48 protein-coding genes (2 of these 48 running past the window's edge) are annotated in these 57671 nt (G+C 63.5%); 27 read left to right on the top strand and 21 right to left on the bottom strand.

What is annotated here, in order from left to right:
- The 5 genes from AC3DET_RS12590 to AC3DET_RS12570 form a co-directional block, all read left to right on the top strand.
- Nucleotides 1-5, top strand: the end of a protein-coding gene (locus AC3DET_RS12590) for a LysR family transcriptional regulator (protein ID WP_241045677.1). The gene continues 883 nt to the left of window position 1, outside the view; 5 of the gene's 888 nt are visible here — the last part of the coding sequence; its start codon lies off the left edge, out of view; it ends in the stop codon at nt 3-5.
- 87 nt (nt 6-92) lie between these two features.
- Nucleotides 93-1118: an XdhC family protein gene (locus AC3DET_RS12585; protein ID WP_488391850.1), complete on the top strand. Its 1026-nt coding sequence runs from the start codon at nt 93-95 to the stop codon at nt 1116-1118.
- Nucleotides 1119-1492: 374 nt separating this feature from the next.
- Nucleotides 1493-2236, top strand: a complete 744-nt coding sequence (locus AC3DET_RS12580) for a 2Fe-2S iron-sulfur cluster-binding protein (RefSeq protein ID WP_488392151.1) — start codon at nt 1493-1495, stop codon at nt 2234-2236.
- Nucleotides 2223-3215 (top strand): FAD binding domain-containing protein, encoded by a 993-nt coding sequence (locus AC3DET_RS12575; RefSeq protein WP_488391849.1) that lies wholly within the window; start codon nt 2223-2225, stop codon nt 3213-3215. Before AC3DET_RS12580 ends, AC3DET_RS12575 begins: the two co-directional genes overlap by 14 nt.
- 11 nt (nt 3216-3226) lie before the next feature.
- The gene (locus tag AC3DET_RS12570; protein ID WP_488391848.1) at nt 3227-5413 is read left to right on the top strand and encodes a xanthine dehydrogenase family protein molybdopterin-binding subunit; all 2187 of its coding nucleotides are present in this window, start codon (nt 3227-3229) and stop codon (nt 5411-5413) included.
- Between the two features lie 128 nt (nt 5414-5541).
- On the opposite strand, the gene AC3DET_RS12565 is transcribed toward AC3DET_RS12570, so the two are convergent.
- The 5 genes from AC3DET_RS12565 to AC3DET_RS12545 all read right to left on the bottom strand — a co-directional run bounded on the left by AC3DET_RS12565 (nt 5542) and on the right by AC3DET_RS12545 (nt 9754).
- On the bottom strand, nt 5542-6168 hold the full coding sequence (locus AC3DET_RS12565; protein WP_488391847.1) for a tyrosine-type recombinase/integrase: 627 nt from the start codon (nt 6166-6168) through the stop codon (nt 5542-5544).
- A gap of 121 nt (nt 6169-6289) precedes the next feature.
- Entirely contained in the window at nt 6290-6889 is a 600-nt protein-coding gene (locus AC3DET_RS12560; protein WP_192312107.1) for a TetR/AcrR family transcriptional regulator, read from the bottom strand.
- Nucleotides 6889-7383, bottom strand: a complete 495-nt coding sequence (locus tag AC3DET_RS12555) for a hypothetical protein (RefSeq protein ID WP_488391846.1) — start codon at nt 7381-7383, stop codon at nt 6889-6891. Before AC3DET_RS12555 ends, AC3DET_RS12560 begins: the two co-directional genes overlap by 1 nt.
- Before the next feature lie 80 nt (nt 7384-7463).
- Nucleotides 7464-8981 (bottom strand): MFS transporter, encoded by a 1518-nt coding sequence (locus AC3DET_RS12550; RefSeq protein ID WP_488391845.1) that lies wholly within the window; start codon nt 8979-8981, stop codon nt 7464-7466.
- 26 nt (nt 8982-9007) lie between these two features.
- Nucleotides 9008-9754 (bottom strand): glucose 1-dehydrogenase, encoded by a 747-nt coding sequence (locus AC3DET_RS12545; RefSeq protein WP_241877709.1) that lies wholly within the window; start codon nt 9752-9754, stop codon nt 9008-9010.
- Between the two features lie 222 nt (nt 9755-9976).
- Between AC3DET_RS12545 and AC3DET_RS12540 the strand changes: the two genes are divergently transcribed.
- Complete coding sequence (locus AC3DET_RS12540; protein ID WP_192312111.1) at nt 9977-10825, top strand: LysR family transcriptional regulator; 849 nt, start codon at nt 9977-9979, stop codon at nt 10823-10825.
- A gap of 73 nt (nt 10826-10898) precedes the next feature.
- Here the strand turns inward: AC3DET_RS12540 and AC3DET_RS12535 are convergent, their stop codons facing one another.
- Complete coding sequence (locus tag AC3DET_RS12535) at nt 10899-11786, bottom strand: LysR family transcriptional regulator (protein WP_488391844.1); 888 nt, start codon at nt 11784-11786, stop codon at nt 10899-10901.
- A gap of 144 nt (nt 11787-11930) precedes the next feature.
- On the opposite strand from AC3DET_RS12535, the gene AC3DET_RS12530 reads away from it, so the two are divergent.
- From AC3DET_RS12530 to rarD, 5 genes are all read left to right on the top strand, one after another.
- Nucleotides 11931-12683 (top strand): SDR family oxidoreductase, encoded by a 753-nt coding sequence (locus AC3DET_RS12530; protein WP_488391843.1) that lies wholly within the window; start codon nt 11931-11933, stop codon nt 12681-12683.
- 187 nt (nt 12684-12870) lie between these two features.
- The gene (locus AC3DET_RS12525; protein ID WP_488391842.1) at nt 12871-13545 is read left to right on the top strand and encodes a glutathione S-transferase family protein; all 675 of its coding nucleotides are present in this window, start codon (nt 12871-12873) and stop codon (nt 13543-13545) included.
- A gap of 49 nt (nt 13546-13594) precedes the next feature.
- The gene (locus AC3DET_RS12520; protein ID WP_488391841.1) at nt 13595-14209 is read left to right on the top strand and encodes a cysteine hydrolase family protein; all 615 of its coding nucleotides are present in this window, start codon (nt 13595-13597) and stop codon (nt 14207-14209) included.
- A 27-nt stretch (nt 14210-14236) separates the two neighbouring features.
- Nucleotides 14237-14536 carry a putative quinol monooxygenase gene (locus AC3DET_RS12515; RefSeq protein WP_488391840.1) on the top strand — a complete coding sequence of 100 codons (300 nt, stop codon included), beginning with the start codon at nt 14237-14239 and terminating at the stop codon, nt 14534-14536.
- 43 nt (nt 14537-14579) lie between these two features.
- Nucleotides 14580-15458, top strand: coding sequence for an EamA family transporter RarD (rarD, locus tag AC3DET_RS12510; protein WP_488391839.1), 879 nt, complete (start codon nt 14580-14582; stop codon nt 15456-15458).
- Nucleotides 15459-15521: 63 nt separating this feature from the next.
- Here the strand turns inward: rarD and AC3DET_RS12505 are convergent, their stop codons facing one another.
- From AC3DET_RS12505 to AC3DET_RS12485, 5 genes are all read right to left on the bottom strand, one after another.
- A complete protein-coding gene (locus AC3DET_RS12505; protein ID WP_488391838.1) occupies nt 15522-17063 on the bottom strand; it encodes a PepSY-associated TM helix domain-containing protein in 1542 nt (513 codons plus the stop codon).
- Nucleotides 17060-17335 carry a hypothetical protein gene (locus AC3DET_RS12500; RefSeq protein ID WP_298150507.1) on the bottom strand — a complete coding sequence of 92 codons (276 nt, stop codon included), beginning with the start codon at nt 17333-17335 and terminating at the stop codon, nt 17060-17062. The genes AC3DET_RS12505 and AC3DET_RS12500 overlap by 4 nt, the downstream gene beginning before the upstream one ends.
- Nucleotides 17325-17606, bottom strand: a complete 282-nt coding sequence (locus tag AC3DET_RS12495) for a hypothetical protein (RefSeq protein ID WP_488391837.1) — start codon at nt 17604-17606, stop codon at nt 17325-17327. Before AC3DET_RS12495 ends, AC3DET_RS12500 begins: the two co-directional genes overlap by 11 nt.
- 27 nt (nt 17607-17633) lie before the next feature.
- Nucleotides 17634-19919, bottom strand: a complete 2286-nt coding sequence (locus tag AC3DET_RS12490) for a TonB-dependent receptor (protein ID WP_488391836.1) — start codon at nt 19917-19919, stop codon at nt 17634-17636.
- Nucleotides 19920-20226: 307 nt separating this feature from the next.
- On the bottom strand, nt 20227-23100 hold the full coding sequence (locus tag AC3DET_RS12485) for a TonB-dependent receptor (protein ID WP_488391835.1): 2874 nt from the start codon (nt 23098-23100) through the stop codon (nt 20227-20229).
- 130 nt (nt 23101-23230) lie between these two features.
- Here AC3DET_RS12485 and AC3DET_RS12480 point away from each other — a divergent pair, with 130 nt between their 5' ends.
- Nucleotides 23231-24013, top strand: coding sequence for a DeoR/GlpR family DNA-binding transcription regulator (locus AC3DET_RS12480; protein ID WP_488391834.1), 783 nt, complete (start codon nt 23231-23233; stop codon nt 24011-24013).
- Here AC3DET_RS12480 and AC3DET_RS12475 read toward each other — a convergent pair.
- Nucleotides 24010-25116, bottom strand: a complete 1107-nt coding sequence (locus tag AC3DET_RS12475) for an amidohydrolase family protein (RefSeq protein WP_488391833.1) — start codon at nt 25114-25116, stop codon at nt 24010-24012. The genes AC3DET_RS12480 and AC3DET_RS12475 overlap by 4 nt on opposite strands.
- A 112-nt stretch (nt 25117-25228) precedes the next feature.
- On the opposite strand from AC3DET_RS12475, the gene AC3DET_RS12470 reads away from it, so the two are divergent.
- Genes AC3DET_RS12470 through AC3DET_RS12450 form a run of 5 tightly spaced genes read left to right on the top strand, consistent with a single transcriptional unit; the run spans nt 25229 to nt 31618 of the window.
- Nucleotides 25229-27313, top strand: a complete 2085-nt coding sequence (locus tag AC3DET_RS12470; RefSeq protein ID WP_488391832.1) for a glycoside hydrolase family 36 protein — start codon at nt 25229-25231, stop codon at nt 27311-27313.
- Nucleotides 27310-28221 (top strand): EamA family transporter, encoded by a 912-nt coding sequence (locus tag AC3DET_RS12465; protein ID WP_488391831.1) that lies wholly within the window; start codon nt 27310-27312, stop codon nt 28219-28221. The genes AC3DET_RS12470 and AC3DET_RS12465 overlap by 4 nt, the downstream gene beginning before the upstream one ends.
- A gap of 13 nt (nt 28222-28234) precedes the next feature.
- Nucleotides 28235-29524 (top strand): D-tagatose-bisphosphate aldolase, class II, non-catalytic subunit, encoded by a 1290-nt coding sequence (locus AC3DET_RS12460; protein ID WP_488391830.1) that lies wholly within the window; start codon nt 28235-28237, stop codon nt 29522-29524.
- Nucleotides 29511-30668 carry an SIS domain-containing protein gene (locus AC3DET_RS12455; RefSeq protein ID WP_488391829.1) on the top strand — a complete coding sequence of 386 codons (1158 nt, stop codon included), beginning with the start codon at nt 29511-29513 and terminating at the stop codon, nt 30666-30668. The genes AC3DET_RS12460 and AC3DET_RS12455 overlap by 14 nt, the downstream gene beginning before the upstream one ends.
- A complete protein-coding gene (locus AC3DET_RS12450; protein WP_488391828.1) occupies nt 30665-31618 on the top strand; it encodes an N-acetylglucosamine kinase in 954 nt (317 codons plus the stop codon). Before AC3DET_RS12455 ends, AC3DET_RS12450 begins: the two co-directional genes overlap by 4 nt.
- Before the next feature lie 323 nt (nt 31619-31941).
- Here AC3DET_RS12450 and AC3DET_RS12445 read toward each other — a convergent pair whose 3' ends face one another.
- The 3 genes from AC3DET_RS12445 to AC3DET_RS12435 are packed head-to-tail and all read right to left on the bottom strand — an operon-like array spanning nt 31942 to nt 34805.
- Nucleotides 31942-33285, bottom strand: a complete 1344-nt coding sequence (locus AC3DET_RS12445; RefSeq protein WP_488391827.1) for an ATP-binding protein — start codon at nt 33283-33285, stop codon at nt 31942-31944.
- Entirely contained in the window at nt 33272-33982 is a 711-nt protein-coding gene (locus tag AC3DET_RS12440; RefSeq protein ID WP_488391826.1) for a response regulator transcription factor, read from the bottom strand. Before AC3DET_RS12440 ends, AC3DET_RS12445 begins: the two co-directional genes overlap by 14 nt.
- Nucleotides 33983-34010: 28 nt before the next feature.
- Entirely contained in the window at nt 34011-34805 is a 795-nt protein-coding gene (locus tag AC3DET_RS12435) for a MipA/OmpV family protein (protein WP_488391825.1), read from the bottom strand.
- A gap of 160 nt (nt 34806-34965) precedes the next feature.
- On the opposite strand from AC3DET_RS12435, the gene AC3DET_RS12430 reads away from it, so the two are divergent.
- Nucleotides 34966-36204: an efflux RND transporter periplasmic adaptor subunit gene (locus tag AC3DET_RS12430; RefSeq protein WP_488391824.1), complete on the top strand. Its 1239-nt coding sequence runs from the start codon at nt 34966-34968 to the stop codon at nt 36202-36204.
- Complete coding sequence (locus tag AC3DET_RS12425; protein WP_488391823.1) at nt 36201-39245, top strand: efflux RND transporter permease subunit; 3045 nt, start codon at nt 36201-36203, stop codon at nt 39243-39245. The genes AC3DET_RS12430 and AC3DET_RS12425 overlap by 4 nt, the downstream gene beginning before the upstream one ends.
- Before the next feature lie 348 nt (nt 39246-39593).
- Here the strand turns inward: AC3DET_RS12425 and AC3DET_RS12420 are convergent, their stop codons facing one another.
- The 5 genes from AC3DET_RS12420 to AC3DET_RS12400 all read right to left on the bottom strand — a co-directional run bounded on the left by AC3DET_RS12420 (nt 39594) and on the right by AC3DET_RS12400 (nt 47427).
- On the bottom strand, nt 39594-41816 hold the full coding sequence (locus tag AC3DET_RS12420; protein ID WP_488391822.1) for a TonB-dependent receptor domain-containing protein: 2223 nt from the start codon (nt 41814-41816) through the stop codon (nt 39594-39596).
- A gap of 59 nt (nt 41817-41875) precedes the next feature.
- A complete protein-coding gene (locus AC3DET_RS12415; protein ID WP_488391821.1) occupies nt 41876-43918 on the bottom strand; it encodes a TonB-dependent receptor in 2043 nt (680 codons plus the stop codon).
- A gap of 64 nt (nt 43919-43982) precedes the next feature.
- Nucleotides 43983-45236 (bottom strand): ABC transporter permease, encoded by a 1254-nt coding sequence (locus tag AC3DET_RS12410; RefSeq protein ID WP_488391820.1) that lies wholly within the window; start codon nt 45234-45236, stop codon nt 43983-43985.
- The gene (locus tag AC3DET_RS12405; protein ID WP_488391819.1) at nt 45233-46672 is read right to left on the bottom strand and encodes an ABC transporter permease; all 1440 of its coding nucleotides are present in this window, start codon (nt 46670-46672) and stop codon (nt 45233-45235) included. Before AC3DET_RS12405 ends, AC3DET_RS12410 begins: the two co-directional genes overlap by 4 nt.
- Entirely contained in the window at nt 46669-47427 is a 759-nt protein-coding gene (locus AC3DET_RS12400) for an ABC transporter ATP-binding protein (RefSeq protein WP_488391818.1), read from the bottom strand. Before AC3DET_RS12400 ends, AC3DET_RS12405 begins: the two co-directional genes overlap by 4 nt.
- 125 nt (nt 47428-47552) lie before the next feature.
- Here AC3DET_RS12400 and AC3DET_RS12395 point away from each other — a divergent pair, with 125 nt between their 5' ends.
- The 3 genes from AC3DET_RS12395 to AC3DET_RS12385 all read left to right on the top strand — a co-directional run bounded on the left by AC3DET_RS12395 (nt 47553) and on the right by AC3DET_RS12385 (nt 49813).
- The gene (locus AC3DET_RS12395) at nt 47553-47999 is read left to right on the top strand and encodes an Rrf2 family transcriptional regulator (RefSeq protein WP_488391817.1); all 447 of its coding nucleotides are present in this window, start codon (nt 47553-47555) and stop codon (nt 47997-47999) included.
- A complete protein-coding gene (locus tag AC3DET_RS12390) occupies nt 47996-48889 on the top strand; it encodes an NAD(P)/FAD-dependent oxidoreductase (RefSeq protein ID WP_488391816.1) in 894 nt (297 codons plus the stop codon). The genes AC3DET_RS12395 and AC3DET_RS12390 overlap by 4 nt, the downstream gene beginning before the upstream one ends.
- Nucleotides 48890-49225: 336 nt before the next feature.
- Nucleotides 49226-49813 (top strand): class I SAM-dependent methyltransferase, encoded by a 588-nt coding sequence (locus tag AC3DET_RS12385; RefSeq protein WP_488391815.1) that lies wholly within the window; start codon nt 49226-49228, stop codon nt 49811-49813.
- 213 nt (nt 49814-50026) lie between these two features.
- On the opposite strand, the gene AC3DET_RS12380 is transcribed toward AC3DET_RS12385, so the two are convergent.
- Nucleotides 50027-50476 (bottom strand): MarR family winged helix-turn-helix transcriptional regulator, encoded by a 450-nt coding sequence (locus AC3DET_RS12380; protein WP_488391814.1) that lies wholly within the window; start codon nt 50474-50476, stop codon nt 50027-50029.
- An 84-nt stretch (nt 50477-50560) separates the two neighbouring features.
- Between AC3DET_RS12380 and AC3DET_RS12375 the strand changes: the two genes are divergently transcribed.
- The 5 genes from AC3DET_RS12375 to AC3DET_RS12355 all read left to right on the top strand — a co-directional run.
- Nucleotides 50561-51520 (top strand): hypothetical protein, encoded by a 960-nt coding sequence (locus AC3DET_RS12375; RefSeq protein ID WP_488391813.1) that lies wholly within the window; start codon nt 50561-50563, stop codon nt 51518-51520.
- Complete coding sequence (locus tag AC3DET_RS12370) at nt 51495-52241, top strand: TetR/AcrR family transcriptional regulator C-terminal domain-containing protein (protein WP_488391812.1); 747 nt, start codon at nt 51495-51497, stop codon at nt 52239-52241. Before AC3DET_RS12375 ends, AC3DET_RS12370 begins: the two co-directional genes overlap by 26 nt.
- A gap of 30 nt (nt 52242-52271) precedes the next feature.
- Nucleotides 52272-53453: an efflux RND transporter periplasmic adaptor subunit gene (locus AC3DET_RS12365; RefSeq protein WP_488391811.1), complete on the top strand. Its 1182-nt coding sequence runs from the start codon at nt 52272-52274 to the stop codon at nt 53451-53453.
- Complete coding sequence (locus AC3DET_RS12360; RefSeq protein WP_488391810.1) at nt 53450-56527, top strand: efflux RND transporter permease subunit; 3078 nt, start codon at nt 53450-53452, stop codon at nt 56525-56527. Before AC3DET_RS12365 ends, AC3DET_RS12360 begins: the two co-directional genes overlap by 4 nt.
- A 243-nt stretch (nt 56528-56770) precedes the next feature.
- Nucleotides 56771-57671 carry the 5' portion of a WD40 repeat domain-containing protein gene (locus AC3DET_RS12355; protein WP_488391809.1) on the top strand. It continues 92 nt past the right edge of the window, so only the first 901 of its 993 coding nucleotides appear in the window; its start codon is at nt 56771-56773; its stop codon lies off the right edge, out of view.

Raw genomic sequence — 57671 nt, 5'->3', positions numbered from 1 at the left:
TCTGACGCCACGCAAGCACAGACGCCAACGGCGTCCCGGCTTTCGCGGGTTCGCCTTCGCCGGCACGATCACTCCAAGGAACCTGCGCTGCCGTGCTACCCAACACTCACACCCACGAGTTTCCGCCGCGCGGCGGCATCCCCGCTGCCCGGCAGGACGTACTCACTGACGATGCGCTGGAGATTCTTCAGTACGCCGCAGACGCAGTCGCTGCTGGCATCCCCGCCGCGCTGGTGACCCTGGTGGAAGTACATGGCGGAGCTGCCCGTCAGCCTGGCGCGCAAATGGTGGTCCTGGCTGATGGCCGCTACTGCGGATTCGTCTCGGGCGGTTGTGTAGAGGCTGCAGCGGCCCGTGAGGCATCTGAAGCCATTGCCTCCGGGCGGGACCGTGTCGTTCGCTTTGGCGAGGGCTCCGACTATTTCGACATCGTGCTGCCCTGCGGTGGAGGGATCACGCTCGCCATCCACGTTATCCGAAGCGGCGCCCCCCTCCAGCACACCTTGGAGCGACTCTATCGACGGCAGTCGGCAGGACTGGCATATGTTCCGTCCGACTCGTCCCTTGCCTTTGTTCCCCACGCTGCATTCACAGGCTGGAGAGATGGCCAGTTCCTTCTCGCCCTGCCCCCCAGGCCCAGGCTGGTGATCTTCGGAAGCTCCATTGAAGCTTCTTGTGCTGCATCGCTCGGACGGGCTGGAGGGTACGAGGTGGCCTTGGCCAATGACGCAGCGCCGTTGCCGTCGATCGATGAGTTCACCGCGATCGCGCTGCTGTTTCATGACCTGGACCGTGAGGTACGACCGTTGCGGGAGGCCTTGGACGCAGCGCCCTTCTACATAGGCGCTTTGGGGAGCACGCGAACCCACGAGCGCAGAACACGTGCGCTGCTCGCGCTGGGCTACCGGACCGGGGATGTTGCGAGAATCAAGGCACCGATCGGCATCTTCCCCAAGGCGCGGGATGCGAGCTCACTGGCGATTTCCGTCCTGGCAGATATTGCAGTGGCTTGGCAGAAACGCGTCTGCGGAGGGACCGGCAGTCAGCGGCACGGGGATCCATTGCCGACGGCTGCCCAGCCCGACACCGTCCCTGAGCACACGAGCGCGGAAGCGTGAGTGGACCTGCCAACTTCGATAGCAGGCATCAGGCAGGACTTTCCAGCGGATGGGCCGGACACCATCGTCCGACTCACCTGCTTTATCCGAGGGACCCACTTCGCCCCGGATACCACACCCTTCACCGCAATCCCGATTGATTAGCCCGGCTTATAGGGGCTAGTTTCAGACAGATATGCATTTTTAACCAGGAATTGGATAAGTTCCCGATTGGTCCCTGCACGTGCCGTACTTGCGACCGATCCATCCTGGGCCAGCCACATCGCCGACGCTTAGCGCGTTCCAGAGAGGACACTGTCATGCCGCACACGCTCCCGAACGAGCCCGTCGAGTTGAATGAAGACGAGGCGGCCCTTCTCGCAGAAATGCCAACGCTGGATGGGGTGGGCCAGTCGCGTCGCGACTTCATGGTTACCTCGGCCGTCGGTGGCATCGGTCTGTTTGCCGCCAACCTTCTTGCCCAGGAATCGGCGCTCGCGCACATGCCCCTGGCCGAGGGTGCAGCGATGGCACCCATCAAGGCCCAGAACGTGGTCAAGGTTAGCCTGACCATCAACGGGAAGCCTCAATCGTTGGAACTGGACTCCCGCGTGGTGTTGCTCGATGCCCTGCGTGAGCGGCTGGGCATGACCGGCACGAAGAAGGGCTGCGACCAGGGCCAATGTGGTGCGTGCACCGTGCTCATCGACGGCGAGCGCGCCTTGTCCTGTTTGACGCTGGCCGCCACGCTGGAAGGGCGCAAGGTCACCACCATCGAGGGGCTGGCTGAGGGCGATCAGCTGCACCCCATGCAGGCCGCTTTCATCAAGCACGATGCCTTCCAGTGCGGCTATTGCACCCCGGGCCAGATCTGCTCGGCCGTCGGCGTGCTGAGCGAAGCCCGTCGCGGCCACGTCAGCCATGTCACCGCTGACGTGGGTGCTGGCACGACGTCATTGAGCAATGACGAGATTCGCGAGCGGATGAGCGGCAATATCTGCCGGTGCGGTGCCTATCCCGGCATCGTGGCGGCGGTTCAGGAAGCGCATTCGGGACGTCAGAGCGCCCAGACCTGGCAGTTCGCGACCGAAACCCAGATGGCTGCGGTACGCAAGGAGACGGGCCATGAGACCGTTTGAGTACGTCCGCGCCGAGAACGCGGGCGCCGGGGTGGAGGCTGTGGCCGGCGTGGCCGGGGCGAAGTTCCTGGCCGGTGGCACCAATCTGGTCGACCTGATGAAGGAGGACGTGGAGCGGCCCACACGCCTGGTGGACATCTCTCACCTGCCGCTCCACAAGATCGAGCGTTCGCGTGCGGGCCTGTCGCTGGGTGCCCTGGCCACCAATACGCAGACGGCCAACCATCCGCTGATCCGCGAGAACTATCCGCTGCTGACCCAGGCCATCGTGGCCGGGGCCTCGGGCCAACTGCGCAACATGGCCAGCAATGGCGGCAACCTGCTCCAACGCACCCGCTGCAACTACTTCTACGACACCGCCATGCCGTGCAACAAGCGCGAACCAGGCAGTGGCTGTGGCGCGCGCGAGGGCCTGAACAAGATCCACGCGATCCTGGGCTGGAGCGAGGCGTGCGTGGCGACCTATCCCGGCGACATGGCCAATGCGCTGTACGCGCTCGATGCCAGCGTGCGCGTGCGCGGTGCCGGCGGGAAAGAACGCTTGATTCCCATTGGCGAGTTCCATCGCCTGCCAGGCGACGAGCCGCACAGAGACACTGTGCTGGAGCACGGCGAATTGATCGTGGCCATCCAGTTGCCGGTGGCCTCGGCCGAGTTCGCCCGCCATTCGTATTACCTGAAGGTCCGCGACCGCAGTTCCTACGCCTTCGCCCTGGTGGCCGTGGCGGCTGCACTCCGCGTGGAGAACGGCGCCATCAAGGATGCACGGCTGGTCCTGGGTAGCGTGGCGCACAAGCCGTGGCGCAGCGCCGAGGCCGAGGCGGCATTGAAGGGTCAGCGACTTGGTGAAGCCTTGTTCCAGCAGGCTGCCCAGATGGGGCTGCAGCAGGCGCGGCCCCTGGCCCACAACGGCTACAAGGTCGAACTGGCCCAACGCGCCATCGTGCGCGCCCTGATGCGCGCTGCGCACCTGGCTTGAGGAGAATCACCATGGCTCGTTACCTGGGCAAGGAAACAACACGCGTAGACGGGATCGCCAAGGTCACCGGCAAGGCCAAGTACGCCGCCGAGTTCCAGATCCCTCACCTGACGTACGGTTTCATCGTCTTGAGTACGATCGCCAAGGGGCGGATCACCCAGATCGACACCCGTGCGGCCGAATCTTCTGCCGGCGTGATCAAGGTATTTACCCATCTCAATGCCGGCAAATTGGGCAAGCCGCCGGCGGCCGATGCGTCGCCCACGTGGGCCTGGCCCCTGCAATCGGACCAGGTCTTCTTCAACGGCCAACCGATCGCCCTCGTTGTGGCGGAGACCTACGAACAAGCGCGTCATGCCGCGCGGCTGGTGCAGGTGAGCTACCAGGCGCAGCCGCATGAGACCAACGTGGCCACCCTGCTGGATCGGGCCAAGCCAGCGCCCCAAGAGGCGCCACCGCGCGGCAATCCGAAGGCTGCTCTGCAAGCCGCTGCCGTCAAGGTCAATTCCGAATACCGAATTCCGATCGAACACCACAATCCGATGGAGCCGCACGCCGCCATCGCGTTCTGGGAAGGCGATCAACTGACGATCTTCGACAAGACGCAGAACGTCTACGGCGTACAGCAGCATCTGTCGCAAGGCCTCGGCGTGCCCACCGGCAATATCCGCGTGGTGTCTCCCTTCGTGGGCGGTGCATTCGGCGCCTCGCTCAAGCCCAACTACTACCCTTCGCTGACCGCCATGGCCGCGCGCGAGCTCAAGCGGCCGGTCAAGGTGGTCTTCACCCGCGCGCAGATGTTCACCGGACACGGATACCGCCCCGAGACGATCCAGAAGGTTGCACTGGGCGCAGCACCTGACGGCAAGCTGCAGGCCATCATCCATGAAGCCTTCCACAACACCTCTTCCTTCGAGTCCTTCTCGGACAACACCACGGGCTTTCTCAAGCAGGTCTATGCCTGCCCCAACTTGCACGCGCCGCTGAAGATCGCCGCCACCGACCTGGCCACCCCCACGTGGATGCGAGCTCCCGGAGCAGTGAGCGGCATGTTCGCCCTTGAAAGCGCGATGGATGAGTTGGCCTACGCGCTGAAGATCGATCCGCTGGAACTTCGCCTGATCAACTACGCCGAAGTGGATCCGGAGAGCGGCAAACCGTTTTCCAGCAAGGCCTTGCGCGAATGCTATCGACTGGGCGCCGAAAAGTTCGGCTGGAGCAAGCGCAATCCCGAGCCACGCTCGATGCGTGATGGCAACCTGCTGGTCGGTTGGGGTATGGCCTCCAGCGTGTGGGGCGCCATGCAGATGCCGGCCAGTGCGCGGGTGACATACCGGGCCGATGGCACTGCCAGCGTCGCCAGTGCGACCAGTGACATCGGGCCCGGCACGTATACGGTCATGACCATGATCGCCGCCGAGTTCCTAGGCTTGGCGCTGGAGAAAGTGAAGTTCGAGTTGGGTGATACCGATCAGCCGCGCGCGCCCGCGCAAGGCGGCTCCTGGACCACGTCCAGCGTCGGGTCCGCAGTACGCGGAGCTGCCTTGACGATTACCGAGAAGCTGCTGAGCCTAGCCAACCAGGACGCGGGCTCGCCGCTGCGAGGTGCTTCGATCGATGAGGTGGAGATGTTTGAGAACCGCCTGCGCCTGAAGAGCGACGCGGCGCGTTCGGTCGACATCGCCGCGATCATGCAACGGGCTGGAACGCAGGAGCTGACCGAGGTCTACGACTCAAAGCCTTCCCCCGAGCGCGAGAAGTACGCATCGCTCGCGCACGGCGCCCAGTTCGTCGAGGTCAAGGTCGATCCCGAGCTTGGAACGGTCCGCGTCAGCCGCGTCATCGAGATCACTGCCTGCGGCAAGATCCTCAACCCCCTGGCCTCGCACAGCCAGGAGATCGGCGGCGTGGTCTGGGGTATCGGCATGGCCCTGGAAGAGGCCACCGAGATCGACCACCGCTACGGCCGCATCATGAATGCCAGCTTGCAGCACTACCACGTGCCAGTGAACGCCGACATACACTCCATCGAGACAATCTTCGTCGAGGAAGACGACACCATCGTCAACCCGCTGGGCGTCAAGGGCATGGGAGAGCTCGGAATGGTGGGCATTCCAGCTGCTATTGCCAATGCGGTGTACCACGCCACAGGCAAGCGCATTCGCGATCTTCCCATCACGCCCGACAAGCTGGTCTAGTCAGCCCACAACTCGCCTGTATCCGAGCGCAGGTGCAGCGGACGGTCAGCCCGCTGCATCAAGCGGCCACTACATCATGTCCGCTTCGGGTCGAAAGCGGCCGTTCTAAAGCCGCTTTCGGAGGAACGCTATGCCTCGGTCTGCTCTGCCAGCGCAAGGGCATCATCCACTTCGACCCCCAGGTAGCGGACGGTACTCTCGATCTTGCTGTGCCCAAGCAGCAGCTGGACGGCGCGCAGGTTCTTGGTACGTTGATAGATGAGCGATGCCTTGGTGCGACGCATGGAATGCGTACCGTAGCCCACTGGATCCAGACCGATACTGAGCACCCAGGCCTTCACCAAGCGGGCGTACTGGCGCGTGGAGAGGTGGGTTGAGCCTCGCTGCCTGCCGGGGAAGAGGTAATCCTCAAGGCCAAGCTTCTGACTATCGATCCAAGCGACCAATGCATCTCTAGTCTGCGGCGTTATCTCAAACTGGACAGGACGCTTTGTTTTGCGCTGGATGACGCATGCTCTTGAGCCAATGTGCATGCCATGTGCGATGTCACGGACCCGCAGCCCAACCAGATCGCACGCGCGAAGCTTGCTGTCGATGGCGAGATCAAAGAGCGCCAACTGCCGACTATCGCCCTTGAGCTGAAGCCTGACTCGAATCGACCAGATCTCCTTGAGCTTTAGGGGCGCCTTCTGTCCCACTAGCTTGCCTAGATTCCAAGCAGGACGTGCCGCTGAGCGGCCTGAACTTCGCTTCATGGCTTTCTCCAATCCCGAGGTGGGATGGAGAGGCTCTAACTGCCTCTGTGTCGCCTCAGTTAAGAGGTGCTAGGGAGCTCAGCTAGGTCACTTTCGACTCAAAGGCACATCGCACGATGTACTACTCGATTTTCAGTCGATCTGTAGACAGCTTCGCGATCTGCCAGAACAACAATGCGTTGCCAGTAGCTCGAGCAGAGAGCATCGCCCCGTGGATCGAGGCCATGAACATCGCGGCTTCTCCAGCAGGCGGCTCAACTAAGCGCATCACGCCCTTCGTCTCGCCCTCCGTCATGGTCTTTTCGAGCCAAGTCTGTAGATCGTTGAAGTGGCCCGTGACCTCCTCGGCTACTTCTGCAGGGATACTGGGTAATTCAGCCGCAAGCAGTGCGCAGATGCAGATGGGAGGATTCGACTCCTGAATGCAGTCCGCCCAATAGCGGCTATAGGCGACCAGTCGCGCGTACGGATCAGGGATCGATTCATTGAGTGACTGCAGTCCTCGCCGCATCGCCTGCCGGTGCTGAACGACGGTCGCCTTAACCAAGTCCACCTTGGCCGGGAAGTGGTGATGGATGCTGGCCTTCCTGACATCCACCAGTTCGGCAATGTCAGCATAGCTGAAGCCGTTATACCCACCCGAAGCCAGCAGCTCGTTGGCCCGCTGGATGATCTCTTGGGCCTTGGGTGAATACTGAGGCTGGGCTTCTGCGGACGACATCAACGGGTTACCTGGTCTCGATAGGGACGCTGCTTATAAAGCGCTCGCATTTGCAGTGGAATTCCCACGATGAGCGCCAGGAAGAGCGCGCCCTGGACACCCAGCAGCAGCGGATCCTTTAAGTCTGTCACCACCGGATCGCCGACAGGAAGCCTGCGCAGGCTTTCGCTCACCGTGGGGACCATCAGCAGGAACACCGTTACGCTCAGCGACATCGTCTGGACATACGCCCACAGTCGCTTCGCCGGCCGCCACAGCGCGATGCCGTATCCGACCAGCAGAAACACCAGGGTGATCGTCGCGACGATCGAGCTCACCGGCTGGTGCGCGATGGGATAGACCGTGAGGATGCCCAGCAGCATGAACCAGAAGTAGGCGCGGCCGGCAGCAGTCTCAGGAGCGATCCGCCCGTGCCTGACCAGCATGTAGACCGCCAGCGGGATCGCGGGGAGGCTGCCCAGCGTGTGGAGCCAACCGATTGGAGATATGCCCATGAGGAGTTCCTTGCTGAAGTTGGGTGAGTCTACCTATTAGTAGGTAGATAACGCAATGGAGTGGCATCGGATGGACGGGTTCATGCCGACCGATGGGTGGTTTGCACCGGGAGCGTCCGGTTTGCGGGCGGCGTCGTTGTCGGGGATCGCTGGCCCATGGCCGACTCATTTGCTGAGCCCGGCGCCCCCCTCGTGGTGGTTAGCGCCAGCCTCCGGCTGAGAACGGCGGCGATGGCCATGGCGCTGGCGATCATGAGGCAGGCGGCCGCGAAGCCGGATGCCACGTCTTCGACGCCTGCTCCATCCGGCGCGAGCGAGAAGAAGACACCGCCCACCAAGGCGACGGAGAGCGCAGCGCCCAGCTGCATTGCTGCGCTGACCATGCCGGCCGCCAAGCCTGCCCAGCGTGGCTCCACGAGATCGACGTTCAGTCGCACCAGCGCCGGCAGCGCGATGCCCTGTCCGATCCCCACCACCAGCAGGGGTACCCAAAGCCACGACGGCCGGTCGATCGCCGCCGCCCCAGCCGCCAGGACCAGACCGAGGGCTTCCAGGCTCATGCCGAAGGTCGCTGCGCGCGAACCCAACCATCGCGAGAGGCGGAGGCCACACGTCGGCCCCAACAGCTGTCCGATACCGAGTGGAAGAATCGCCAAGCCCGCTGCGAGCGCACCGCGACCCAGCCCGGCTTGTTGGTACACCGCGAACGTCAGGAAGAACGCCGCCAAGGCATACAGCATGACCGCCGCCAGCAGACCAAGAGCCAATCCACGGGTTGCCGAGATGACCGAGGGTGGAACCAGCGTCGACGCAGCCAAGCGCTCCCGGTGCTTCTCGTAGCGCCAGAACAGGGCCAGGAGTGCTGGGCTCATTGCCAGCACGCTCAGGCTCCACAACGGCCACCCGTGTTCGCGACCTTCGATCAGCGGAACCACCAGCGCCAGCACGCCCAGTGCCAGCAGGATCGCACCGCCGAAATCCATGCCGCCCGCTTCCTCACCGCGGGTTTCGCGCACCAGGATCAACCCGGCCGGAATGGCCAGGGCGATGACCGGAAGATTGATCAGGAAGACGCTACGCCAGCCCATATCCCAGAGATCAGCGGATACCAGCAGCCCACCCAGCAGCTGTCCGCCGACGGAGGCCAATCCGAATGTCGCCCCGTAAAGACCGAGCGCTCGACCCTTCTCGCTCGCTGGAAACAGCGCGTGGATGGACGCCAAGGACTGCGGTGCCATGACCGCGGCCGAGATGCCCTGCAGCAATCTGCCGAATATGAGCACACTTGGCGACGTTGCGAATCCACATAGAGCCGACGCCAGCCCAAACCCGAACATGCCGGCCACGAAGGTACGCCGGCGTCCATAGAGATCGCCCAGGCGACCGCCCAGGATGAGGGTGACGGCGTAGGCCATCGCATAGACCGACACGACCAGCTGCGCGACGTCGGCCGATGCCTGCAGGTCGGCGCGGATGCTCGGCAAGGTGACGTTGACGATGAAAAAATCAAGCGGAGGCAGCAGCGTGCCGGACAGGAGCACGGCCAAGGCGGGCCAGCGGCGCGGGTCCGGTGCGTTCGGATTCGGATAGATGCTCAAGAGGTTCATCCTCGGAACGCTGCGGATCAGCGCATGCCGCCCGAGCCGATGATGTGTTCGCCCGTGACCCAGCCCGCGTCGTCCGACGCAAGGAAGGAGACGATCGACGCGATGTCCGTCACCTGGCCGATCCGGCCGAGCGGCGTCTGCTGCTCGTTCCAGGCCTGGAACTCCGAGCCCATCACGCCGTTGGCGTGAGTACCGTCGGTCTCGATCAGGCCGGGGTTCACCGCGTTGACGCGGATTCCCCGTGGACCCAGTTCCCGCGAGAGAACGCCGGTGATGGCGTCGATCGCCCCTTTCGTTCCACTGTAGATCGCGCTTTGCGTGGGCAGAATCCGGGTGACGAAGGAACTGACGTTGATGATGCTCCCGCCTTCGCCCAAGAAAGGTACGGCGGCTGCCGTGACGAGCAGCGACCCGAGTACATTGAGGTCGAACTGCTGGCGATACAGATCCTCGGTGGTGTCCTCGATCTTTGCGAACTGATAGATGCCGGCGTTGTTGACCACGACATCTAGCCGACCGAAATGGTCGACGGCCGTCTGGATGAGCGCATCCACCTCAGTCTTGCTGCGGACATCGGCGCGCACCGCTACAGCAGTCCCGCCGGCGCCTTCAATCTCGCCAACCACCCTATCTGCCTCGTGCGCGCTCGAGGCGTAGTTCACGATCACCTTGGCGCCATCACTCGCCAGCCGACGGGCGATGCCGGCACCAATACCTTTAGATGCGCCCGTAACCAGGGCGACTTTCCCGTTCAACTTGCTCATGTCGTTCAACTCCAGATGAGGCTGACCCGGTATGGGCCAACCTGCCAGGGATGGCGTGTACCCGCCCACCGAGATCTCCCGAAGTACGCCGGGGTCGCCTGCGGGTCGGACCGCAGACGCCAGACCATCAGTGCTGGGGTGAGCATGGTGAAGTCGACAGGATTGTTTGTGGACTGCCATTCCTGCATATTCCGCGTACATTTTTGAACGGGTAATCGCGGGATGGAATGGAGTGATATCCGGATATTCCTCGCGGTCGTCCGCGGCAGATCGCTCGGCGAGGCGGCTCGCAGCCTGGGCGTGAGCCACCCCACCATCGGGCGTCGGATAAAGGCGCTCGAAGATGAGGCCGAGCAACCGCTCTTCCGCAGGACGAAAGACGGCTTGGTGCTCACGGATGCCGGAGACGCGGTGCTGTCGCTCGCTGAATCCATGGAAGCATCGGCGCTGTCCATGGAAAGGCGCCTGGCGGGCAACCATGAGCGGCTCGAAGGCCTCCTGCGGATATCCTCGGCGGACTGGTTCGCTGCCTATGTCCTGGCGCCCGTTTTTGTCGAACTGGGGCGCCTTCACCCCGCCGTCGTACCCGAGGTCATCGCGAGCTACCGCCTGCTCGACCTATCCCGTCGCGAAGCCGATGTGGCCTTCCGCATCGTCCCGTTCAGTGAGCCGGATATCGTCCAGCGCAGATTGATGACCATGCCTTACGGGCTCTACGGATCGGCGTCGACGGTGCACGCGGTGACCAACGACCCGGGGTCTGTGAGCTTGATTCTCATGAACTCGGCCCAAGCTCACTTCCCGGATGTCGCTTGGCTGCTGGATCGATTCCCGCACTCTCGACGTGCTTTCGCCAGCACCAGCCGAAGCGTCCAGGCCCAGATGTGCCGTCGAGGACTAGGCGTTGCGGTATTGCCAAGGCCCCTGGGTGACGGCGTGGACGGGCTTCATCGCATCGATCTGTTCGGCGACCCTCCGAGCAGAGACGTCTGGGTGGGTTACCACCAAGATCTGCGCCACATGGATCGGCTAAGAGCTCTGCTCGATATCGCCGAAACGATGCTTACTTGATGTCTGCAATCGGCCAGAAGCGGACATCCAAACACTCAATCGTTCAGGCGTTGCCGACGCAGTCCTGAAAGTGTCACGTGTTGAGCTGAGGGATCTTCGCGAATTCTTCGGCAATGTAGTCCATGAAGACAATGGCTCGCTTCGAGACCAGCCGATTGGCTGCGTATACGATCTGCATGGGTACCGGCGGAGCGGAGAACTCATCAAGAACGGTCACGAGATCACCAGACCTGAGCCCGTCTTCGAATAGCCAGGCTGGGCCCTGGCCTATGCCAAGGCCCGCGCGGACCGACTCGCGTGACGCCTCGGGTGAGTTGACGCGAATCCGACCCGAGACCGGTATCTCCTCATCCTTGAAGCGCCATGTGGCCCCTGATGCAAGCAGGGTGTAGAGGACGCAGTCGTGCTGTGTCAGATCAGACGGCACCTCAGGTATCCCTCGCTTGGCCAGGTAGTCCTTGCTCGCTATGCACACGCGCTTGAAGGACCCGATACGCCGCGCGCGCAATGAGCTGCTGTCCAGATGCCCGATACGGATGGCCAGCTCCGCGCCTTCGTCCAGCAGATTGACGAACCGGTCGCTGATCTGGAGATCGAGTTCCAGATCGGGAAACCGCTGCAAGAACCCGGGCACCAATGGCATCACGTACATGTGGGACAGCGCCGTCGGACACGCCACCCGTAGCAGGCCCGACGGCATGACGTTCTCGCGCAGGGACATTTCCGATTCGGAGACCGCATCGAGGATGCGACGGACCTCCGCGTAGTATCGCTCACCTTCTGGGGTCAACACGAGCTTGCGCGTGGAGCGGTTGAGCAAGCGTGTCTGCAGATGGTCTTCCAGTGCAGCCACATAGCGGCTGACGTTGGGCTGCCCGATACCGATGTCGCGGGCCGCAGCCGAGAAGCTGCCGGTTTCGACCGCCCGCGCGAAGCAGGTCATGAGCAGAAAACGATCCATCCAGCCCTCCGAATTATGCGCAGTTCGCATAAATGCTATGCGTGGAACTGGTCTTATGGCAATTGAGGCATGGGTGCATGCTTTCCGCCAACCAAGATCCGCCACTCCGGCGAATCCCAACCCTGACCCCCAAGGAGCATCCCCATGTCCCGTCTTGCAGGCAAACGTACCCTTATCACCGGCGGCACCAGTGGCATCGGCCTGGAAACCGCCAAGCGATTCCTGGCCGAAGGCGCTCGCGTCATTGTCACCGGCGTCAATCCCGACTCCATCACCAAGGCGAAGGCGACCCTCGGCAGTGACGTTCTCGTCCTGCGGGCCGACTCCGGCAGCATCGCCGCGCAGCAGGAACTTGCCCAGGCCGTACAGGCCCATTTCGGCCAGTTGGACGTCGCATTCCTCAACGCGGGCGTTGCGGTCTGGGCGCCGATCGAACAATGGAGTGAGCAGGCGTTCGATGCCTCCTTTGACATCAACGTGAAGGGTCCGTACTTCCTCATGCAGTCGCTGCTGCCGGTCTTCGCGACGCCTGCGTCGGTGGTGTTGAACACCTCTGTCAGCGCCCATGTGGGCGCCGCCCAGTCCTCCGTCTACGCCGCGACCAAGGCTGCGTTCCTGAGCATGACCAAGACACTCTCGGGCGAACTGCTGGGGCGTGGCATCCGCATCAATGCGGTCAGTCCCGGCCCGGTCCAGACGCCGCTCTACGACAAACTCGGCATCCCCGATGCCTACCGCGCGCAGGTCGACCAGGACATCGCAGCGAGCGTTCCGCTGGGGCGCTTCGGCACGCCAGAGGAAATCGCCAACGCGGTGGTGTACCTGGCCTCCGATGAGTCGAGTTGGACCGTCGGCTCCGAAATCGTCGTCGACGGCGGACGCATGCTCAACGGCTGAGTGCGTCCCGCCCGCAGGAGGCAGCCTGGACAGGTCGCCTCTGGGTCCGACGTCAACGCAACACACATGGCGGGCGCGTGTTTCCACTCGCGCTGGCCGTGGCGGACCTCGCCCCGAGTTCGGTCCTGCCACTGGCCGCTGACCGTACTCGATCCATCCAAGCCCTCACCATCTCGTGCATAACGCCATGACCGAACCCGTGTTGAAGCTCATCAGCCATCCCCTTTGCCCCTTCGTGCAGCGCGCAGCCATCGTCCTGCTCGAAAAGGGCGTCGCGTTCGAGCGGATCGACGTGGACCTGGCGACCAAGCCCGACTGGTTCCTGGCGCTTTCGCCCACTGGCAAAGTTCCGCTGCTACTGGTCGGCAGGCCCGACGGAAGTGAAGTGGCCATCTTCGAGAGCATGGTGATCTGCGAATACCTCGAGGAAACCCAGAGCGGCACACCGTTGTACGCATCAGACCCGATAGCACGGGCCCGCCAGCGGAGCTGGATCGAGTTTGCCGGCTCGACGTTGTCCGATGCGTGGCAGTTTCTGCACGCAACCGATCGCCCCACGGCCGAGACAAGGCAGGCAGCCCTCAGAACGAAGCTGGAGCGGCTCGAGACCGAGCTCGGCGCTGGTTCGTACTTCGACGGCTTCCACTTCAGCATGGTCGATGCCGTCTTCGCGCCGATCTTCCGCTACTTCGGAATGCTTGATCCGGCCCTATCACACCGCGTCTTCCACGAGCTACCTCGCGTGGATGCATGGCGGTCCGCACTGGCTGATCGGCCCAGCGTGATCCATGCCGTCGGCGCGGACTACGGATCGAGGCTTCGGGAATACCTTCAGGAGCAGCGTTCCGTACATATCGACTGATCAAAAGAAGCACAACACCAAGCCACATCACCCAGACCAGGAAGCGAAAATGAATAACAGTAACCCACACAAGATCGAGCAGAAGAGCGCGCTCATCCTCATTGAATATGTCAATGACTGGCTCGCCCCCACGGGCGGCATATACGGCCAGTTCCAAGATCGCGAACAGGTCGAGACGGCCATTGCCAACTCGAAGCTCATGCTTGAGCAGGCACGTCGCCGCGGCATGGAAGTCATCCATGCCTCGCTCAAGTTCGAGCCCACGTTCAAGGTCCTGGGCGATGGGAAGTATGGCCTGCGCAAGATGATGCGCGACTACGGCTCCTTCCTGGGCGAGCAAGCAGACTTCTTCCCGGGCTTCGAGCCGCTGGATGGCGAGTACGTGATTCGCGAACGAACCGGTGGCAGCAGCGTCTTCGCCTCCACGACGCTCGATAGCTATCTGCGCAACAACCGCATCTTCGACATCTATCTGGCGGGGTTCGCGCTCAGGCAGTGCGTGGAGTCTTCCATGCGTAACGCCCATGATCTTGGCTACCACACAAACGTCATCTACGACGCGTCCGCAGCGTTCACTCGCGAGCAGCAAACTGCGTTTCTAGGCGAGATCGCGCCTTTCTATGCCAACGCCATCACCACGCAAGACTTCCTTGCGGCAGCGTGATCTGTCGACAGGCTCGGGAGCCAGGTAATGATAGGCATCGTCGTCAGTCTGGCTACCAAGCCGAACAGCCAGGACAAGTTCGAGCGCGCATTCGCCGAGCAAGCGGCAGCAGTGCGTGCCAACGAGTCGGGCAATCGCGTGTACGAGCTGCTCAGGTCGCGCACGCGACCTGACAGCTATGTCCTCATCGAGGTCTACGAGGACGAGTCCGCGCTTGCTGCACATCGCAGCGGGGCGCACTTAGCAGCCCATCGCCCCGCCACCGATGCATTCATCGCCGCCAACCCCGAGATCGAGGTATTCGAGGTCGTACCACATAGCGCTTGAAGGATCGGACTGGCCGGCCGACCCTCATATCCGCGGGATTGCCATGACAAGTAACTCAGAAAATCGCTCCGGACTGGCATACGGCATCATCGCGAACGTCTTGTGGGGCCTGCTGCCGCTGTATCTCAACCTGCTGAGAGGCGTGGACGCGCTTCAGGTGCTATCGCATCGCGTGGTGTGGTCATTGATCGCGCTTGGCCTGGTGCTGCATTGGCTCAAGCGCGTGAGAGCAACGTTCGCCGCCGCCAAGGGCCGCACCTTGGGACTGCTGGCCGTCAGTGCCGGACTCATCGCGGTCAACTGGTTCGTTTACATCTGGTCGGCCGCCGAAGGACATCTTGTCGAGGCGAGCATCGGTTACTTCATCATTCCGCTGGTCAGCGTCGCGCTTGGCGCCACGTTTCTCGGTGAACGCCTGACGTGGCGACAAGCCGTGGCCGTAGGAATTGCCGGCTTCGGCGTGCTAATCCTCATCGTCAGCGGAGGTAGCGCGATCTGGATCTCGCTGACGCTTGCGCTCAGCTTTGGACTGTATGGCCTGATCCGGAAGCTGGTGACCGTAGATGCGCTGGGGGGACTGGCGATAGAGACGGTGCTCCTTACCCCTTTCGCACTCATCTTCCTGGTCTATGTTGCCCATCGAGGCGATGCAGCGTTCGGGCATCACGATGTCATGGACGGACTATTGATCCTAGCCGGACCGCTGACCGCGATGCCACTGCTGTTCTTCGCCGCCGCAGCAAAGCGCCTGCGGCTTGCCACGGTAGGCCTGCTCCAGTTCATAGCACCCACGCTTCTTTTCGTGCAGGCCACTATCCTGTACGACGAGCCAGTCCGGTCAACACAGCTTCCGACTTTTTCCTTGATCTGGATCGGTTGCGGGCTCTATGCGTGGAGTAGCACTGCTGCCGACGTTAAGTAGCATGCTCCCACACCAGAAGATGTCCGCTTCGGATCGGAAGCCGTCATTTCCGGACCCAGCGAATCAGTCCCGCCGGGGGTCAGCCCAGACGCTATGCGGATCGCCCGTCCGCGCGCGATGCCTGGTGGTGGCGGCCATCCGCCAGAACGCCACCGCCATCAGCAGCGCGGTCGCATCGATGAAGAACCGGTGCCAGTGGCCGTGCGCGAACGCGGCAAACACATGTTCGCCCGAGGCCACGGCTCCCGCCACGGGAACGGCGGCCGTCAGCACCGCGCATGCCCACAGCAGTTCGTTTGCCGCGTGCGCGGGACGGCGCACCAGCGCCCAGGCCAGGCACGTGAAGAAGACGGCGTAGTACACCGACGCTGCTGCCCATGTCGGCAGCAGCGCAGCCGCGACGAACACCGCCGACACGCCGGCCACGCAGCCCAGGCAGACACCGAGTGTCAACGCTGCCATCACCCGCGTGCGACGCGGCTGGGCCACCTCGCGGCGCTTCCGGCGCGCCTCGATCCACAGCAGGTTGCCGCTATAGAAGAGGAACGCGCCGGCCATGCCGAGCACGAAGTAGAGCCACTTCACCGCCATGTCGCCGAAGTTGCCGTAATGCAGGTGTTGCAGGCCGCGGAGGAAGGCCATGCCCGGCGGGTAGTCCTTCGGTGGCAGCGCCTTGATCAGCTCGCCGCTGGCGGCATTGAGCGCCACGCCGCCCATGGAGTTGAGTCGTCGCTGCGGCAGTTCGCCGTACAGGGTGACCTGTGCATTGGCGTCGCCGGCCTCGTGGTAGTTGAGGCTCTCGATGGCGATGCCGGGCAGCGCGAGCTCGGCCCGTCGCACCAGTTCGGCCACCGGCAGCATCGGCCGCGTCACGCCGGCCGGCTCCACGTGCAGCGCCACGTCGAAGTCGCTCTCCAGGATGCCGAGCAGCTTGTTCTCGTACACGAGGAACTGGAACGGCGCCAGCATGAGGAAGCCGATGGTCAGTACCGCACCGCTCCACGCGAAGATCACGTGGAACGGCAACGACAGCATGCCGATGACGTTGTGTGCGTCCTGCCACATGCGCTTGATGTTCCTTCCCAACCGCAACGCGAACAGGTCCTTCAGGAATCCCGGCGCATAGATCACCACGCCGCTGACCAGCGCCAGGCCGTAGAGGATGCAGAACACACCGAACAGGTACATGCCGAACGTGCGCGGCATTCCCGCGGTGAAATGCAGGTCGTAGATGAACTCGACGAAGCCGGCGCGCGCGGGCGCCTGCTGCAGCCCCTCCCCTTCCAGCGTGAATTTGTGCTGTTCGGATGTTTTCTCGTCGAACCAGTACAGCTGCGGCCGGGGACCATGCTCGCCGGGCAGCGTGACGAAGAAGGCGTGGTCCGCTTCCGGATGCTTCACCAGTACGCGGTCCATCAGCGCCTGCGCCTGCGCGAACCCGACGTCCCGTGCAGGCGCCGCCTCGGCGGGACGCTCCCAACCCTGCAATTCGTGCACGAATACGATGATCGCGCCCGCGTAGAAGGCGATGAACAGGCCCATGCCCGCCACCAGGCCGACCCAGGTGTGCACCGACAGGTACGTTCTCAACGTGGCCGCCTTCATGCCGGCAGCTCCGTGGCCCAGCCGAGCAGCTTCGACAGATGGATCAGGCCGAAGCACAGCAGCGTGGCGCCGCCCATCCACAGCCAGGCACGCAGGCCGGACTTGAACAGGAACGCGCCCGACATCACCGCCACCCAGATCGGGAACGACATCAGCAGCCAGGGCAACGTCACCCGCGTGAGCTCGCCCGGCCAGTGCAGCGCCACCAGACCGACGATGCCCACCGTCAACGGCAGGCCCAGCAGTGCCGCGGCCAGCGACTTACCCCACATGGCGTTTCTCCTGCCGCGCATGCCACCACGCATCGGCATACGGCAGCGCCACCAGGGCGGTCATCACGGCAGTGAGCGCGGCGAACACGCCGGCCCACAAGCCAAGCTGCACCACCGCCAGCACGACCGCCAGCAGCGTGCACAGCCAGGCGACGACGCGCAGCGGGCGCTTCTTCGCGATCGCCCCCGGCGCGAAGCGCTGGTGTGCGCAGGCCAGGTAGAACGCCAGCGAGGCGGCCAGTGCGGGCAGCAGGTAGAGGACGCTCTTCATGGAACTCCGTGCGGCGGATGCCGGGGTTTACCAGCGGTAGTCGAACCCGATGCCGACCACGCGGGGCGCACCGGCGATGATGTTGGGGCTGTCATCCGACCACGCGTACTGCGTATAGCCGCGGTCGAACAGGTTGCTGGCGAACACGTAGGCGCTCCAGTCCGGGTTCTCGTAGCCGAAACGGCCGTTGACCAGCGTGCGCGACGAGAGCCGGCGCGCGTCGCTGCCGATGTCCGGCGTCACGTCGCTGCGGTAGTTGGCGTTGACGTTGGCCAGCCAGTGGTCGCCGAAGCGCAGGTTGGCGCCGACCGCGAACGTCCAGCGCGGCGCGTAGGCGAACTCCGAGCCGGTGTAGTCGTTGATCTGCGCATCCAGGATGGTCTTGAACTCGTCGTAGCGCGTGCGCGAATAGCCCAGCGACGCGTACCAGTCGAAGCCGGCGCCGACGCGGTGGCTGGCCTCGACCTCGAATCCGTACAGGTGCGCCTTGCCGGCGTTGACCGTGTGGTAGTCGTAGTCGTTGATGCCGAACAGCGCGGTGACCTGCTTGTCTTCCCAGTCGATGTAGTACAGGTTGGCGTTGAGCGTCAGGCGGTCGTCCAGCCACTGCGAGCGCAGCGAAAGTTCGGCGTTCCAGGTGAATTCCGGATCGTAGGCGTACGTCTGCCCGCGCGCGATGTTGAAGGCCGAGCCGCCGGAACGATATCCGCGCTGGATGACGAACGCCGTCGACACGTCGTCCGTCCAGGCATAGCGGACGCCCAGCTTGGGCAGGAAGGCGTCGAAGTCGCGCGTCGATTCCGGCGTCGCGCTGTTGGCCTGCTGCACCATGCCCAGCACGGCCTGGTTGATGCCGGCGATGGCCGGCGCCAGTTGCGGGCCGAACGCCGCCGGATCGGGCAGCGTGCCGGCGAAGTCCGCCGTCGCGACGGCGCCGAAGCGGTATTCCTCTCGGTCGTAGCGGAAACCGCCCAGCAGGGCCAGGCGCTGGGTCAGGTCCACCTCGAAGTCGGTGAACAACGCCACGTTGCGCGAGCGCGACTGGCCATCGCTGGCGTAGTCGACCGGAATCACCGGCAACGCCTGCGCGTACAGGCCGGCCACGTAGTTCGCGGTCGATGCATCCAGCCCGGCGCCCTGCAGCACGGCGGCGATCGTGGACACCGGCGTGTCCACGTTGGTGCGGTTGACGCTGGCGTTGTCGGTCTCGCGCTGTGAGGCGTACAGGCCCACCAGGCCGCGCAGACGCTCACCTCGGTAGTGCGTCCGGAACTCCTGCGAGAAGGTGCCATACTGCTCATCGGTATCGCCGTAGGCCTCGGGACGCTCGGTCAGGTCGGTATCAAACTGGCGCTGCATGTCGGTGTCCGACCACGCCGTCACCGCCGAGAGCGACCAGCGGTCGGACAGCGCATAGTCGACTTCCAGGGTGGCGATCTGGCCCAGCGCGTCGGTGGTGCCCGGATGGTCCGAGGTGTTGGTGCGGTCGTCATAGTAGTCCGGCACGTCGTTGCGCGAGTACGCGTACATGTACGGCCCCTTGCGATCGTCGCGCGTATAGGTCAGGCGCGCGGTCAGGCCTTCGATGCCCTTGGGCGACCACAGCAGCTTGGCGCGCGTCATCGTCGATTCGCGTTCGTCTTCGCCGACACCGCGTGTGGGGTTGTACACAAAGCCATCAAACGAGCGGTCTTCCACCGCCACCCGGAACGCCAGCTCGTCGGCCACCAGCGGGCCGCCGCCGGCGAAGGCGATGCGGCGGTCGGACGGATCGGACAACAGCACGCGGGCGCGACCGGACCAGTCCATCGTCGGATCCTCGGTGCGCAGCACGATGGCACCCGCCAATGCGTTCTCGCCTTGGATGGTGGACTGCGGCCCACGCAGCACTTCCACCTGCGCGATGTCCCACAGATCGGTCGGCCCAGCATCGCTGACCTGGCTGGGCAGCGCCGCACCGTCAACGTAGATCGTCGCCAGCGGATTGGGCGCCCCGGCCTCGTTGGCGATGCCGCGGATAGTGAAGCCGCGGTCGCCGTACATCTGCGACACGTTGGCGGTGCGGTTGAGGATGTCGAACAGACTGAGCAGGTTCTCCTGCTCGATCTTCACCGAGGTCGACACCGCGACGCTGGCGGTGGTGTCCTGCAGCGAGCGGTCGGTCTTCTCGCCGCGCACGACGATCTCGTCGAGCGTGGTGGGTTCGGGACCGGGGGACGGCACCGTCTGGGCGTTGGCCTGGAAAGCGACGAACAGACACGCAGCCAGCACGGACACGCGCTGGCCGGCAACGTGGGACAGGGGGTACTGCACGGGTGGTTCCCCAGAACGAGACCTTGGGCAGGTCACCAAGGACGCGGCGGCAGGCTGACGTCCGACCACGCTATGCTATATGCGAATAGGAGTCACTTGCAATAATGCGCCCCATTCTGCTTCGGCGAGGTGCGTTTCCCAACCTCCGCCATACGCGCAAAACAGTCTTGGCGCTACCTCGCTATTCGCTTCCGGCCAAAAGCCGACGTCGTACTGCCCGCTTTGGCCCCGGGGCCGAACGTTGCTTAGGATCACAAATAGTGATGGGCTCCCGAGCGGGAGCCCATCACATTGGATCTCTGGCGTCTCAGAATCGGTAGCTGAGGCCCAGGTTCACCGAGCGGCCATAGCGGTAATAGCCCTGTGACAAGAGCGGATTGCCGTTGATGCTGTAGGTCTGCGCTTCATCCAGCAGGTTCTGGCCTTCCAGCGACACGCTGAAGCGGTCGTTGAACCGGTAGGAAACGTGGGCAGTGAGCCACGTGATGGCGTCAGCCTGCTCGTTGTATCCCTCACCCAACACGTTGATGGCGGTGACGAAGCCGTCGGTACGGTCGGCAGTAGCGCCGAGCGACCACGGTCCCTTTTCGTACATCAGGCCCAGCGAATAGACCGACGGTGCGATCCCTTCCAGCGGACGCTCCTGATCGCCGACGAAGCTCTTGGACCAGTTGCGCGTGTACTGCGCGCGGAAGCCGAAGCCGTTCTCCCAGAAGTGCTGCAGGCCGGCCTCAATGCCACGCACCTTGGCGTGGTCGCCGTTGATCGGCCGCATCACGTTGAACAGCGTCGGTCCAGTCGTGATCGGATTTCCGGCGGCGTCCACGATCGGACCCACGCCGATGTCTTGGCCCGGTTCCCAGCTGGTGGTCAGCTGGTTCTCGATGCGCTTGTAGAACACCGCGACATTGAAGATCGAGTTCTCGCTGAAGTACCACTCCAGTGACACGTCCCCCTGCTTGGCTTCGTACGGCTTCAGATCGACATTGCCGCCGTAGATCTGAGTGAACTCGCCCCACGAGACGCTGGCGGTGGTGTTGGTGGGCGCCAGTTTGTCGACCGGCGGGCGCGCCATGGTCTTGGCCGCGCCCAGGCGCAGCTGCAGGTCGTCGGTGAAACGCCAAGTGAAGTTGCCCGACGGCAGCACATAGCTGTAGTCACCGTCTTGACGGATCGGTGTCGGATCGGCGTAGTTGGCGGTGTAGTTGAACGCACCGTTCTCTGTGATGCTGAGGATTGGCGCATCCCAGGCTTCCGAGGTGGTACGCGTCTTGACGAAGCGGACCCCGATGTCACCGCTCCAGCGCTCACCGGAGAAATCGGCCTGCACATACGCGGTCTTGGTGTCTTCGCTGACGCGGTAGCTTTCCAGCGGGTTCCATTGCGGCGCTGCATTAGAGAAGTCGTAGGTGCCGCCGCCGGGACGCGCGTTGCCGTTGTAAGCCGCCAGCTGGTCGAGGTAGTTGGGCACGTCGAACGCCAGGAAGGTGCGCGGGAAATCCGCGTTCACGCCACGCATGAAGTTCGGCAGCGTGAATGAATGCGACAGCACGTTGCCGCCCAGTGCGCCCACATTTATCGCGTTGTCGCCAGAGTAGTAGTCGGCACCACCATTGAGCGTGTTGTTGATCAGGTCACGCGACTTCTTGCGGTCAGTGGCGGTGACGCCGAAATGCAGGTCGTCCATGCCAAAGCGGCCGACAAACCACTTGCCTCCCACCGTGCCACCGGTGATCTCGTCGACAATGTTGTCGCCGCGCAGCTCCATGTAATGGGTGTTGAAGTCCGAACCGCCGAACTGGCCGTTGGCCAGGCCGTTCGCCAGTTGCCGGCCATCATCGAACACGGCGGTGACGTTGGGCACGGCGCCGCCACTGAGCTCGATGCGCGCGACGTTGGGCTGGTTCATCCGCAGCACGACATAGGTGTCCTGGCCGCCCGAATAGCGCTTTGACGTCGAACGATAGACGTCGCCGGTCAGCGTGAGTGCGTCGGTGGCCTTCCACTCTGCGTTGGCGCCGTACAGGTCGGTGTCTACCACCCGGTGCTCGGTCATGTTGAGCAGTTCCGGGTTGAGGCGCATTTCCGGATCGGGGTTGTCCATCGTGAAGCCCGTGACGATGCCATTCTGGATCGTCATGTCGGACCAGCGGCCCGGCGCGAAGAGCGGATAGTACGACTGCTGGTAGCCTACCTGCGGTGAATCGAGGCGCGTCTTCAACCCGTCCAGTGTCAGTTTGAAGCTGTTGCTGGGCCGCCATTCGATCTTCGCCGACAGCGCGCGGCGCTTCTTCTCTTCCAGGATGGAGCCGACACGGAACTGGCCGGGTGCAATCAGGCCGTACTCGTCCTCGTCCAAGACACCGTTGCCATTGGGATCGATCGCACCACCCCAAGTGTTGCCCCACAGCCAGCTTTCATCGTTGGGATCCGCATTGCGGCTCCAGCCACCGTCATTGCCGGCGATGTCGGTACGGTCCTTGCGCTTGCCGTACACCACGCCGAGCAGGACGCCCAGCGTGTTGTCGGCGAACAGGTTGCTGTAGGTCGCCGAGAACTTGTGCCCGTTGAGTTCGGACATTTCGTTGCGATCACCTTCGAGCCGGATGACGCCCTGCTGTCCGTCCTGATCGAAGGGACTGGCCGAGCGCAGGTTGATCAGGCCGCCGATGGCTCCTTCGGACAACGAGGCCTGCGCGCCCTTCACCACGTCGGCGCCGCTGATGACATCGGCCGGCAACACGTCATAGGCGAAGTCGCGCCCTGCGCCATCGGTGGCGAGGATGCGACCATTGAAGGTGGTCAGCGTGTACTCCGGGCCCAAGCCGCGCACGCTGACCTTCTGGCCTTCGCCACCGGCGGTGCGCGAGATTGACACACCGGTGATGTGGCTCAACGAGTCGGCGACGTTGTCATCGGGAAACTTTCCCAGTTCGAGCGCACTGATCGAATCCTGGACCGTGCCGGACTCGCGTTTAAGCTCGATGGCGCGCGCCATGCTGCCACGAACACCGGTGACGACCACCGTATCCAGAGTGGAGGGTTCGCCCTGGTCCTGTGCAGCCGGCGCTGGGGCCGCGGGGTCGGCCTCCGCCTGCTGGGCGGCCGCGCCGACCGGCGCAGCGAGGGCCAGGGCAACGCTACAAAAGAGCAAGTTCCGGTGCAGCCGCGCGGTCTTCATGGGTCTCTCCTCAGAAGGTGGCAGTTTTGTGACGTAACTAAACGAAACCGAGCCTATCCCATGTTTCGTTTTGTATCAATAGCGAAATTTAACGAAATAATCCATACTTGTAACGCTACAAGGAGGTCCCATGTCAGCCACCCGCGATACCAGCCAACGCCGCCTGCAGATAAGCGAACTCGTGCGCCAGCACGGCAGCGTCCAAGTGGCCTCACTCGCCCGTCGTTTCGGAGTGAGCATGCAGACGGTACGAAAGGATCTGCGCTACTTGGCCGAGCGTGGTGTGATGGCTCGCGCTTACGGCGGCGCTATCGACAGCAGCGTCGTCGGCACCGGCGGCGCCACCGAGCCTCCTTACGAAGCCAAGCGCACGTCTCACCTGGACGAGAAGCGCCGCATCGGCCAGCGCGCGGCCGCACTGGTCAAGGCTGGCGACACCATTGCCATCGATTCGGGCACTACGGCGATCCAGCTGGCGGAACAGTTGCCAAACATCGACGTCACGGTGGTGACCAATGACTTCGGCGTGCTCGGCGCGCTGGCCCCCAAGAACAACATCAATATCGTCATGCTGGGCGGTGAACTGCGCCGCAAGAACATGGCCTTCTATGGCGGCCTGACAGTCGAGGCGTTGGACGCCCTGCACGTGGACATGTTGTTCCTGGGCGTGGACGGTTTCGACCTGGAGCGTGGCATCACCACGCACTACGAGCCGGAGGCGATGCTCAACCGCAAGATGGTCGAAGCCGCACGCGTCGTGGTCGCGATCACCGACAGTTCCAAGTTCGGCAAGATCTGCCTGCACCGCATCATCCCCATCTCCGACCTCAACGTGCTGATCACTGATCTCAGCGCACCGGAGAACATCGTCCAGGCGAGCGAACATCTCGGTTTCGAGCTCATCCTCGCCTAGTCCTGGCTGGCGGTCCGGAATACGCGCACCGCGTTGCGGTAATACACCTTGTCGATCACCTCGCGCGGCAGCGCCAAGCCGGGCACGTCGGCGTTGAGCGTGTCGACGCGTTGACTTTCGCCCGTAGCCAAGTAGCGCCAGTCGGCCGTCCAGACTGCATGCGCCGACGCCCGGAACTGGGCCGGATCGGCACCAGGATTGACGGTCAGGTCGGTGCCGTACAGCAGTCGGTCCTGGTAGCGGATGAAGAACGCTCGCACCTTCTCGTGGTCGCGCACTGACTGGTACTGCACTTGGCTCATCCGCGCGGCGAGATCGACCGTGGCATCGGGGAAGCGGTCCAGGAATGCGCCGAGTCGGTCGACGTCGTACTCCAGGCTGCCCATGTGCGCACCGACAAAGCGCAGGCCTGGATTCGCAGCCACGAAGCGGTCGCGCGTGGCGATCTGGTCATCGTAGCTCGGTTGTTCCGGATGCAGGTACATGTGGTACTGCGGATGGTTGCGGAAGTACTCGCGATCGTTGTCGGTGGTCATCTGCTCCAGCGGCAGCCAGCAGTTGTGCGGCTCACCCTGGTGGCCGATCAACACCAGATCCAGCGCACGCACCTGTTCGGCCACCGGCGACAGGCCGGGATGATCGAGCATGATCAGGCGACCGTCGGCGTCCTTCTCGATCATGCCGACGTTCTTCCAGATCTTCACTGCACGCGCGCCCTTGCTTTTCGCTTCCGCCAGGCCGGCATTCACGCGCTGCGCCCAGCCCGGCTGCCCGAAGCCTGCCATCGTGAACGTCGCCGCCCAGTGCAGGCGCGCCGGATCCTGCTTCACCAGTGCCGTCGCGGCGGCGTACTGGTCGGCGATGCTCGGGAAGTCGGGATAGTCGACGTTGATGGACATCAATTCGAAGCCATCCGCACGCGCCTGCTCGAGGAACGCCGGGTGCTCCACGTTGGCATGCACGTGCGCGTCGAACTTGCGTACGCGCGCGAAGTCGTCCATCGCATATGGTGCCGATGCCGGCGGAGCCAACGGCGTGGCACAGCCAGCCACCACCACGGCGAAGACGAGACTGGCCCAGACCCCGCTCCATGTCGCTTTCATCAGACACCTCGGAAATGTAACGAAACTTAAAAGCAAACATATCGCAACAAAAGTGTTGCATCAACCCATCCCCTCACGCACAATCGGACGCACCTCAACCGGATAGTCGCCCATGCCTCCCATTGGACGCCGTACCGTCTTGAAGCTCGCCTTCGGCAGCGCCGGCCTCGCCGCCCTGCCTTGGTTGCCGGGCCGGGCCCTGGCCGCCGGCAACGCCTCCCTGACCGCACAGGATGCCGTGCTGGCGCTGCAGTTCGATCGCTCGCTGCGCAGCCGAGTTACCTATCGTGGCAAGACACTGACGCCGTACCAGGCCAGCGAGTCCTTACTGCTCAAGGACGGCGGCGTGGTGGACGCCTTCGCGTTCTCCGGCGAGGAGCGCCAGCCTCTCGATGACCCGCGCCACGGCCCGGGCCTGCGCCATGTGTTCACCGGTGTGTCCAAGCAGGGCATAGAGAAGGAGGTGGCGGTGACGTTCTTCGAACGCTCGCCCGGCCTTGCCCTGATGCAGGTGCGTTACCGCAACGCCGGCACAGCCCCCGTGGAGGTCACGGGTTGGCGCTCGGCGGCGCACGAACTGGCGGATGCGCCGGGCGGATTCTGGAGTTTTTCCGGCACCACGCACGAAGACCGTCGCGACTGGGTGCAACCGGTCGGCGATGGCTTCGAGCAGCGCAACACGCTGGGCATGGACGCCTCCGATTACGGCGGCGGCACGCCGGTCGCCAACCTCTGGCGACGCGACGTGGGCCTGGCCGTGGGACATGTAGAACCCGTGCCGCGCGCGCTCGACCTGCCGGTCCGCAAGACCGGCAAGGGCGCCAGCATCGGCGTGGAGGGCATGCAGGCCCTCACGCTGGCGCCGGGCCAGGCACTGTCCACCGAGCGTACGTTCCTGTGCGCGCATATCGGCGATCATTTCGCGCCACTGGTGGCCTACCGCGACTTCATGAAGGCCGAAGGCATCGCCGCGCCGCAGGCGCCGGCGTCCGCCTTCGAGGCCACCTGGTGCGCGTGGGGCTACGAGCGCGACTTCACCGTCGCGCAGATCCTGGCCACGCTGCCGAAAGTGCGCGAGGTCGGCTTCCAGTGGGCCGTGCTGGACGACGGCTGGCAGACCAACGAGGGTGACTGGCAGATCGACCGCCGCAAATTCCCGCGCGGCGATGAGGACATGCGCGCCTTCGTGAAGGCGGTGCGTGCTGAAGGCCTGCGCCCGCGCCTGTGGCTGGCGCCGCTCGCCGCCGATCCCGGCAGCGAGGTGCTGTACAAGCACAGTGACATGCTGCTGCTGGACGAATACGGATCCTTCCAGAAGGTCAGCTGGTGGAATGCGCTAACCCAGTGCCCGGCGTACCAGCCCACCATCGACTACTACGTCGCGCTGGTGAAGAAGGCGATCGGCGATTGGGGGTTCGAAGGCATCAAGCTGGATGGCCAGCACCTCAACGCCGTCGCGCCCTGCCACAACCCCGTGCACAAGCACGCCAAGCCCACCGACTCGACCGAGAAACTGGCCGACTTCTGGAACGCGATCTACAAGGCGGCGCACGACGCGAACCCGGACGCGGTGGTCGAGCTGTGTCCCTGCGGCACTGCGTTCGCCTTCCACAACCTGCCGGCGACCGACCAGTTCCCCTCCTCGGACCCGTTGTCGTCGTGGCAGGTACGCAGCAAGGGCAAGAGCGTCAAGGCGTTGATGGGCCGTGGCAGCAGTTATGCCGGTGATCACGTGGAGCTGGCCGATGGCCGCGACGATTTCGCTTCCAGCGTCGGCATCGGCGCGGTGATCTCGTCCAAGTTCACCTGGCCGCGCGACACCGACCGGCCGACCGCACCGCTGCCCGAAGGTGGCTACCTGCTGACGCCGGAGAAAGAGGTGCTGTGGAAGAAATGGGTCGCACTGTACCGTGAGCACATGCTGCCGCTGGGCGATTACCGCGGCGAGTTGTACGACATCGGTTTCGACGTGCCGGAAACGCACGCCATCGCCAAGGACGGGGCGATGTACTACGCCTTCTACGCGAAGGAGTGGAACGGCACGCTGGAATTGCGGGGGCTGGGGGAGGGCCGGTACCGTGTGCGCGACCTGTTCAACGGCACCGACCTCGGCACCGTCAACGCGAAGACGAACACGCTGCGCGCAGGCTTCGACCGTTTCCTGCTGCTGCAGGCCACCCCGGAGACGGCGGCATGAGCGCCGTCGACACCGCGCCCCACCGTCGCTGGCTGGCCTACGCGCTGACCACCGTCGCCCTGTGGGGCGTGTGGGGTGCGCTGGCCGGCCTGTCCGCGCAGCGCGGATTCCCCGACACGCTGGTCTATTGCGTGTGGGCGCTGACAATGGTGCCGCCTGCACTGTTCATCCTGTGGCGCACCCAGTGGCGGCTCGATCGATCGCCGCGTGCCATCGCCTATGGGCTGGCGATCGGCCTGCTCGGCGCCGGTGGCCAGATGCTGCTGTTCAAGGCGCTGACCATCGGTCCGGCATACTTCATCTTCCCGATCATCTCGCTCTCGCCCGTCATCACCATCGCCTTGTCGTTCGCGCTGCTGCGCGAGCGCACCGGCTGGATGGGGGCGCTGGGTATCGTGCTGGCGCTGGTGGCGCTGCCGCTGCTCGACCTGTCGTTCGGCGGCGGCGGCACCCAGGGACTGGGCTGGTTCGCGCTGGCGCTGATCATCATGGCCGCGTGGGGCATCCAGGCGTACTTCATGAAGCTGGCCAACCACACGGTCAGCGCCGAAAGCATCTTCTTCTACATGATGGTCGGCGCGCTGATGCTGGCGCCCGTGGCGTGGTTGATGACCGACTGGAGCCAGCCGATCAACACCAGCCTCGACGGTGCGTGGATGACGGCGGCAATCCAGATATTGAATGCCGTCGGCGCGCTGATGCTGGTCTACGCCTTCCGCTACGGCAAGGCGATCGTGGTGGCGCCGCTGACCAATGCCGGCGCGCCGCTGGTGACCGCGGTGCTGTCGCTGGTATTTGCCAGCGTGGTGCCCGGCCCGCTGAAGATGGTGGGACTGGCCCTGGCGCTGGTGGCCTCGCTGCTGCTGGTGCTGGAACCCGAACGCGCCCCCTCCGCGCACGATGCCTGACCGGAACACACACATGCACGCCCTGCTCGACCTCATCGCCCGCCACAAACAAGGAAAGCCCGTCGGCGTGACCTCGGTCTGCTCCGCGCACCCGATCGTCATCGAGGCGACGCTGCGCCATGCGGCGGAGAACGCCGCGCCGTTGGTGCTGTTCGAAGCCACCTGCAACCAGGTCAACCAGGAAGGCGGCTACACCGGCATGACGCCGGCCGATTTCGTCGCCTTCGTCCACGGCATCGCGGAACGGGTTGGCTTCGATACCGCGCGCATCGCGCTGGGCGGCGACCACCTGGGGCCGAACCCTTGGACTGCGCTCGACGCGGGCGCCGCCATGGACAAGGCCGAGGTGATGGTGGCCGCCTATGTCGCAGCCGGTTTCCGCAAGATCCACCTCGATTGCTCGATGGCTTGCGCGGGCGATCCCTCGCCCTTGCCCGAAAGCGAGATCGTCCGCCGCGCGGTGCGCCTGTGCCGCGCGGCCGAGACGGCCTACGCCACCGCAGGCGGCGAGTCGCCGGTGTACGTGATCGGGACCGAAGTGCCGGTGCCCGGTGGTGCCACCGAAGCGATCAATGGCCTGGAGACGACCACACCGACGGCAGCACGCGCCACCATCGAGGCGCACCGCGACGCCTTCCACGCCGCCGGCCTGCAGGATGCCTGGGAGCGTGTCATCGCCTCGGTCGTGCAGCCGGGCGTCGAGTTCGACCACCACGAGGTGGTCGACTATGTACCGGAGAAGGCACGTGCGCTGAGCGACGCCATCGTGCCGCTGCCGGGCATGGTGTACGAAGCGCATTCCACCGACTACCAAACGCGCGAGGCGCTACAGGCGCTGGTGCGGGACCATTTCGCCATCCTCAAGGTGGGCCCGGGCCTGACATTCGCGCTGCGCGAGGCATTGTGGGCGCTGGATGCCATCGAACGCGACTGGATCGCGCCGGACGCGCGCGCGCGACTGCGTGAGGTCGCGATCCGGCGCATGCACGAACATCCGCAGCACTGGCGCCGGTATTACCACGGCGACGGACACGCGCTGGACATCGATCTGCAATACAGCCTCAGCGACCGTATCCGCTACTACTGGCCGGATCCGGTGATCGAGGAGGCGCGCACGCGCCTGTTCGCCAACCTGCGCAACACGCCACCGCCGCTCCCGCTGGTCAGCCAACACCTCCCCCATGCATTGCATGCTCTCCGCCATGGCCGCGCGACGCTCGATCCGCAGTCACTGGCCATGGCGCATGTCAGTGACGTCCTGGACGACTACCATCATGCAAGCCACTCCCATGAAGACGCCTGACCCTCTTGGCATCCCCGAATCCGACCTGCTCGCCGACGGCGCGTTGTGGACCGCGCGCGAGATCGAACAACAGCCCATGATGCTAGAACGCACGCACGCGCTGCTTGCCGGCCTGCAGGCGCAGATCGATCCCTTCGTCGGTCCCATCACGCAGGATCCTAGGGCGCGGGTGATCCTGACCGGTGCAGGCACGTCGGCCTACATCGGGCAGTGCCTCGCCCCCCTGCTCGACCGCCGGCTGCCAGCCCGCGTGGATGCGGTGCCGACCACCGACATCGTCAGCGCACCGTACCTGTACCTCGATCCGGCCCAGCCGCTGCTGCTGGTGTCGTTCGGACGCTCGGGCAACAGTCCGGAAAGCCTGGCCACGGTGGCGCTGGTGGAGTCGATGGTCGCCGACGTGCGCCACCTGGTGGTGACATGCAACCCGGAAGGTGCGCTGGGCCGCGTACAGGCACGCCATCTACTGACGCTGCAGCTGCCGGAAGAAACGCACGACGCCAGTTTCGCAATGACGTCCAGCTTCAGCTGCATGATGTACGCCACACTGGCGGCCTTCGTCGGCGCGCCGCAGTTGGAGCCTCGAATAGCGCCGATAAGCCGCGCCACCGCGCAGATCATCGATAGCGCGGGAGCAACCACCCAAGCACTGGCGCTGGCCGGCTACGATCGCGTCGTCTACTTGGGTAGTGGCGTGATGCAGGGCTTGGCGCGCGAGGCTGCGCTGAAGCTGGGCGAGCTCAGCAACGGTGCCGTTGCGACCTGCTACGACTCGCCGCTCGGTTTCCGCCACGGACCCAAGACGTTCCTGCAGCCGCGGACGCTGGTCGTCGTCTTCGTGTCCAACGATCAGCTCACGCGCAAGTACGATCACGATCTGATCGACGAACTGCGCCAGGACCGCGTGGCCGGACGTATCGTCGAAATCAGCGCGAGGCCACGTGCCGAAGCCGCTACCGACACCGTCGCCGTGCCGCTGCTCCCCCAAGCGGAGGATGTCGATCTGTTGTGGCCCTACGTGGCCGTCGCACAGATGTTTGCGTTCCACGTGTCCCGCGCGCTCGGCTTGTCGCCCGACAATCCGAACAAGCTGGGTACGGTGAACCGCGTCGTGCAGGGCGTCCGACTGCACGCGGTGCCATGAGCGGAGGCCTCTACCTGGGCGTCGATGGCGGCGGAACCAAGACGCGGTTCGCGCTGATGGACGATCACGGCCGTCTGGTGGCACAGGTTCAGACAGGCACGACCTATCATCCGGAAGTGGGCCTCGACGGCGTGCAGCGGATCCTTACACAAGGCGTCACGTCAGTCCTCGCGCAGGTCGGTGCATCCGATGCCGGCGCGCTGGCCTACGCCTTCTTCGGCCTGCCGGCACACGGTGAGGACAGCCTCGCGACGGCTCGCCTGGATGCGATCCCCTCGCACGTGCTTGGGCACGACCGCTACCGCTGCGACAACGATATGGTGTGCGGCTGGGCAGGTTCACTCGCGTGCGGCGATGGCATCAACATTGTCGCCGGCACCGGCTCGATCGGGTACGGGCAGCGCCAAGGAGTCAGTGCCCGCAGCGGCGGCTGGGGGGAAACGTTCTCCGACGAGGGCTCGGCCTACTGGATCGCCGTGCAGGGTTTGAATGCATACTCAAGGATGAGCGACGGTCGCCTGAAGCAGGGCCCGCTATACACGCTCATCAACCAACGGCTCGACTTGTCGACTGATCTCGAGCTGTGTGCCCGGATCTATGGCGCTGGCGCGGGGGCGCGGAGCGAGCTCGCTCAGATCTCACGCATCGTCGCCGAAGCGGCCCGGCAGGGTGACACAACGGCACAAGCGATCTACCGATTGGCAGGGACCGAACTCGCCGCCATCGTCAGAGCCATCCACGACCGGCTCGGGTTTGGCGAAGGCGAACCCGTTGCGGTTTCCTATTCGGGTGGCGCCTTCAGTTCCGGTGATCTTCTGATGTCCCCGTTCGCGCGGTTCCTCCATGCGGCCTCACCCATGTTCCACCTGCAAGAACCAATCTACGAACCTCATCATGGCGCCGCACTGTATGCTCGCTTGCTCGATCAGGGACAACGGACAAGCCGATAGGACCCGTGGCGATTTCTGGCCGAAATGGCAATAGCCAGGTTTGGTGTGTACCAGCGGCAAGAAGCAGGCATGCGACAACGTCGAATAGAGTCCACCTGCGGAGCGCATTGAATTTGAATGCTACGCTCTCGACTCATGGCCTGACTTCCGGGACACCGGCTGAAGGGTCACGACAACGAGCGAGCGAAGCATCGGGTGTGTCGTGCTCCGGCGGGGCCCTCATTGCCAGCGCCCTCCAATGACATCCTTCGCGCGGCGTTTGCGGGCACCCCACCATTGTTGGAACTGCGCGCGCATCTTCATCGCCCCACCATGCCGCTTCGTTACAGGCCGGGCTGCAAGATGACTCTGAAACGGGCGCCGATCACGGCTGGCTCGTAGAGAATCTTCCACCCGTGCATCTGGCAGATCTCCCGGCAGATGGTCAACCCCAGACCAGCGCCCTCGTAGTCCTGATCCGTCGCCCGCCAGAAGCGCTGGAATAGCAATGGGACATGGTTTTCCAGCACACCGGGACCCTCATCTTCCACACTGAATCCCGCTTCGTCTTGCCGCACCAGTACACGCCCACCTTCGGGAGAGTGGTTGATTGCGTTCTCCACCAGGTTCTTTGCCAGCACAAACAAGGAACCACGATCGGCATCAACCACTTTCGCCTGCGTCGACACGAACGTCAGCTCCACGGCGTGCTTGTCGGCGAGTCTTTGCAGGTAGCCCACAGCGCTCTCGAGTTCTCCCTGCAACGCTAGCGGCTCGATGTCGTAATTGCCTCCTTCACTGGCCTCAGCGAGGTGCAGAAGCTGATGGACGATGCGCGCCATGAGGGCCGTTTCACGGAGAAGTGAGGACGTGTTTGCCGATCCGCCAAGCTCGACCTCGGCCTGTAGAAGTGCCAATGGGGTCTTGAGCTCATGGGCTGCGGAGGCCAGAAAATCCTGCTGAATACGAAACCCGTCTTCCAGACGGACGAGTGCGCCATTGAACGCCTCGATCAACGGTACGATCTCCGATGGAAGATCTGTACTTCGAAGCCGCGTCGAGAGGTTGCGGGGTTCAAGACTGGCCGCTACGCGTGACGCTCTCTGAAGTGGTTGAATCATGCGATTCACAGTGAAATACGTAATCAGCGCGAAGGTCAGCAACGCCATAACGATGGCAATCAGGCTTCCCTGCAGGTACCGTTCCGCCGCGTAGTCGTTCAGGGCCATCACCAATCGTTCACTGCGCGCGGCCCTGATCGCGATCGGGTGGTCCGCGTGTGAAATGTATGTTTCCGCCAGTTCAATGTGGATCGGACCATTGGCACTTTCCACTGTCGCCACCGACTGCCCCGACCGCATCATCGCCAGTTGCTGGAGTGCTGGACCTTCGATACTGCTCGCCGCCTCTCGCCCATCCTGGAGAACCAGATACGCTGTATCCCTGGGCATGGCGTCGTACATACTCGCGTTGTCGTCGCTGAGCTCGATGTGCAGCGCCCCGTCGGAAGCGACGTTCATGCCCTTCACGATGTCGTCGATGTCCTCCTGCAATTCCGCGCGCACGGCCCTGGTCGGCGAACTCGGCCAGAACTGGAGCCAGATAACGGCCGACGCGGCAATGCCTGCAGCCAGAGTGCCCGCCATGCCTGCAAGTACAAGTCGGCCTTTTAGGCTACGCGGCAACATCGAGCGTCTTCAGGATGAAGCCGACGTTGCGGACATTGTAGATGCCCGCCCGGGCGCCTATTTCAACCAGCTTGCGGCGCAGCCTATGCAATGCGACATCCAGCGCGTTGGGCGTAACGGCCTCATCCATTCCCCACGCCGCTGTTTCGAGGGAGCGCCGCCTGACAGCGTGGCCACCGGCGCGCACCAAACAGATCATGATCTGCAGTTCCGCGGGCGCGAGCACCACCTGGGCACCAGCACACGTCATCAAGCTGCTCTCCGGAATGACGACGATGCCAGCAAAGGAAGTGCTGCCGTCTCGGACATCGGGATGCCTCCGCATCAAGGCACGGATGCGGGCAACCAATTCCTCCAGGGCAAAGGGCTTAGCCAGGTAATCGTCAGCCCCCGCATCCAGTCCATCTACCCGGTCCCTCAAGGCATCGCGTGATGTGAGCATCAGGCATGGCGTGGTCAGTCGTCCGGCGCGCATCCGTCGCACCAGGTCCAGTCCGTCCCCATCCGGCAACCCGCGATCCACGATGACGGCGCTGTACGGATTCTGATTTACTGCGTACCAGGCTCCCTCCAGTGTCGCAAAAGTGTCGGCAGCGATGCCTGCGCCGGCCAGGCCCCGCTTGACGAGACCCGACAGGCGACTGTGGTCTTCGACCAGCGCAATACGGTTACCGGGTTTTCGGGCGTGTTCTGCCATCGGGAATGATCGCTTTCAGCGTGAAACGTCAGAAGCCACGACTGAATCCTATCCTCAGACCTGCGGCCCCGCTTGCGTCCTTGTCCAGGAGAGGACTGTCCGTGATTTCACTGGGCAGGAATTCATACTTCGCGGACCCGAAGAACATCCACTTTTTCCCGATAGGACGATACACCCCCAGGCTGAGTTCCGGAATTACCGATGCACCGGGTCGATACAGGGGGGCGCCACGGGCGACCTCTTCATCGAGAGTGCCGTAGTAGTAGTCCGCCAGATCGTCAGAGAGCCATCTCGCGCCCACCGCCGGCACCACCTTGGTCTTTCCGAACTGCAACGGATAGGCGTAGTCAACTGCAAACTCGTAACCACTGCTTGTGTCGGTGGCGTCAACGAGCGCCCGCAGCTTGATCTCACCCGCCCGCCCTTCCCAGCTGGCGGCCAGTCCCACATCAACGCCGTCGTCGCGATCTACCAAGTGCTCGGCATCGACCCCGTTCGCCGCCAATTCCACACGACCTAGATCCTTGATATCGAAGCCGTCGAAACGTCCGGACACTATGAAATCCAGAGCGAAAGCGTCCCCCTTGAATGCATGGATACCCCCGGACAAACCGCGCCAGAATATGCGTTCTCCCTGGTAGGTCACGAGGGGAAATGGGCGAGGACGGATGTCCTCGCCTGCGTATGGGCTGTCGCTCAGCGACAGCGCAACGCCGAGCGTCCATCGATCATCGAGCTGCTCAGCGATGACATCGCTCGTGCTGCTTTGTGCGAAGGCGGCGGATGGCAACAGAAGGAGAATTTGCAGGAGGTGCCTGGACATCGTATCGATTCTGGCTGGGGAGGAGCGCGCAGTCTCTGGTACGCCCTATTACCCGGAACTTACGGAAATAGGATTTTTCAGTAAGTTGCCTGTAACACCTTGGCCGGCAAGGTCGTAGGCCCGACGGCAGCATGCATGCCGCCTCTCTCACTGCCCGGCCATGCCCTTCGATATCAACTCTCCCCACGACCCGATCCGAGATCCTTCTCGCCTGCAGCATCGGTTCGGCCACGGGCGACCTGCCAGGGCGCTTGGCGCGATCGGAGCCCGCAGGTTCGCAGTCGTCGTCGCCGTCTTGGTCCTCGTGCCGCTGCTGCTCATTGCCTACCGCAACGCCACCGATGAGCCCCCCGACGCGCAGCAAGCTGCATCCCCGGCCATGACGATCACAACCGGGATCAGCGAGCGTCAGATCTGGCCCTCCACCGTGCTCATCTCCGGAGCAGTCCTGCCTTGGCAGGAGGCAATCGTCGGAGCCCCGCTCAATGGCCTGCGGCTATCCAGCATCGACGTCGACGTGGGAGACCGGGTCGTCAAGGGGCAGATACTCGCGCGATTCGATGACGCGCTGATTCTGGCCGAGATCCATCGTCTCGAGGCACTTCTGATGCAGGCACGAGCGGTGGCCAGCCAAGCCCGTCGTGAGGCGGAACGCGCCGAACTGCTGAGGCCATCCGGGGCGTTGAGTGAACAATCCATACTTGCCGTTACTACGCAAGCGGAAGTGGCGGATGCAGCCGTTCGCTCTGCCCGTGCGGCGCTGCATGCAAAGCGCGTGGAGCACTCGTACACACTGCTCCGCGCCAGTGACGATGGTGTAATAAGCTCGCGTACCGCAACGGTGGGCGCGGTCCCGGAGACAGGGGAGGAGCTGTTCAAACTGATCCGACAACAGCGTCTTGAGTGGCGAGGCCAGGCCCCTGCGCAGCGACTGGCCGGAATCCGCAAAGGCCAGACCGTTAGTCTGAAGTTGCCCGACGGTGCTTCCGCAAACGCGACGGTCAGGCTGGTCGCACCCGCGCTGGATGAAGCCTCGCGGTCCGCCCTGGTTTACGCTGACATCATCCCGCCCTCGACTGCACGCGCCGGCATGTATGCGAAGGGCACGATCCACACAGGCGAATCAGCTGCCATCGTTGTACCCGCATCGGCGGTTTCCGAGCGCGACGGCAGGAGCAGCATCTTCGTCGTTCGCATGTCCGGTAGGCGAACGCTTGTGAACGCGGTCGCCATACAGACGGGCAGGCGGCAGGGCGGATTCGTGGAGGTGGTTGCCGGCATCGATGCAGGCACGCATGTAGCCGTGGAAGGCGCTGGCTTTCTGACCGATGGTGACTTGGTGTCCATCGTCGAGCATGCGCAAGGCATGGAAATGCCGAAGAAGGCGATCGGCGGATGAATATTGCAACATGGTCGATTCGCAACCCGCTGCCGGTGGTGCTTGCCTTCATGCTGCTGGCACTCGCCGGACTCCACGGTTTCAACCAGCTACCCATCAAAAACCTGCCGGAACTCGAACTTCCCACGGTGAACGTGGCGCTCCAGGCTCCAGGAACAGCGCCCGTTCAACTGGAGGCTGAGGTCGCCCGGCCTGTCGAAGAGGCGATCAGGAACGCTCCCGGCCTCAGGCACGTGAGGACGACGGTCGTGGAGGGGTTGGTTCAGATCACCGCCGAATTTGACATCGGCAAGACGTTGCAGGACGCGATGTCCGAGGTGAAGGAGTCCGTCGACCGCATCCACGCCGACCTTCCTGCGAACGTACGTCCGCCTGCTTACAGCGCAGACGTCCTTGGTAGCGATCCGGTGGTGACCTATGTCCTGTCTCTGGACCCGTGGGATGAAGCGGCCTTGTCCTGGTTCGTCGACGATACCCTCAGCAAAGCGCTATTGGCCGTCCCTGGTGTAGGCCGAGTTGAGCGGATAGGCGGCATGGAACGGGAAATTCGCGCCGAAGTGGATCCTGCACGCCTGGCTGCGATGGATCTGACAATCGCCGAGCTATCGCACGGACTGCGTCAGGTGCAACTGGACGGATCCGGTGGCACGGCGCGAATGGGTGGACGCGAGTTCTCTTCCCGGACGCTGGGTGCCGCAGCACAGATTGCCGAGCTTGAAAGCATGCCGCTACCACTGCCATCGGGGCAGAGCGTGCGGCTTGGTGATCTCGTCACCTTGGTGGATGCGGCGCGTGATCGCGCCCAGACCGCGATGCTGGACGGCAGACCCGTGGTGGGGTTCAACGTCTACCGGACCAAAGGAAAGGACGAGACCCTCATTGCCGCGGAGGTGGCGCGGGCGGTTGCAGCGCTCCAGCAGGCTCATCCCGGCCTGCGTGGCTCGCTGGTTGCCAGTGCTGCGGACTATACAAAAGAGCAATACCGCGGCTCGATGCAAATGCTATGGGAAGGCTCGCTTCTCGCAACACTCGTTGTGGGTTGGTTCCTTCGGGACTGGCGCGCAACGATGGTTTCAGCAGTCGCATTGCCGCTGTCCATCCTCCCCGCGTTCGCGCTTATGCCGCTGCTCGGATTCTCGCTCAACACGCTGACCCTTCTTGCGCTGGCCGTAGTCGCAGGAATCCTTGTGGACGATGCCATTGTCGAGATCGAGAACATTGAACGACACAGAAGGATGGGCAAAGGGCTCCTACAGGCAACCAGCGATGCAGTGTCGGAAATTTCGCTCGCGGTGACCGCGACCACACTCACCTTGGTCGTGGTCTTCCTGCCCACGGCAATGATGCCCGGAATAGGTGGCATGTTGTTCCGCCAGTTCGGATGGACTGCCGTCATTTCCATTCTCGCTTCCTTGCTGGTGGCGCGCTTCCTCACGCCGCTGCTCGCTGTGCGATGGCTGGGCGACGCTCCAACAAAGCACGCGCAGGATGGGCGCTGGATGCGCGTTTATCTTTGCGCTATGGACTGGTGCCTTTCCCACCGCCACGCCACCTTGGCGGCCGGATCATTGTTCCTGGCAGCATCCTTCTGTTTGGTGCTCGTGATACCCACCGGCTTCATTCCGCCTTCGGATAAGGGCTTCTTCCAGGTGACGGTGGAGCTTCCCCCGGGCGCCTCCATCATGGATTCCCATACTGCGGTGGAGCGCGTGCGACGCGCCGTGGCGGACGTGGAGGGCATCGATCACGTGTTTTCGATCGCGGGTGACCGCAGCGGAGGCGATCAGGCGTCCGACGTGCGCCGCTCGATGGTTACTTTGAGCTTGTCACCTCGCGACTCACGGGAGGCACAGGCTGTGATCGAAGGAAAGGTCAGTGAGGCGCTCCGCACGGTCCCAGGCGCACGCTTTTCTGTGGATGGAGGCAATGGGACCCAAATTTCGCTGATCCTCACCAGCGGCGACGTACGGGCCCTAACGGCATCAGCCCAAGCGCTCGCTGGCGAGATGCGATCCGTCCCTGGCCTGTTGAACGTCAACTCCACCGCCTCGCTGGACCGCCCCGAGCTCATCGCTCGGCCGGATGCAGTACGGGCAGCCGAGGCGGGCGTGAGTACAGCAGCCATCGCGGAGACCCTTCGCGTTGCGCTTGATGGTGACTTCGATGAGGACCTTCCACGCTTCAACGTCGATCGTCGGCAGCTTCTGATCCGCGTACGCCTGGCTGATGCTCAAAGGTCGGACCTCAAGGAAATAGGGCAACTACGGGTAAGGTCGGTGCGGGGACTGATCCCTCTTGAAAGCGTCGCTGAACTCACCTTCTCCAGCAGTCCGCAACGTATCGAGCGATACGACCTGCAGAGATATGTGACTGTGACTGCAGGGCTGGGTGGACTATCGCTGGGCGAGGCCGAATCTCGCGTCACCTCTTTGCCAGCGGTGCAGTCCATGCCTGAGGGTGTTTCGCTCCTTGACGACGGTGATGGCGAACTGGCGTCGGAACTTGCCTCTAGCTTCGTATCGGCGGCCGTCACGGCCGTGCTCTGCATGTTTTGCGTGCTGGTCCTGCTTTTTAGGGACCTGCTCCAGCCACTCACCATCCTGTCGGTGGTACCCCTGTCCCTCGGGGGTGCCTTTGTCGCCCTCTGGATGACCGATACCCAACTGGATGTCCCCGCGATGATCGGACTTGTCATGCTCATGGGGGTGGTTGCGAAGAATTCCATACTGCTGATCGACTATGCCGCTACCCACATGCGGCAGGAAGGCAAGGATGCGGCGACCGCCGTGAGAGACGCGTGCCGGATGCGGGCAAGACCCATCGTCATGACCACTATCGCCATGGTCGCCGGCATGCTCCCGATCGCGCTGGGTTTTGGTTCGGATGCGAGCTTTCGTCAGCCGATGGCAATTGCCGTCATTGGCGGCCTGATGATCTCAACCTACTTGAGTCTGCTACTGGTACCCGTTCTCTTCCTTAGCAGCCAGCGCCTCCAGGCACGTATACGTCGTGCAGATCAAGCAGAAGTACAAAGCGCATGATGTTCGTATGGAACGAACAACATCCATCCAGACAGCAGAAATACTACGGCGCCTCCCTTAAAGGTCGTTTTCTTTTTGGGACCTCAACTGCCTGATCCTGCTGACTAGATGACCTTGCATGAATTAAGGTCGAATCGGCTAGCGCTTGCGTCGATCGATTGCGTCCAAGTCCAGACGCGGAAATCACTTGGCGAAGAACTGAGCCCACCGGCTAAGCGCATCCGACGCAAGTCAGCGATGTAGCGGCACCGCGCGACGCATACAGGCAGATGAATCCAGAGGAGCGCGGGCCTTCTTGCCAGGCCAAAGGACGTGGACCAACGACGATAGTCCACGCCCCCATTCTCATCAGAAATTGTAACGAACTCCCATCACCAGGTTGCGGCCGCGCATCGGAGACTGGTCCTTCACGAACGAAGTGTGTACATAGGCGGTCTCGTTCAATAGATTGGTTGCGCGCAGGTAGAACTCTGCGGACTGCCGTGGCGTCAGCGCCAGACGATAAGCGACGGTCGCATTGAGCATGTCGTAGCCCTTCGTTGTTGTCTCGTAGGACGCAATGCGATCCTGCGAGGATGTCCGGTAGTACTCCGCGTCCGCCGAGAAGGGGCCGCTGGACCATTCGTGGCGTATGCCCAGTCGCCCCGGAGGAATGCGCGGCACGTTGTCGTCCTCGCTCGTGAGCTCGGCGCGGACATAGTCGCCGAAGACGGTCAACCGGTGCCCGTCGTTCAAGCGCAGGCTGGCCTGCCCGTCGATGCCGCGGAACTTGGCGTCGGCTGCGGTGTAGAGCAGGTAGTTGTGCGGAACGCCCGTCTCGTTATCGGTTTCTATCAGACGGGCGAAAACGTAGTCTTTGATGTCCTGGTGGAAGAGGCCGATCTCGTACTCCACCGCGCCGTCGGCGCCGCGGAAGGTCAGGTCGGCCGAGCGCGTGGTCTCCAGCAGGTCAGTCCGGCTCTCCGGAAAACTCGATGAGGCGCTGCGCGAGCGGGCAAGCCCCACCTCGTAGCTGTTGGTCGCCAAGTTGTTGCCGTACGCGTAGAGCTCGCGCACGCTCGGCGCACGCTGTGTGCGCCCGAGAGACAAAGCGATGGCGTAGCCATCCGCCACGTTCCAGTTCGCACCAACAGATGCCGAGACAGGACGCTGCTTGGTGCCCGGATTCCTCCGGATGAAACTCTGAACCACCTCGTCCTCGATCACCTGCTCCCAGTCCGGTCCGTACCAGCCTTCGAAGAGGTCCTGGTAGGCAGGCGTCAGCGTGTGGCGGAACGCGGGCGCGGGAACGTCGATCTCGCGCCAGTCTTTCCGTACGGCCACGTCGACATCCACGCTCCCGAAAGAGCGGCGTTCGCTGAGGAAAACACCGATGCTCTCGGTGAGGTGGTAGTAAGGGGGAACCAGCCCGTAGCCGTTCTCCGGGAATGGCACATGCAGGTTGTTGACGTTGAGACCGCTGAACGTACTGTCCGTGTACTGCACTCCCATCAAACCGGTGAATCCCCACAGCGGCTTGTGGGTCAGTTCGATGCGTCCGTCATCGACCTCATTCGTGTAGCGGTTGAACAGGGCAGGCCCGTCGACCTCGTCATGCCGGTAGTCGGTCGACGACAGCCGCAGCCTGAGGTGCTCAAAGCCCGGCAGCGGATCGGAGACGTCCGCACGGATGTCGGTCCGCTCGCTGCGCAGCTTGATCCGCGCCGTATGGTCGTCCGATGAGCCGAACGGGTCCTCGTACGCATCATGGGCTTGGCAATGCAGGTCGATGCCATGCGTATGGCAGACGCCGTTCCTGTGCGAATGGCCGGGCAGACCGTACTCGGCGTCCTGCCGCGTATGCGACGCACCCAGGTAGCCGCGGTCCGTGATCCAGGAAGCGCCGATCGAGGACGTGGTGCCTTCGGCGAAAGAATCCCGCAATCGGCCGCCGGGAATGTCGTAGTCGTCGCCGAGATGGCGCGCCACTTCGGCATGTACCGCGAACGCGCCCGCACCTGCCGTCACCCGGCCCACACCGGCCCGTTCCTGATCGCCCGAGCCGAGGCGGACTTCGGCGCTGCCCGCCAATCCGTTCTGCGGAAGCACCTTGGGAATCTTGCCGTCGATGAGATTGACCGCACCGTTCATCGCGTTGCCGCCGTAGATGACAGCCGCGGGGCCACGGATGACCTCGATGGCATCGAGCAGCAGCGGATCGGTGGCGATCGCATGATCGGGCGATACGGAGGAGGCGTCGAAGACGTTGGCCCCATCGGAGAGGATCTCGATGCGCGGCAAGGTCTGCCCACGGATGACGGGCCGCGATGCGCCGCCGCCGAAGTTGTCCAGGTGCACGCCCGGCAGCCCCGCCAACGTCTCACCCAGCCCGCCCTGTCTGCGATGCACCAGTTCGTCGCCGCTCAGCGTGGTCGAGGACAGCGCCGAAAGCGGCGGTCTGGCGCCCTTTTCGCCGACAACGACCAGTTCGTCGAGTTTGACGGGCGTGCGTAGCGCATCTTGTGCAAATACAGTCGACGGCACGAGCGCAAGGCTCGCCACCGCAGAGGAAAGCAGGCGGATCTTCATCATGGTTCTCGTGATGGGGAGAGGGGTGGTGCTCAGGTTCACCCGCAGCGCAGACGCCGATTTCAGAGCTTCATGTTGAAACCGACGTAGAGCGACCGACCCGCCGAGGGCGAGAACATCGGCTGGACCCTCTCCCAGAAGAAGCTGTCATACCAGGCATAGACGTACTCGCGAGCCGTCGCGTTCTTCACCTGCAGGTCCAGACTCAGTCGCGGATTGATGTTGTACTTCGCACTCAGGTCCAGCACGGCGAAGCCACCGAACTTGCCCGCGACGTTGCGCTCCTCCAGGTAGTAGTCGCCCTGAGCACGGCCCTGCAGGCCCAGACTCAGCGCATCCGTGGCCTGGAAGTCGATACCCAGATTGCTGATGTAGCGAGGTGTGGCCGCGACCTCGCGGCCCTCCAAAGAGAGAACGGGCGCACGACCGTCGCGCTCGATCTTCGCTTCCTGATAGGCGTGCGATGCCCACACGGTCCACCTCTCGCCCAGAGCGGCATCGACCTGCATGTCCACGCCACGTCGACGGGTCTTGCCCAGCACCACCGTCGTGCCGGTCGCCGGCATGTTGGACACCTCGTTCTCGGCATCCTGCTGCCACGCGGCGAGGCGCGCCTGGACGCCAGCGAAAGGACTGAACTTGATGCCGGCTTCGACACCGGTATTAGTCGAGGGCCGCATCACGGCCTGGCCCGGCGTCAGGTATGCCGGTGCCGTCGCGCCCGTCAGCACCTGGAAGGTCCGTCCCCAGTTGGCGTAGACGTTCGTCTGCGGCGTGAGTGCGTACACCACACTGAGCTTCGGCTGTCCGATCGTGCCGTAGTCCTGCAAGGGCGCGCGGATGCCGCCCAGCAGGTGCGTGGTGCCGTCGAAGCGGTCCATGCGATAGGCGGGCACGATCTTCAGGGCATCGGTGACCTGGTAGATGGCCTGCACGTACGCCCCCCAGTTGTCGAACGTATGGGCGTCGTCGTTCTGGATCCGCGCGGGAACCCCATCGAAGTCGGTCGGCTCCGCATAGCTGAAGCGCTCCCGGCGATAGCGGTTGTCCTGCTGCTCGTAGTTGAGGCCGCCTTCCCAGGTCAGTGCGTCGCTGGCCTTCCAGGTCAGCGTGGCGAACAGGCCTGCCTGCCTCTCATCCCAGAGGCGACGTTGCCGGGGCGCATTGCCCGTGGGCATGTCGCTGAACGTCACCCGGCGGTCGTCTTCATACCGGTTGTAGTAGAGCTTGCTGCCCAGCACCAGGCCCTCCGTCAATGCGAAGTCCATGTGGAGGGCGGCTTGCCGCATGTCGCGCTCGTCGCCGTCGTTGCGGTTGCGCAGATCCGAGCTGCGACGGTTTGCGCGAAGCTCCCCGGCGGTCATGAAGCCGGGCTCGTCGGCCTCGTGGTGGTAGGCGCGGGCGGTCAGTCCGATCCTCATGCCGTCTTCCAGGCTGCCGTAGAACCATTTGCCGCCGACCGAGTACTTCTCGGAACTGTCGTGGTCGCGGTAGCCGTCCGATGCCAGCACGCCGACGAAGTAGTTCTGGGCGAAGCCGCCATGCTCACGGCCCACGGCGACCTGGGCGCCCCGTGTATCGAAGCTACCGTAGCTCAACCGAGCGTCGGTGTAATCGCCACCCTGACGCGTACCGAAGTTGATGTTGCCCCCGATGTTGTGCAGCCCGTAGCGCGGGTCGTTGGTGCCACGCACGACTTCGATGTAGTCGATCTCCAGCGGGAACAGCATGTCGATGAAGCGCTGGTTGCCGCTGTTGACGTTGCTCGGCACGCCATCGATCAACGTCTTGATGGCATTGAGGTAGCCCTCGCCGTTGAAGGCCCGGAAGCTGACCTTGCCCGACTCGGCGCCCTGGCGCGTCTCGGTCAGCTGCATGCCCGGCATCAGCCCGAGCAGTTCCCAACTCTGCGAAACGTTCTTGTCCTCGATGTCCTCCGCACCCAGGACATCCACAGACGTCAGCACTTCATTGGCGGTCAGTTGTCCACGACTGGAGCGCACTTCCACCGTTCCCATGGAGGTGGTGGCACCGGATGATTGAGCGTAGACGTCGTTGGCAGCGAGCGCGGCGACAAAGGAGAGAGCCAGCGTATGGATTTTCATGGACGAGTGGGCCTGACAGGTATCCAGCAGATACCGTGGATGGAAGAGCGGATGAGGGAATGGACTAACGGGGCTCGAACTTCGGCGCGCGTGCGTAATCCGCCTGATGGAACGGCTTGTCGTGGAAGAGGAACGGGTAGTAGTAGTGACGCAACTCGGCGTGGTAAGCGCGGATATCATCCTGGTAGGCCAGATGGGCCTGCATGTCTGTCTCCGCCAGGCGGGTCAACGCTGCCTGCATCCCCACGGGGGGCAACAGCCAGCCCAGCGTCGAGGCGGCTTCGGAACGTCGCTCGATGCCTGCGCGATAGTCCGCGGCCATCGGCGCGACCTCGTCGTCGCCGTTCTGGTGGAAGGCGAGATACCACTTGTAGTGGAACGCGGTGCCCAGCGGTGCCGAGTCGCTCCACTGCGGATAGCGCGCATAGAAGCGCCGCATCGTGTCCTCGCGGGGAATGTCCCACGCACGATTGACTGCCTCGCGCTGCGCCCGCGCGATCTCTGCCCCCTGGTTCACGGGAATGGCACGCTCGATCACTACGTGCGCTAGTGCAGGCAGCACCAAGGCGATCGCGACCCACGAGGCGGCAAGGGTCGCGGCATTGGTCGCCGAGCTCCACCCGCGCTTGGCGACCAGCAGCGACACGCCCACCCAGAAGAGCAGGTACGCCGTCGAAAGCCCAAGCACGGCCGCGATCTTCTCAATGGCGACGCCCTGCAGAAGCGCCGCCACCGCGAAGGGCAGCGTAATGCAGGCCAGCAACGCGATGATGCGAACGGTCGCCCGGCGCAGGTAGATCCGACTCGCCGACGTCGGCAGGCTGCGCAGCATGCGTTCGCGGCCGGACTCGGTCTCGTTGGAGCGCAGATCATGAAACAGCACAATCACGAAGACGGGAAACAGGAAGGTCAACAGGAACGCGAAGTCGAAGCGACCGGCCAGGGCGAGCTCCGGATTGAACACATCGCCATCATGGATCTGCGCTTCCAGCCCCAGCGCCCGCACCCGCAGCATGAAAGGCGCCACATCGCGCATGCCCACGGCAGCGAACGAGAGCGCGGAGGGTGGATTCCAGGTCGGATGGAACGCGTAATAGGCGGCCTGGCCCGCATCCGTTGAATCGCCATGGCGTGCTGCAACGGCTGCCGTGTCCGCCGCCTGCAGCGGCGCGATCCGGGCGATCGCCTCGCGCTGGCTCTCGATGCGCTGCACCCCCGACGCCAGGCTGACGACCGTCAATGCCGTCAGCAATAGCAGTCCGGTGACCGGGATGCGCGCGCGCAGCAGCAGACGCCATTCATAGCGCCAGACGCTCATCGGGCGACCTCCAGCCGGCGCGAGCGCCACTCCAGTGCGGCCAGCGCGACCATCAACCATGCCAGCAAGGCCAGGAAGCCCGGCAGCATGGCCTTCAGCTGCGCAGTACCGGTCCGGGACTCGAAGGTGAAGCGGGGAATATCCTGCCAGTGACTGTGGTCGACACGCTTGCGCTGGTCGGCGCCGGCGTCCCGCGCGGTGTCATCCGCATAGGACACGCCATCGGCCTGCAACTGGTTCAGCTGCTGCACCATGCGATAACGGTGGGCTTCGGCCTGATCGAGGAAGCGCAGGTGCGCGGACAGGTCGGTGGCCGCGGCCGCCATCGACAGCTGGCGCAGGGCGATGGAGGGGCTGAGTACGGAGAACCAGGCGACCAGCCGATTCTGCTCATGCTGGATCGCCGCGCTGCGTGCTGCGTACTTGTCGAAGAGTCCAGACGTCAGGCGTTCGCCCTCTACCGCCAGCAATCCCTTGTAGTTGACGGAAAGCTCTTCGATCCGCTCGACGCTGTGACGATCGAGGACACTCTGGCGGAATCGGTTGAAGTAGGGATCATTGGGGTCATGGCTGTCGCCCATGGCACGCAGTTCGCGCGCGATACCTACTTCTGTCTGCAGGCGGTCCGGGAGCGGCTGCGAGGCGTAAGCGATGTCGGGCGCCACGCGTGGGACCAACAGCGTGGAGAGCGCCCACAGCGCGACCAGTGCGAGCAAGGCGTCGCGGCGTCGCTTCATTCCTGCCGACACAAGCGCAATCAGGACGCACCACACACCTAGATACAGCACGTAGCCCAGCATCACCGCCCCGACCACGCCGAGGGAGGTGGTGGGCGCGGCCGCCATGCTCGACAGGCCGACAAACGCCGGCAGCATGAAGACTGCGGCCACCACCGCCAACGCGAGCAGCTTGCCGCCGACGATGCTGCGGACGGATGCGCCCTGCAGCATCAGTTGTCGCAAGGTGCCGCGCTCGCTCTCATGCGACAGCACGCCATGGCCCAGGAAGACGAGCACGAGCGGCGCCAGCACCTGCAGCACGAACGCAGGCGTCAACTGGCCGAAGCGGGTCAGGATCGAGCCCTGCATTACGTCGCCGAAGTTGGCTGTGTTCTGGCGATGGCCCTCCAGGAACATGCTGCTGCCGGTGAACGGATCCACGCCGGCATCGAACGCGGCCAATGCTGAGGGCAGCCGGTAGACGAAGTGTCCGTAATGGACCACGCGATGCGGATGGCGATCGGGCTGCGCCTCGAAGGCCGCCTGCGCCGCAGCTTGCTGGCGCGCGCGATACTCGGCCGCGCTGTTCATGTGGTGAAGGGAAACTACGGTCGCCACGGTGGCCAGCATCGCCAGCAGTGCAATGCCGGCCAATGCGGTGCGATGGCGGAGCATCGCACGCAGTTCGTTGCGCATCACCGCAAGAAGAGCGCTCATGCCGCCTGCGCCCGTCCGGAGAAGTGCGCGTGCAGCGCCGCCAGATCGAAGGCCGCGCGGTCGGACTCATGGACTATGCGCCCGTGTTCGAGTACGCCAATCCGGTCGGCGACGTCCACCGCGCCCATCAGGTCGTGGGTGACCATCAATACCGAAGCACCACGCTCGCGCACCGATTCCAGCAGGCCATGGAAGTCCGCGCAGGCACCCGGATCCAGACCCGATGTGGGCTCGTCGAGCAACAGCAGCGGTACCTCGCGCATCAGCGCCGTGGCGATCGCCACCTTCTGGCGCATGCCCTTGGAAAAGCCGCCGAGCCGTTGCTGCCAAGCCGATTCCTGCAGGCCGGCGGCACGCAGGGCATCGCCGATGGCGGCTACGGCGTGCCGGCGGCCGGAGAGCGAAAGCAGGTAGTCCACGTTCTCGATGGCGGTCAGGTGCTCGTAGAGCGCGACGTTCTCGGGCAGGTACGCCAGCTGTGCACGAGCCAGGCGCGGTGCCTGCCACGGCGTGATGCCGCCAACGCGTACCTCGCCGGAGGTCGGCTTGAGGAAGCCGAGCAACACGGAAAGCGTGGTGGACTTGCCTGTGCCGTTGCCGCCGAGAAGGGCATAGATGCTGCCCTTCCCCACCTGCAGATCGAGACCGGACAGGACGGTCTTGCCGGGGAAGGAAACGGATAGCGAGCGGATGTCGACGACAGGGTTGGCTACGTTCAAGGCAGGAGGCACAGAGCGACGGGAGCGAATTACCATAATGTAATAACATTACATTCACAAGCCACGAGAATGGCGTCGCCGAAGCGCTCCTGGACCTCGCCGGCGACCCGACGTGATGGCTCAGCTTGACGACGCACCCTTTTTGTAACATCGTTTGTTACATGAAAAGAGACAGTCGACTTTCTGCCGTCCTCCATGCCCTGCTGCACATGGCTGAGCGCACCGAACCGATGACTTCCGAAGCATTGGCGTTGTGCCTGGGCACGAATCCGGTCGTCGTCCGTCGAACGATGGGGTTGCTCCGCGAGGCGGGGCTGGTCGCTTCCGCACGAGGGCACTCGGGCGGTTGGCACATCAAGACCGACCTGTCCCAGGTCAGCTTGCGGCAATTGCATGAGGCGCTGGGTGAGCCGGCGCTGTTCGCCTTGGGGAATCGGCACGAGAACCCTGCCTGTCTGGTTGAGCAGGCCGTCAACGCCGCTCTGAAGGGCGCCTTTGACGAGGCCGAGGCGCTGCTGCTTCAACGCTTCGCGTCGGTGTCGCTGGCGGACCTGGCGGCCGACTTCGCACGCCGGCACAAGGCGCACATCGAGAAGGCGACCTCATGAAGCACTACGATGTCATCGTGGTAGGTGGCAGCTACGCGGGCATGTCCGCCGCGCTGCAGCTTGTGCGTGCACGACGCAGCGTGTTGGTCATCGACGCAGGCAAGCGCCGCAACAGGGCAGCCTCGCACTCGCATGGGTTCCTCTCCCAGGACGGCGCGGACCCCGCTGTCATCGCCAGCGCGGCGCGAGCGCAGTTGGAGGCCTACCCGACGTTGTCGTGGGTGGATGATCTTGTAGTGAAGGTGTCTGGATCGCGTGATGCTTTCATCATCGAAGTGATGGGGGGCGAGGTTTACGGCGCTCGCCGACTGCTTCTGGCGACCGGTGTCTCTGACACGCTACCGGACGTGGAAGGCTTGGCTGAGCGGTGGGGTACCAGCGTCTTCCACTGCCCCTATTGTCATGGGTATGAGCTGGATCAGGGACAGATCGGCGTGATCGCCGCCAGCCCGATCTCGATCCACCAGGCGCAGCTGTTGCCGGAGTGGGGATCGGTGATCTTCCTTACCAACGGCGTGCTTGAGCTGGATGAGCCCACGCTGCAGGATCTCTCGACGCGCGGTGTTAGCGTTGAAGCGACACGCATCGAAAGAATCGAAGGACATGCCGATGTGGTTCTGACGGATGGCAGGCGCCTCAGCTTCGCAGGGTTGTTCACCGCCTCGAAGAACGCGCCGTCGACATCTGTAGCGGAAGACTTGGGATGCGCCCTCGCTGAAACCCCGATGGGGATGCAGATCGACACCAATGAGACAAAGGAAACCAGCATCGCCGGGATCTTCGCCTGCGGCGATGCTGCCCGCGTCCCGCACTCGGTCGCTCTGGCAGTGGCGGACGGCGCTTGGGCCGGGGCTCAGATCCATCGATCACTGGTCTGGCCGGAAAACTAGTGGACCACTGCTCGCATCTCAGAAGCTTTGCCAGACGCTTTGGTTACTTGGCCGCAATCGCGCCGATCGTTCCGGCCGTTGCAGCAGATGAAGCGAAGGCAGAGAGCGGGCCCGATGTCTTCGCCGCCGGCGACATCATCTGGATGGCTCATACCATCACCTTATTCCCGAGGCACGGAGCGAAAAAACAATGACAATCAGCCGTAGTCTCGCTTCTGGAGCTGCCGCGTAATGCTGCCGAGTCACGACCATTACGCCTCGGCTTCGGCAATCTCGGACTACTTGCAGAGTACGCTCCGGAAGGTTCCTGGCCTGACTGATCTGCACCGGATGGCAATGCTTTTGATCGCCGAACATGCCCCAGAGTCGGCACACATCTTGGTTGTTGGCGCGGGCGGGGGAATGGAGACCCGGGCGCTGGCAGACAGTCAACCGGGATGGCGCTTCACTGGTGTTGATCCCGCCCGCCCAATGCTCGATCTCGCGAAAAAGACACTTGCACCATTTCTAGACCGCGTGCAGCTCATTGAGGGCTTTGTCGATAACGCCCCGCAAGGTCCGTTTGACGGCGCCACCTGTCTACTGACGCTTCATCACATCGATCAATCCGAGCGGCTTAGGACTCTGCGCAAGATCCGACGGCGCCTTCGGCCCGGAGCGGCCCTGGTCATCGTGGAGCATTCCGCCTTTGGCCGAAATCCCGAGCGTTGGATGACGCGATCTATCGCCTTTGGCGACCGCGCTGGCATTGACTGGCAGAAGGCCGCAGCGACTGCAAGATTGATGATGGAGCGTTTACCACTGACGACCCCCGCAGTGGAAGAGGGCCTATTGGAAGAAGCAGGCTTTGAAAGCGTAGAGCTCTTTTATGCTGCGTTCTCATTCCGGGGTTGGCTTGCCATTGCCAGCAAATCTCCTCCATAAAAGGATGCATAAGTCGTCAGCTGTCAACGTGAGTCCGAAACCTTAGGCTTCTTGCCCGTGGAAAAGCTGCAAGCCGACCAGACACTGGAGATGTCCGCCATAGGTCGCGGATTCAACCGATCGACGCAAACCTTGTCACCGCAACGACGATCGACAACCGCTTTTGGCTTGCCGACGACGCCATCAGTCAGATTCCGGCGATGCCTGCGCTAGTCAGTTTGCTCTGCTCTGCAGCATCCGTTGGAGCAAGTTCTGAAGACTGCTCTGTTCGGCCGCACTGAGTTGCGCGATCAACGGGGCCAATGCCTTTTGCCCTTGAGCACGAAGTCGCTTGATCAGCTTCAGGCCCTCTGCGGTTATCAGAACATCCGTCGCTCTCCCATCCGTTTCATTCGGCGCTCGTGCGACCAGCCCCTTCTTTTCCGCGCGGTCGATGAGCCCGGACATCGTGTGCTTTTCAAGCCCAAGGTAGTCGGCAAGTTCGGTCATTCGGGGGCGTCGGTCCACAAGGATCCCCAAGACCCGGACGAGCGAGAGCGACAAATCGTGCTCGGCGCCAATCCTGTTGATCACGGCCATCGTGATGAACGCGCTGGTTACAAGCGCGTCGGCAAGCCCTTCTTCGGGTGTGGAAGGCTGCTGCAAGGTGCGCTTTGGGCTCATGGACACATCTTGACATAGTTCGTAAAGCGAACCAATATTAGGTCGTATTACGAACTGTATCGCCACAACTGTCAGGAGACTCCGTTGAAAGCCGCCCTCATCACCTCTTACGACGCCCCACCCCATTACTGCGATGTCGCAGAGCCACGTGCGATCCAGCCTGGCGAGATGCTGGTGGACGTTTTGGCGGCAGGCTTGCATCACGTCACCCGCGGCCGCGCTTCCGGCCAGCATTACTCAAGCACCGATAGGTTGCCCCTGATTGCCGGCGTCGATGGCGTCGGACGGGGCACCGACGGCCGGCTGCGCTACTTCGTCCAGGAGCCTGGCCAACCGGGCTCAATGGCCGAGCGCACGATCATCACCCTGGACCACAGCATCGAGTTGCCCCATGACTGCGACCCGGTTCTCCTCGCAGGGGCGATGAACCCGGCAATGGCGTCCTGGCTGGCCCTGCGGCGCCGCGCGCATTCTTTTCGGAGACGGCTGCCCTTCCAGCGGCGCAAACGGGTGCTTGTTCTTGGCGCGACTGGCAGCTCGGGGCGCTTGGCCGTGCAGATCGCCCGGCACTTGGGTGCCTCGGATGTGGTTGCGGCAGGCCGCGACGCAGGCAGGCTGTCAAAGCTGCCTGCGCTAGGTGCAACCGAGACGGTGACGCTGGGCGATCCCCGCCTGGGTTTGCTGGCGAGTGACGCCGATGTGGTCCTTGATTTCGTCTGGGGCGAAAGTGCGGTGACCGCCATGGAGGCGGTGCTTCGACACCGCGAAGCGCGCGATCAACCGCTCGACTGGATTCATCTGGGCTCCATGGCGGGCGACGTGGCGCCCCTGCCTGGGGCTCTTCTGCGCTCGGCAAAGCTCCAGATCATGGGCTGTGGGCACGGCGCCCTCACCGGGCGCGAGATGCTTGCTGAACTGCCGGAACTGGTGGAAAGGCTTGTGCGTGGCATGTTCCAAGCGGAGGTGCGCCGGCTTCCGCTGAGCGAGGTGACGCGGGAATGGCAGGAGGAATCGGGCCGTGGTCGCCTCGTCTTCACTCCTTGAAGCCTCTGATGACCACATCAGCCATGGTTTGCGAAATCGCCCTAACGGCGTTAGAGTCAACAAAACTTACGTCGTTAGGGAAATTGTGCGCAGCTCCCTGAAGCAAGAGCACATCATTGATGCCGCCTTCCGGCTTCTGGATGAAGCCGGCATTGAGGGCGTGAGTCTTAGAAAGCTGGCGTGCAGCCTTGGTATCCGTGCGCCTTCGCTGTATTGGCACTTCAAGAGCAAACAGGCGCTCATCGATGCCATGGCCGATGCCATGATTTCCGGTGTCGCACGTGACATTCCTGAGGGCCAGCCCTGGCGGATCACGATGCATCAGATCGCCAACGAGTTTCGAACGGCGTTCAAGGCGCATCGTGATGGTGCACGCGTTTATGCAGGCACCTTTCTCGCGACGGAGAACGTGCTACGGGTGGGCGATGCCAGTATCTCCGCGCTGGTAGATGCTGGTGCCGATGTCGAGTTCGCTGCAACTACCGCATTGGACTCAATCTACTACGTCATGGGCTTTGTCATCGAAGAACAGTCCTTGCCCGGGCAACCAGGTGTGATCGAAGGCGTTCAACAAGCCTTCTTCGAACTCGCCAAGGCCCGCTTTCCTCGTTGCTGGGAAGCGCGCGAGGTATTGGCTGAGCCCAAGTTTGATGAGCGCTTCAAGAACGGCATCGACCTCATCCTTGATGGTGTCGAGCAGAAGATCTTAAAGAGAACTTAATTTCTTCCTGATCAAAATCAGGATGCGCAGTTGAGCGACGCTGTTTTACCTACAGCCATGCGTGGGCCTTTAGGCGCACTGCACCAGCAAGCACCACCACCCCTACTTATTGGCCCTCTTATGCGCGTATCTATCCTGCGTTGGTCGCTCCTGCTCGTCGCATTGCCCCTACTGACTGCCTGCGGCAGTAAAGATGAGGAGGCTGCTCCTGAAACCTCATCGGCACTGACGGTGGCCCTGACTCCCGTCCGAACATATCCCCTGGCCCGCAGTGTCGTCGTGTCCGGCCCTGTTTCGGCCTACGAGGAAATGCAGCTGGGCGTTGAACTCAGCGGCCAGCGCGTAACCGCCCTGAATGTCGACGTGGGACAGCAGGTCAAGAAGGGGCAGGTCTTGCTCGAACTCGACCACCGCACGCTGGACAGTTCGCTCGCACAAGCCGAAGCCTCTACGCAGGAGGCCTATGCCGCCGTCGTCCTAGCACAGGCGCAGCACGCACGAGGATCCAAGCTGGCGGCCGAACAGCTGCTCAGCGCGGCGGATCTGGATCAACTGCGAGCCACTGCCACTCAGGCGCAAGCGCAGTTGACCACCGCGCGCGCGCTAGGAGATGCGGCCAAGCTGCAGCGTGACTTTGCCCAACTGCGTGCGCCGGCCGATGGCGTGATATCAAAGCGCCTGGTCCAGCCCGGCCAAGTGGTGTCGGCCGGCAGCGAACTGTTGCGCCTGATACGCGACGGACGCTTGGAATGGCGTGCTGAGCTGCCGGAGAACCAGCTGGCGCAGGTGGCCGTCGGCAATGACATCGTCCTGGCCTATGCTGGCGAAGAGATCACAGGCACCGTTCGCGCTGTCACTCCCGGCATCGATGCGCAAACCCGCACCGGCACTGTCTACGCCGACCTGCCCTCCCCTGGCCCTCTCAAGCCGGGCACGTTCGTGGAAGGTCGAATTCTTACGGGCAAGGGCCAGGCGCTCATGGTGCCCAGCCAGGCCGTCGTCCAGCGCGATGGCCACAGCTATGTGTTCGTGACGCCGGACAAGCAGACCGTTCAGCGGCGCCGCGTTAGCGTCGGCCAGTCCACACAGGGTCGCATCGAAATCGTCGATGGCTTGAAGACAGGGGAGCAGGTCGTCTCCGAAGGCGCGGGCTTCCTGGGCGACGGTGATCGTGTGCGCGCGGTTGCCGGCAAGAAGGCCAGCACGCCATGAATATTTCCGCTTGGGCTATTCGCCGGCCGCTGCCGGCGCTGATGGTGTTCTTCGTATTGTGCGTGGCCGGTCTCTGGGGCTTCTACCAACTGCCGGTGGCGCGCTTTCCCGACATCGCCTTCCCGATGACCACCGTTACGGTGACCCAGCCCGGCGCGTCGCCCAGCCAACTGGAAACGGAAGTCACGCGCAAGGTCGAGGACTCCGTCGCGACGGTCAACAACGTCAAGCGCGTGATGTCCACCGTCAGCGAGGGCATCAGCACGACCAGCATCGAGTTCGAGCTCGAGGCCGATCTGGCGACGGCGCTGGACGATACGCGTGATGCGATAACGCGCATCCGCACCGATCTGCCGCAGGACATCCAGGAACCGGTCATCTCCAAGGTCGACATCGGCGGCTCGCTGATGACCTACGCGTTGGTCGCTCCGCAGCTGACCGAAGACGAAGCCAGCTGGCTGGTCGATCGCGAGATCTCCCGCGCCATGTATGGCGTGCCGGGCGTGGCCCGGGTGACGCGCATCGGCGGTGTGCAACGACAGGTCCGCGTCGATCTTGATCCCAACGCGTTGCTCGCCTTTGGCGTAACCGCCGGCGATGTTTCCCAGCAGCTCGCCCAGATCCAGGTCGAGCGCGCCGGCGGCAAGGCCGAGCTGGACGGTGCTCTGCAGACGATCCGTACTCTGGGCACGGTCGCCAATGCCCAGGCCCTGCGTGACTACTCGATCAGTCTGCCCGACGGCCGCTCGGTCAGGCTCTCGGCGCTGGCCACGGTTACCGATGCGGCTGCGGACCCCACCGAAGCGGCGCTCCTCGACGGCGAGGACGTCGTAGCGTTCTCCATGTCGCGCACGCGCGGTTCGAGCGAGGTCAAGGTTGAGGAGGGCGTTCATGAGGCGCTCGACGAACTCAAGAAGTCCCACCCTGGCGTGGATTTCCGACTTGTCACCACCGCTATCGACGAGACACACCGCTCCTACGACTCGTCAATGACAATGCTCTACGAGGGCGCCTTGCTGGCCTTGCTCGTGGTTTGGGCGTTCTTGCGCGACTGGAGGGCCACGTGGGTCTCGGCCTTGGCGTTGCCGCTGTCCATCATCCCGACGTTTGCAGTGATGCATGCGTTTGGCTTCACCCTCAACATGATCACGTTGTTGGCGCTCTCGGTAGTGGTTGGCGTGCTCGTGGACGATGCGATCGTGGAAATCGAGAACATCGTGCGTCATCTACGGATGGGAAAGTCGCCACAAGAGGCGGCAACCGAGGCGGCCGGCGAGATAGGCAATGCCGTGATCGCGACCTCACTGACCCTGGCGGCAGTCTTTGTGCCGGTCGCCTTCATGCCCGGCATTGCCGGCAAGTTCTTCCGCGAGTTCGGCTGGACCGCGGCCACGGCTGTGCTTTTCTCGTTGCTCGTGGCGCGCCTGCTGACCCCGATGATGGCGGCCTACCTGCTCAAGCCGCATGGCGAGGAGAAGCCCGACTCCAGGCTCATGACATGGTATCTGCGCTGGGTCGACGCGGCATTGCGCCATCGCGCGCGCACGCTATGGATCGCCACGGGCTTGTTCGTCGCCTCTCTGGCGCTGATCCCGCTGATCCCTGCGACCTTCATTCCCCAGTCCGATCTGGGCCGCAGCAATCTGAGCCTCGAACTGCCGCCGGGAACCCGCCTCGAAGAAACGGTCGCGGTGTCCGAGCGCACGCGCGCGCTGCTGAAGGACATGCCTGAGCTCAAGCAGGTCTACACCGCCGCAGGCAGCGTGCTGGATCTTGGCGACCCCTCCACGGTCGGCGTGGCTGATCCACGCAAGGCAACGCTGGTGCTGGACTGGGGACTGGCCGATGACCGTGATCGCGATCAACGCGAGCTGGAACGCGACGCACGTGCCCGTCTGGCGGACATGCCCGGCGTACGCGTCAGCTACGTCAGCTCCGAACCGGGCAACCTGCTGCAACTCGTGCTCTCGGGCGATGACCCTCATCGCCTGCAAGAAGCCTCATTGGCGCTGGAGCGGGATCTGCGCAGCCTGTCTGGGCTGGGTAGCGTGACCTCCTCCGCTTCCCTGCTTCGCCCCGAAATCCAGATCCTACCCAATGCGGCGCGCGCAGCCGACATGGGCGTGTCCACATCCTCCATCGCTGAGGCCGCTCGCATTGCGACCGCTGGCGACTATGAGCAACGGCTGGCCAAGCTCAACCTGCCCGACCGTCAGGTGCCCATTCGTGTGGGCTTCTCCGAAGCGACGCTGGCCAACCCTGCCCTGATCGGCCAGCTGCGCGTGCCGGGACGCTACGGTCCCGTTCCGCTGGCGGCGGTGGCCGATATCCAGATGGGCAGCGGTCCTTCACAGCTCTCGCGCTACCAGCGTCAGCGCAACGTGACCCTGACGGCCGAGCTCAACGGCCGCCCGCTGGGTGAGGTCATGGAGCAGGTGCAGCAGCTCCCCAGCGTCAAGCGACTGCCGCCAGGCGTCAGCTTCCTCAACACGGGCGACGCCGAAGTCTTCGTCGAGCTGTTCGTCGGCTTCATGCTGGCCATGGCGGCCGGCATCGTGTGCATTTACATGGTGCTGCTGTTGCTGTTCAACCATGCCTTGATGCCGCTGACCATCCTGATTGCGGTTCCGCTCTGCGCAGGCGGCGCATTTGGTGCCCTGTTGCTGACCCAGAATATGCTGTCCCTACCGGCTCTGATCGGCTTGTTGATGTTAATCGGCATTGCCACCAAGAACTCGATCCTGTTGGTGGACTACGCCGTCATCGCAGAGGACGAGCATGGCCTCAGTCAGCACGATGCGTTGATCGATGCCTGTCGCAAGCGAGCTCAGCCCATCATCATGACCACGCTCGCCATGGGCGCGGGCATGATGCCTATCGCACTGGGCTTCGCGGGCGACTCCAGCTTCCGAGCCCCGATGGCCATCGCGGTCATCGGCGGATTGGTCACCTCCACACTCCTGAGCCTGATCGTCATCCCCGCGGCCTTTACCCTGATCGATGACATGGGTGAGTGGCTTTCTCGGCGAATCAGGGGCCAATCTTCCCATCCTGATTCAAGTGCTGTCGCCTGATGATGCGCAGGTCTTGCCACATTACAGGGGCGCGATATCAGGTTAATCCTCGACTGGGGGCAAGGTCGCTCCAGCACCCGATAACCTTGCTAGGATTGCGCCGACTGGGGCAGCCATTACAGGGAAGACGTGGACACTGGAGTGTTCGGAAAGCGGTTTGCCGCGCTTCTACTGCTATGCGCCACTCTGGCGCTTTCATGGTGGGCACTGGCATCCAGAACGGGGCGTCCACCTACCGAGTTTGTGCAGAACTTCATCGACCTGAATCGCCGCTTGGACGACAGGGCGAGTTCGGTCGTATACGACCCGAAGCTCAAATTGTTGGCCGTGGGACGCGAAAGCGGAAGACTGGAGCTTTGGGACACCCGCAGGGTGGATTCGCGTATCGCGCGCCAAGCACATACGGTCCGGATCGACCATATCGCCATCGGTCCTGAGGATGGCATCGTGCTGACCAGTTCGATCGGCACCACGGTAATGGACCTTGACCCGGAGGGCATGCCCAAGGTGTGGGATGCGCGCAGCGGTGAGTTGTTACTCGCGCTCCCGGGGGAATGGCACGGCGGTCCGGTTGCAGCAAGCCCCGTCAAGGGCTACTACCTGATCGGAAGCGCCAACGAACTACGGCTGTACGACCATGCAAAGCGCGCGGTAGTCGGCGACGCCTTGCACCTCAAGGGATCGGTGACGGCCCTTGGATCGGACAAGAAGTCCGGATTGATCGCCGTGGGCAGCAGCAGCGGCGAGTTGATGCTGCTGAAACTGGAGACCGCAGGCGAGTCTCTCCGCATGCGTGTCGTCAGCAGCACCTCCACCTACGGGCTGGAGATCCGGACCGATGTCCTGGCCGTTATGCTGATGGACGATGGCAAGCGGCTGGTCACGGTGAACTGGCTGCCGAAGGAAAAGCGTCAGGACTTCCCGCCCATCATCTCGGGGCAGCAGACAGAGATCGTGCAATGGGACACGCATAACTGGAAGCGAGAGCGAACCTATCCCCTCACTTTGCAGACGGTGCAATGGGCCTCATACACACCAGGTGAGCCTTGGTTGGTACTGGCCGGCAATGAATCGACACGCGGCAAGATCGAACTGGTCGATCTCAAAGGTGGCGAAGCCTGGCGCTACAAGGCAAACACGACCC

The organism is Pseudoxanthomonas sp. 97-1-1, assembly GCF_057773125.1.
This window is presented reverse-complemented; position numbering and strand designations above follow the sequence as displayed.

What these genes read in the sequence shown, in the direction of transcription:
- AC3DET_RS12475 (WP_488391833.1), bottom strand. Translation starts at nt 25,116, where the DNA reads ATGAAAGCGACATGGAGCGGGGTCTGGGCCAGTCTCGTCTTCGCCGTG.
- AC3DET_RS12565 (WP_488391847.1), bottom strand. Translation starts at nt 6,168, where the DNA reads ATGAAGCGAAGTTCAGGCCGCTCAGCGGCACGTCCTGCTTGGAATCTA.
- AC3DET_RS12460 (WP_488391830.1), top strand. Translation starts at nt 28,235, where the DNA reads ATGCACGCCCTGCTCGACCTCATCGCCCGCCACAAACAAGGAAAGCCC.
- AC3DET_RS12555 (WP_488391846.1), bottom strand. Translation starts at nt 7,383, where the DNA reads ATGGGCATATCTCCAATCGGTTGGCTCCACACGCTGGGCAGCCTCCCC.
- AC3DET_RS12500 (WP_298150507.1), bottom strand. Translation starts at nt 17,335, where the DNA reads ATGTGGGGTAAGTCGCTGGCCGCGGCACTGCTGGGCCTGCCGTTGACG.
- AC3DET_RS12525 (WP_488391842.1), top strand. Translation starts at nt 12,871, where the DNA reads ATGACCGAACCCGTGTTGAAGCTCATCAGCCATCCCCTTTGCCCCTTC.
- AC3DET_RS12410 (WP_488391820.1), bottom strand. Translation starts at nt 45,236, where the DNA reads ATGAGCGTCTGGCGCTATGAATGGCGTCTGCTGCTGCGCGCGCGCATC.
- AC3DET_RS12465 (WP_488391831.1), top strand. Translation starts at nt 27,310, where the DNA reads ATGAGCGCCGTCGACACCGCGCCCCACCGTCGCTGGCTGGCCTACGCG.
- AC3DET_RS12440 (WP_488391826.1), bottom strand. Translation starts at nt 33,982, where the DNA reads ATGGCAGAACACGCCCGAAAACCCGGTAACCGTATTGCGCTGGTCGAA.
- AC3DET_RS12575 (WP_488391849.1), top strand. Translation starts at nt 2,223, where the DNA reads ATGAGACCGTTTGAGTACGTCCGCGCCGAGAACGCGGGCGCCGGGGTG.
- AC3DET_RS12455 (WP_488391829.1), top strand. Translation starts at nt 29,511, where the DNA reads ATGAAGACGCCTGACCCTCTTGGCATCCCCGAATCCGACCTGCTCGCC.
- AC3DET_RS12385 (WP_488391815.1), top strand. Translation starts at nt 49,226, where the DNA reads ATGCTTTTGATCGCCGAACATGCCCCAGAGTCGGCACACATCTTGGTT.
- AC3DET_RS12420 (WP_488391822.1), bottom strand. Translation starts at nt 41,816, where the DNA reads ATGATGAAGATCCGCCTGCTTTCCTCTGCGGTGGCGAGCCTTGCGCTC.
- AC3DET_RS12530 (WP_488391843.1), top strand. Translation starts at nt 11,931, where the DNA reads ATGTCCCGTCTTGCAGGCAAACGTACCCTTATCACCGGCGGCACCAGT.
- AC3DET_RS12425 (WP_488391823.1), top strand. Translation starts at nt 36,201, where the DNA reads ATGAATATTGCAACATGGTCGATTCGCAACCCGCTGCCGGTGGTGCTT.
- AC3DET_RS12560 (WP_192312107.1), bottom strand. Translation starts at nt 6,889, where the DNA reads ATGTCGTCCGCAGAAGCCCAGCCTCAGTATTCACCCAAGGCCCAAGAG.
- AC3DET_RS12480 (WP_488391834.1), top strand. Translation starts at nt 23,231, where the DNA reads ATGTCAGCCACCCGCGATACCAGCCAACGCCGCCTGCAGATAAGCGAA.
- AC3DET_RS12450 (WP_488391828.1), top strand. Translation starts at nt 30,665, where the DNA reads ATGAGCGGAGGCCTCTACCTGGGCGTCGATGGCGGCGGAACCAAGACG.
- AC3DET_RS12540 (WP_192312111.1), top strand. Translation starts at nt 9,977, where the DNA reads ATGGAATGGAGTGATATCCGGATATTCCTCGCGGTCGTCCGCGGCAGA.
- AC3DET_RS12570 (WP_488391848.1), top strand. Translation starts at nt 3,227, where the DNA reads ATGGCTCGTTACCTGGGCAAGGAAACAACACGCGTAGACGGGATCGCC.
- AC3DET_RS12505 (WP_488391838.1), bottom strand. Translation starts at nt 17,063, where the DNA reads ATGAAGGCGGCCACGTTGAGAACGTACCTGTCGGTGCACACCTGGGTC.
- AC3DET_RS12535 (WP_488391844.1), bottom strand. Translation starts at nt 11,786, where the DNA reads ATGGATCGTTTTCTGCTCATGACCTGCTTCGCGCGGGCGGTCGAAACC.
- AC3DET_RS12400 (WP_488391818.1), bottom strand. Translation starts at nt 47,427, where the DNA reads ATGGTAATTCGCTCCCGTCGCTCTGTGCCTCCTGCCTTGAACGTAGCC.
- AC3DET_RS12390 (WP_488391816.1), top strand. Translation starts at nt 47,996, where the DNA reads ATGAAGCACTACGATGTCATCGTGGTAGGTGGCAGCTACGCGGGCATG.
- AC3DET_RS12430 (WP_488391824.1), top strand. Translation starts at nt 34,966, where the DNA reads ATGCCCTTCGATATCAACTCTCCCCACGACCCGATCCGAGATCCTTCT.
- AC3DET_RS12360 (WP_488391810.1), top strand. Translation starts at nt 53,450, where the DNA reads ATGAATATTTCCGCTTGGGCTATTCGCCGGCCGCTGCCGGCGCTGATG.
- AC3DET_RS12545 (WP_241877709.1), bottom strand. Translation starts at nt 9,754, where the DNA reads ATGAGCAAGTTGAACGGGAAAGTCGCCCTGGTTACGGGCGCATCTAAA.
- AC3DET_RS12380 (WP_488391814.1), bottom strand. Translation starts at nt 50,476, where the DNA reads ATGAGCCCAAAGCGCACCTTGCAGCAGCCTTCCACACCCGAAGAAGGG.
- rarD (WP_488391839.1), top strand. Translation starts at nt 14,580, where the DNA reads ATGACAAGTAACTCAGAAAATCGCTCCGGACTGGCATACGGCATCATC.
- AC3DET_RS12415 (WP_488391821.1), bottom strand. Translation starts at nt 43,918, where the DNA reads ATGAAAATCCATACGCTGGCTCTCTCCTTTGTCGCCGCGCTCGCTGCC.
- AC3DET_RS12520 (WP_488391841.1), top strand. Translation starts at nt 13,595, where the DNA reads ATGAATAACAGTAACCCACACAAGATCGAGCAGAAGAGCGCGCTCATC.
- AC3DET_RS12495 (WP_488391837.1), bottom strand. Translation starts at nt 17,606, where the DNA reads ATGAAGAGCGTCCTCTACCTGCTGCCCGCACTGGCCGCCTCGCTGGCG.
- AC3DET_RS12470 (WP_488391832.1), top strand. Translation starts at nt 25,229, where the DNA reads ATGCCTCCCATTGGACGCCGTACCGTCTTGAAGCTCGCCTTCGGCAGC.
- AC3DET_RS12405 (WP_488391819.1), bottom strand. Translation starts at nt 46,672, where the DNA reads ATGAGCGCTCTTCTTGCGGTGATGCGCAACGAACTGCGTGCGATGCTC.
- AC3DET_RS12435 (WP_488391825.1), bottom strand. Translation starts at nt 34,805, where the DNA reads ATGTCCAGGCACCTCCTGCAAATTCTCCTTCTGTTGCCATCCGCCGCC.
- AC3DET_RS12515 (WP_488391840.1), top strand. Translation starts at nt 14,237, where the DNA reads ATGATAGGCATCGTCGTCAGTCTGGCTACCAAGCCGAACAGCCAGGAC.
- AC3DET_RS12445 (WP_488391827.1), bottom strand. Translation starts at nt 33,285, where the DNA reads ATGTTGCCGCGTAGCCTAAAAGGCCGACTTGTACTTGCAGGCATGGCG.
- AC3DET_RS12395 (WP_488391817.1), top strand. Translation starts at nt 47,553, where the DNA reads ATGAAAAGAGACAGTCGACTTTCTGCCGTCCTCCATGCCCTGCTGCAC.
- AC3DET_RS12485 (WP_488391835.1), bottom strand. Translation starts at nt 23,100, where the DNA reads ATGAAGACCGCGCGGCTGCACCGGAACTTGCTCTTTTGTAGCGTTGCC.